This is a genomic window from Synechococcus sp. HK05, from assembly GCF_019104765.1.
Taxonomy (GTDB): domain Bacteria; phylum Cyanobacteriota; class Cyanobacteriia; order PCC-6307; family Cyanobiaceae; genus Vulcanococcus.
Map to the genome: position 1 here is coordinate 55017 of NZ_JAHRXJ010000009.1, position 53458 is coordinate 108474.

The 53458-nt window shown below is 64.7% G+C and carries 60 protein-coding genes, 2 tRNA genes and 1 pseudogene (2 of these 63 only partly in view); 29 read left to right on the top strand and 34 right to left on the bottom strand.

All coding sequences use genetic code 11. The annotated features are described in order from the left end of the window. The 3 genes in view from KUL97_RS07020 to KUL97_RS07030 are tightly spaced (at most 10 nt apart) and all read right to left on the bottom strand, a layout consistent with a single transcriptional unit that may run on beyond the window. On the bottom strand, positions 1–444 hold the 5' portion of the coding sequence (locus KUL97_RS07020; RefSeq protein WP_217796263.1) for a sodium/glutamate symporter. 960 nt of this gene lie to the left of the window's left edge; 444 of the gene's 1404 nt are visible here — the first part of the coding sequence; its start codon is at positions 442–444; its stop codon lies off the left edge, out of view. Continuing rightward, a complete protein-coding gene (locus KUL97_RS07025; protein ID WP_217796264.1) occupies positions 441–1835 on the bottom strand; it encodes a sodium/glutamate symporter in 1395 nt (464 codons plus the stop codon). Before KUL97_RS07025 ends, KUL97_RS07020 begins: the two co-directional genes overlap by 4 nt. A gap of 10 nt (positions 1836–1845) precedes the next feature. Next, positions 1846–3774, bottom strand: a complete 1929-nt coding sequence (locus KUL97_RS07030; protein WP_217796265.1) for a prolyl oligopeptidase family serine peptidase — start codon at positions 3772–3774, stop codon at positions 1846–1848. Between the two features lie 64 nt (positions 3775–3838). Between KUL97_RS07030 and def the strand changes: the two genes are divergently transcribed. The 4 genes from def to rpsU are packed head-to-tail and all read left to right on the top strand — an operon-like array spanning position 3839 to position 5564. Then, positions 3839–4441 (top strand): peptide deformylase, encoded by a 603-nt coding sequence (def, locus tag KUL97_RS07035; RefSeq protein WP_217796266.1) that lies wholly within the window; start codon positions 3839–3841, stop codon positions 4439–4441. Positions 4442–4453: 12 nt separating this feature from the next. Continuing rightward, positions 4454–4651 (top strand): hypothetical protein, encoded by a 198-nt coding sequence (locus tag KUL97_RS07040; RefSeq protein ID WP_010304536.1) that lies wholly within the window; start codon positions 4454–4456, stop codon positions 4649–4651. 60 nt (positions 4652–4711) lie between these two features. Then, the gene (locus KUL97_RS07045) at positions 4712–5338 is read left to right on the top strand and encodes a DUF3747 domain-containing protein (RefSeq protein ID WP_217796267.1); all 627 of its coding nucleotides are present in this window, start codon (positions 4712–4714) and stop codon (positions 5336–5338) included. A 55-nt stretch (positions 5339–5393) separates the two neighbouring features. Next, the gene (gene rpsU, locus KUL97_RS07050; protein ID WP_010304532.1) at positions 5394–5564 is read left to right on the top strand and encodes a 30S ribosomal protein S21; all 171 of its coding nucleotides are present in this window, start codon (positions 5394–5396) and stop codon (positions 5562–5564) included. A 131-nt stretch (positions 5565–5695) separates the two neighbouring features. Here rpsU and KUL97_RS07055 read toward each other — a convergent pair whose 3' ends face one another. Then, positions 5696–7354 carry a YifB family Mg chelatase-like AAA ATPase gene (locus KUL97_RS07055; protein ID WP_217796268.1) on the bottom strand — a complete coding sequence of 553 codons (1659 nt, stop codon included), beginning with the start codon at positions 7352–7354 and terminating at the stop codon, positions 5696–5698. A 74-nt stretch (positions 7355–7428) separates the two neighbouring features. Between KUL97_RS07055 and KUL97_RS07060 the strand changes: the two genes are divergently transcribed. From KUL97_RS07060 to KUL97_RS07070, 3 genes are read left to right on the top strand one after another with little or no spacing between them, the layout of a single operon-like run. Next, on the top strand, positions 7429–7791 hold the full coding sequence (locus KUL97_RS07060; RefSeq protein ID WP_217796269.1) for a histidine triad nucleotide-binding protein: 363 nt from the start codon (positions 7429–7431) through the stop codon (positions 7789–7791). A gap of 38 nt (positions 7792–7829) precedes the next feature. Continuing rightward, entirely contained in the window at positions 7830–9815 is a 1986-nt protein-coding gene (locus KUL97_RS07065) for an ABC transporter ATP-binding protein/permease (protein ID WP_217796270.1), read from the top strand. 6 nt (positions 9816–9821) lie between these two features. Further along, positions 9822–10022, top strand: coding sequence for a chlorophyll a/b-binding protein (locus tag KUL97_RS07070; RefSeq protein WP_217796271.1), 201 nt, complete (start codon positions 9822–9824; stop codon positions 10020–10022). Positions 10023–10040: 18 nt separating this feature from the next. On the opposite strand, the gene KUL97_RS07075 is transcribed toward KUL97_RS07070, so the two are convergent. From KUL97_RS07075 to psbX, 4 genes are all read right to left on the bottom strand, one after another. Beyond that, entirely contained in the window at positions 10041–10535 is a 495-nt protein-coding gene (locus KUL97_RS07075) for a hypothetical protein (RefSeq protein ID WP_217796272.1), read from the bottom strand. Beyond that, positions 10532–11014, bottom strand: a complete 483-nt coding sequence (locus tag KUL97_RS07080) for a Tol biopolymer transporter periplasmic protein (RefSeq protein ID WP_254896297.1) — start codon at positions 11012–11014, stop codon at positions 10532–10534. Before KUL97_RS07080 ends, KUL97_RS07075 begins: the two co-directional genes overlap by 4 nt. Positions 11015–11069: 55 nt before the next feature. Then, positions 11070–11948 carry a Ycf66 family protein gene (locus KUL97_RS07085; RefSeq protein ID WP_217796274.1) on the bottom strand — a complete coding sequence of 293 codons (879 nt, stop codon included), beginning with the start codon at positions 11946–11948 and terminating at the stop codon, positions 11070–11072. Between the two features lie 75 nt (positions 11949–12023). Next, positions 12024–12146, bottom strand: a complete 123-nt coding sequence (psbX, locus tag KUL97_RS07090) for a photosystem II reaction center X protein (protein WP_010304513.1) — start codon at positions 12144–12146, stop codon at positions 12024–12026. Between the two features lie 104 nt (positions 12147–12250). On the opposite strand from psbX, the gene KUL97_RS07095 reads away from it, so the two are divergent. Then, complete coding sequence (locus tag KUL97_RS07095) at positions 12251–12604, top strand: YggT family protein (protein WP_217796492.1); 354 nt, start codon at positions 12251–12253, stop codon at positions 12602–12604. Here KUL97_RS07095 and accC read toward each other — a convergent pair. Continuing rightward, positions 12601–13953 (bottom strand): acetyl-CoA carboxylase biotin carboxylase subunit, encoded by a 1353-nt coding sequence (accC, locus tag KUL97_RS07100; protein WP_217796275.1) that lies wholly within the window; start codon positions 13951–13953, stop codon positions 12601–12603. The genes KUL97_RS07095 and accC overlap by 4 nt on opposite strands. 209 nt (positions 13954–14162) lie before the next feature. Between accC and KUL97_RS07105 the strand changes: the two genes are divergently transcribed. From KUL97_RS07105 to msrB, 3 genes are all read left to right on the top strand, one after another. Next, positions 14163–14244, top strand: a tRNA-Leu gene (locus KUL97_RS07105). A 59-nt stretch (positions 14245–14303) separates the two neighbouring features. Next, on the top strand, positions 14304–15587 hold the full coding sequence (locus KUL97_RS07110) for a glycosyl transferase (RefSeq protein ID WP_217796493.1): 1284 nt from the start codon (positions 14304–14306) through the stop codon (positions 15585–15587). A gap of 28 nt (positions 15588–15615) precedes the next feature. Further along, positions 15616–16017: a peptide-methionine (R)-S-oxide reductase MsrB gene (gene msrB / locus KUL97_RS07115; protein ID WP_217796276.1), complete on the top strand. Its 402-nt coding sequence runs from the start codon at positions 15616–15618 to the stop codon at positions 16015–16017. Between the two features lie 18 nt (positions 16018–16035). On the opposite strand, the gene KUL97_RS07120 is transcribed toward msrB, so the two are convergent. Further along, entirely contained in the window at positions 16036–16962 is a 927-nt protein-coding gene (locus tag KUL97_RS07120; protein WP_217796277.1) for a PRC-barrel domain-containing protein, read from the bottom strand. Positions 16963–16996: 34 nt separating this feature from the next. Next, positions 16997–20599: a chromosome segregation protein SMC gene (smc, locus tag KUL97_RS07125; RefSeq protein WP_217796278.1), complete on the bottom strand. Its 3603-nt coding sequence runs from the start codon at positions 20597–20599 to the stop codon at positions 16997–16999. A 104-nt stretch (positions 20600–20703) separates the two neighbouring features. Here smc and KUL97_RS07130 point away from each other — a divergent pair, with 104 nt between their 5' ends. Together KUL97_RS07130 and KUL97_RS07135 are read left to right on the top strand one after the other, a co-directional pair. Next, on the top strand, positions 20704–21171 hold the full coding sequence (locus tag KUL97_RS07130) for a DUF883 family protein (RefSeq protein ID WP_217796279.1): 468 nt from the start codon (positions 20704–20706) through the stop codon (positions 21169–21171). Beyond that, positions 21168–21575 carry a phage holin family protein gene (locus KUL97_RS07135; protein WP_217796280.1) on the top strand — a complete coding sequence of 136 codons (408 nt, stop codon included), beginning with the start codon at positions 21168–21170 and terminating at the stop codon, positions 21573–21575. Before KUL97_RS07130 ends, KUL97_RS07135 begins: the two co-directional genes overlap by 4 nt. Here the strand turns inward: KUL97_RS07135 and KUL97_RS07140 are convergent. The 3 genes from KUL97_RS07140 to KUL97_RS13810 form a co-directional block, all read right to left on the bottom strand. Then, on the bottom strand, positions 21541–22893 hold the full coding sequence (locus tag KUL97_RS07140) for a cation:proton antiporter (RefSeq protein ID WP_217796281.1): 1353 nt from the start codon (positions 22891–22893) through the stop codon (positions 21541–21543). The genes KUL97_RS07135 and KUL97_RS07140 overlap by 35 nt on opposite strands. A gap of 45 nt (positions 22894–22938) precedes the next feature. Then, positions 22939–24093, bottom strand: coding sequence for a class I SAM-dependent RNA methyltransferase (locus KUL97_RS07145; protein WP_217796282.1), 1155 nt, complete (start codon positions 24091–24093; stop codon positions 22939–22941). Between the two features lie 487 nt (positions 24094–24580). Continuing rightward, complete coding sequence (locus KUL97_RS13810; RefSeq protein WP_303246121.1) at positions 24581–25273, bottom strand: calcium-binding protein; 693 nt, start codon at positions 25271–25273, stop codon at positions 24581–24583. 196 nt (positions 25274–25469) lie between these two features. Between KUL97_RS13810 and KUL97_RS07160 the strand changes: the two genes are divergently transcribed. Together KUL97_RS07160 and KUL97_RS07165 are read left to right on the top strand one after the other, a co-directional pair. After that, entirely contained in the window at positions 25470–25817 is a 348-nt protein-coding gene (locus KUL97_RS07160) for a YbjQ family protein (RefSeq protein ID WP_217796284.1), read from the top strand. Between the two features lie 47 nt (positions 25818–25864). After that, positions 25865–26119: a Nif11-like leader peptide family natural product precursor gene (locus tag KUL97_RS07165; RefSeq protein WP_217796285.1), complete on the top strand. Its 255-nt coding sequence runs from the start codon at positions 25865–25867 to the stop codon at positions 26117–26119. A gap of 8 nt (positions 26120–26127) precedes the next feature. On the opposite strand, the gene KUL97_RS07170 is transcribed toward KUL97_RS07165, so the two are convergent. Further along, positions 26128–26595, bottom strand: a complete 468-nt coding sequence (locus KUL97_RS07170; protein WP_217796286.1) for a hypothetical protein — start codon at positions 26593–26595, stop codon at positions 26128–26130. A gap of 130 nt (positions 26596–26725) precedes the next feature. Between KUL97_RS07170 and KUL97_RS07175 the strand changes: the two genes are divergently transcribed. After that, the gene (locus KUL97_RS07175) at positions 26726–27727 is read left to right on the top strand and encodes a DnaJ C-terminal domain-containing protein (RefSeq protein WP_217796287.1); all 1002 of its coding nucleotides are present in this window, start codon (positions 26726–26728) and stop codon (positions 27725–27727) included. Between the two features lie 6 nt (positions 27728–27733). Here KUL97_RS07175 and KUL97_RS07180 read toward each other — a convergent pair. After that, positions 27734–27807, bottom strand: a tRNA-Arg gene (locus KUL97_RS07180). Positions 27808–27890: 83 nt separating this feature from the next. On the opposite strand from KUL97_RS07180, the gene KUL97_RS07185 reads away from it, so the two are divergent. Further along, on the top strand, positions 27891–28658 hold the full coding sequence (locus KUL97_RS07185; protein ID WP_217796288.1) for a helix-turn-helix domain-containing protein: 768 nt from the start codon (positions 27891–27893) through the stop codon (positions 28656–28658). A 29-nt stretch (positions 28659–28687) separates the two neighbouring features. Here the strand turns inward: KUL97_RS07185 and KUL97_RS07190 are convergent, their stop codons facing one another. Both KUL97_RS07190 and rsmI read right to left on the bottom strand, forming a co-directional pair. Beyond that, on the bottom strand, positions 28688–28927 hold the full coding sequence (locus KUL97_RS07190; RefSeq protein ID WP_217796289.1) for a hypothetical protein: 240 nt from the start codon (positions 28925–28927) through the stop codon (positions 28688–28690). Then, positions 28927–29799, bottom strand: a complete 873-nt coding sequence (rsmI, locus tag KUL97_RS07195; RefSeq protein WP_217796290.1) for a 16S rRNA (cytidine(1402)-2'-O)-methyltransferase — start codon at positions 29797–29799, stop codon at positions 28927–28929. Before rsmI ends, KUL97_RS07190 begins: the two co-directional genes overlap by 1 nt. Before the next feature lie 23 nt (positions 29800–29822). Here rsmI and KUL97_RS07200 point away from each other — a divergent pair, with 23 nt between their 5' ends. Then, complete coding sequence (locus KUL97_RS07200; protein WP_217796291.1) at positions 29823–30743, top strand: 3'(2'),5'-bisphosphate nucleotidase CysQ; 921 nt, start codon at positions 29823–29825, stop codon at positions 30741–30743. 99 nt (positions 30744–30842) lie between these two features. On the opposite strand, the gene KUL97_RS07205 is transcribed toward KUL97_RS07200, so the two are convergent. The 3 genes from KUL97_RS07205 to rseP form a co-directional block, all read right to left on the bottom strand. Further along, positions 30843–32990, bottom strand: coding sequence for a polyribonucleotide nucleotidyltransferase (locus KUL97_RS07205; protein ID WP_217796292.1), 2148 nt, complete (start codon positions 32988–32990; stop codon positions 30843–30845). Between the two features lie 176 nt (positions 32991–33166). Next, entirely contained in the window at positions 33167–33469 is a 303-nt protein-coding gene (gene rpsN / locus KUL97_RS07210) for a 30S ribosomal protein S14 (RefSeq protein ID WP_217796494.1), read from the bottom strand. 52 nt (positions 33470–33521) lie between these two features. Further along, the gene (gene rseP, locus KUL97_RS07215) at positions 33522–34610 is read right to left on the bottom strand and encodes an RIP metalloprotease RseP (RefSeq protein WP_217796293.1); all 1089 of its coding nucleotides are present in this window, start codon (positions 34608–34610) and stop codon (positions 33522–33524) included. Positions 34611–34657: 47 nt separating this feature from the next. On the opposite strand from rseP, the gene mqo reads away from it, so the two are divergent. Continuing rightward, a complete protein-coding gene (gene mqo, locus KUL97_RS07220; protein WP_217796294.1) occupies positions 34658–36115 on the top strand; it encodes a malate dehydrogenase (quinone) in 1458 nt (485 codons plus the stop codon). Positions 36116–36126: 11 nt separating this feature from the next. Here the strand turns inward: mqo and serS are convergent, their stop codons facing one another. Genes serS through KUL97_RS07235 form a run of 3 tightly spaced genes read right to left on the bottom strand, consistent with a single transcriptional unit; the run spans position 36127 to position 38137 of the window. Continuing rightward, positions 36127–37410: a serine--tRNA ligase gene (gene serS, locus KUL97_RS07225; RefSeq protein ID WP_217796295.1), complete on the bottom strand. Its 1284-nt coding sequence runs from the start codon at positions 37408–37410 to the stop codon at positions 36127–36129. 41 nt (positions 37411–37451) lie between these two features. Next, a complete protein-coding gene (locus tag KUL97_RS07230; RefSeq protein WP_254896299.1) occupies positions 37452–37742 on the bottom strand; it encodes a NifU family protein in 291 nt (96 codons plus the stop codon). Between the two features lie 56 nt (positions 37743–37798). Beyond that, entirely contained in the window at positions 37799–38137 is a 339-nt protein-coding gene (locus KUL97_RS07235; protein WP_217796296.1) for a multidrug efflux SMR transporter, read from the bottom strand. Between the two features lie 85 nt (positions 38138–38222). On the opposite strand from KUL97_RS07235, the gene lepA reads away from it, so the two are divergent. Next, positions 38223–40031, top strand: a complete 1809-nt coding sequence (gene lepA, locus KUL97_RS07240; RefSeq protein ID WP_217796297.1) for a translation elongation factor 4 — start codon at positions 38223–38225, stop codon at positions 40029–40031. 113 nt (positions 40032–40144) lie between these two features. Further along, the gene (locus KUL97_RS07245) at positions 40145–40702 is read left to right on the top strand and encodes an alpha/beta hydrolase (protein WP_368656115.1); all 558 of its coding nucleotides are present in this window, start codon (positions 40145–40147) and stop codon (positions 40700–40702) included. Here the strand turns inward: KUL97_RS07245 and KUL97_RS07250 are convergent. Further along, entirely contained in the window at positions 40689–41435 is a 747-nt protein-coding gene (locus tag KUL97_RS07250; RefSeq protein WP_217796298.1) for a hypothetical protein, read from the bottom strand. The two genes, KUL97_RS07245 and KUL97_RS07250, sit on opposite strands and share 14 nt — an antisense overlap. A gap of 73 nt (positions 41436–41508) precedes the next feature. On the opposite strand from KUL97_RS07250, the gene KUL97_RS07255 reads away from it, so the two are divergent. The 5 genes and pseudogenes from KUL97_RS07255 to KUL97_RS07270 all read left to right on the top strand — a co-directional run bounded on the left by KUL97_RS07255 (position 41509) and on the right by KUL97_RS07270 (position 43424). Next, the gene (locus KUL97_RS07255; protein WP_217796299.1) at positions 41509–41955 is read left to right on the top strand and encodes a hypothetical protein; all 447 of its coding nucleotides are present in this window, start codon (positions 41509–41511) and stop codon (positions 41953–41955) included. Next, positions 41955–42356 carry a hypothetical protein gene (locus KUL97_RS07260; protein WP_217796300.1) on the top strand — a complete coding sequence of 134 codons (402 nt, stop codon included), beginning with the start codon at positions 41955–41957 and terminating at the stop codon, positions 42354–42356. The genes KUL97_RS07255 and KUL97_RS07260 overlap by 1 nt, the downstream gene beginning before the upstream one ends. Further along, entirely contained in the window at positions 42353–42859 is a 507-nt protein-coding gene (locus KUL97_RS07265; protein ID WP_217796301.1) for a GspH/FimT family pseudopilin, read from the top strand. Before KUL97_RS07260 ends, KUL97_RS07265 begins: the two co-directional genes overlap by 4 nt. Continuing rightward, positions 42837–42923, top strand: a pseudogene (locus tag KUL97_RS13895) (prepilin-type N-terminal cleavage/methylation domain-containing protein); the annotation flags it as partial. The gene KUL97_RS07265 and the pseudogene KUL97_RS13895, both read left to right, overlap by 23 nt. Positions 42924–42929: 6 nt before the next feature. After that, the gene (locus tag KUL97_RS07270) at positions 42930–43424 is read left to right on the top strand and encodes a hypothetical protein (protein ID WP_254896300.1); all 495 of its coding nucleotides are present in this window, start codon (positions 42930–42932) and stop codon (positions 43422–43424) included. Here the strand turns inward: KUL97_RS07270 and KUL97_RS07275 are convergent. The 6 genes from KUL97_RS07275 to KUL97_RS07300 all read right to left on the bottom strand — a co-directional run bounded on the left by KUL97_RS07275 (position 43386) and on the right by KUL97_RS07300 (position 47859). Next, complete coding sequence (locus KUL97_RS07275) at positions 43386–43886, bottom strand: hypothetical protein (protein ID WP_217796303.1); 501 nt, start codon at positions 43884–43886, stop codon at positions 43386–43388. The genes KUL97_RS07270 and KUL97_RS07275 overlap by 39 nt on opposite strands. A gap of 83 nt (positions 43887–43969) precedes the next feature. Then, entirely contained in the window at positions 43970–44566 is a 597-nt protein-coding gene (locus tag KUL97_RS07280; protein WP_217796304.1) for a prepilin-type N-terminal cleavage/methylation domain-containing protein, read from the bottom strand. After that, complete coding sequence (locus KUL97_RS07285) at positions 44511–45110, bottom strand: Tfp pilus assembly protein FimT/FimU (RefSeq protein ID WP_368656116.1); 600 nt, start codon at positions 45108–45110, stop codon at positions 44511–44513. Before KUL97_RS07285 ends, KUL97_RS07280 begins: the two co-directional genes overlap by 56 nt. Beyond that, positions 45041–45520 carry a hypothetical protein gene (locus tag KUL97_RS07290; RefSeq protein ID WP_217796306.1) on the bottom strand — a complete coding sequence of 160 codons (480 nt, stop codon included), beginning with the start codon at positions 45518–45520 and terminating at the stop codon, positions 45041–45043. Before KUL97_RS07290 ends, KUL97_RS07285 begins: the two co-directional genes overlap by 70 nt. Positions 45521–45614: 94 nt before the next feature. Continuing rightward, positions 45615–47411, bottom strand: coding sequence for a hypothetical protein (locus KUL97_RS07295; RefSeq protein ID WP_217796307.1), 1797 nt, complete (start codon positions 47409–47411; stop codon positions 45615–45617). Positions 47412–47451: 40 nt separating this feature from the next. Next, complete coding sequence (locus KUL97_RS07300; RefSeq protein ID WP_217796308.1) at positions 47452–47859, bottom strand: prepilin-type N-terminal cleavage/methylation domain-containing protein; 408 nt, start codon at positions 47857–47859, stop codon at positions 47452–47454. Between the two features lie 147 nt (positions 47860–48006). Here KUL97_RS07300 and KUL97_RS07305 point away from each other — a divergent pair, with 147 nt between their 5' ends. Together KUL97_RS07305 and KUL97_RS07310 are read left to right on the top strand one after the other, a co-directional pair. After that, positions 48007–49470 (top strand): sensor histidine kinase KdpD, encoded by a 1464-nt coding sequence (locus KUL97_RS07305; protein ID WP_217796309.1) that lies wholly within the window; start codon positions 48007–48009, stop codon positions 49468–49470. Between the two features lie 47 nt (positions 49471–49517). Next, positions 49518–51122: an alpha/beta hydrolase gene (locus KUL97_RS07310; RefSeq protein WP_217796310.1), complete on the top strand. Its 1605-nt coding sequence runs from the start codon at positions 49518–49520 to the stop codon at positions 51120–51122. Here KUL97_RS07310 and KUL97_RS07315 read toward each other — a convergent pair. Next, entirely contained in the window at positions 51085–51465 is a 381-nt protein-coding gene (locus tag KUL97_RS07315; RefSeq protein ID WP_217796311.1) for a response regulator, read from the bottom strand. The two genes, KUL97_RS07310 and KUL97_RS07315, sit on opposite strands and share 38 nt — an antisense overlap. Further along, positions 51462–52199: a response regulator transcription factor gene (locus KUL97_RS07320; RefSeq protein WP_217796312.1), complete on the bottom strand. Its 738-nt coding sequence runs from the start codon at positions 52197–52199 to the stop codon at positions 51462–51464. The genes KUL97_RS07315 and KUL97_RS07320 overlap by 4 nt, the downstream gene beginning before the upstream one ends. 86 nt (positions 52200–52285) lie before the next feature. Between KUL97_RS07320 and KUL97_RS07325 the strand changes: the two genes are divergently transcribed. After that, positions 52286–53110, top strand: a complete 825-nt coding sequence (locus tag KUL97_RS07325) for an ABC transporter permease (protein ID WP_217796497.1) — start codon at positions 52286–52288, stop codon at positions 53108–53110. A gap of 3 nt (positions 53111–53113) precedes the next feature. Here KUL97_RS07325 and trmH read toward each other — a convergent pair whose 3' ends face one another. After that, positions 53114–53458: the final stretch of a tRNA (guanosine(18)-2'-O)-methyltransferase TrmH gene (gene trmH, locus KUL97_RS07330; RefSeq protein WP_217796313.1), read on the bottom strand. It continues 351 nt past the right edge of the window; only the last 345 of its 696 coding nucleotides appear in the window; the start codon falls outside the window, past its right edge — the gene reads right to left on this strand; its stop codon occupies positions 53114–53116.

Below are 53458 nucleotides of genomic sequence, written 5' to 3' on the forward strand. Positions count from 1 at the left end.
CGCGGCGGTGCCGTGGCCGCCTTCAAAGCCCACCTCAATCAGGCAGGCCATCAAGGGGTTGGTGCCGAACAGCGGCTGCAGCACCAGCCCCACCAGCAGGGCCCCCACCAGGTATTGGCCAAACCCGAGCGTCATGCCGAAGGCGGTCTGGCCGGCGGCCCGCTGCCACAGCTGCCGCGGACTCGGCAGGCGTTGACCCAGAAACAAGGTGGCGAACACCAGCGAGATCAGCACCCCCGGGGTCTGGCCCCACACCGTGTACACCTGCTCGGGGAACAGCCGCAAGGGGCCGAAGGGACCGATCAGTAGCCCCAGCAAACCAGCCACCAGAGCCTCCGGAATGCCGAGCTGCCGCAGCCAGCGCAGCTTGCGGCGCAGGGTGATCCCCGCCAGCAGTAACAGGCTCAGGCCGGCAAAGGCCACCAGCACGTCGAACAGCTTCATGGGTGGGCGGCAGTTGGTTCAGTGTTGCGTCCGGCCTGGGCCAGCAGCAGGCCGGCGCCTGCAGCGAACAGCACCAAGCCCAGGCAGAACGCGGTCCAGGTGGGAAGGCCCCAGCTGGCCACCGCTAGGGGCGCCACCACCGTGACGACACCGCCCGCCAGAAAGGGCTGAAGCAGGAGCTGTTTCAGTGAGAACGCCGGCAGCGCTGCACTGTGGTCGTCCGGATCGGCCATGCGCAGCAAAAGCAAGCCTGAAGCGGCCACACCCGTGGCCTGGCCAAACTCCAGCACGGCCCGCTCGAACCAGTCGGCTGGCAGCAACCGGGGTGCCAGTAGCAGGGTGACCGCCAGATTCCAGGTGAGCCCCGCCAGGGCGAGAACCGTGAGGGGCAGCCAATCGGCGGCCAGCAGGGCCAGGTTGAGACAGGCGGTGGCGGAGGTGATCAGGAGATCCGCCGAGAGGGTGCCGATCTCGCTTTGGATCGGGGCGGACGCCCAGTGGCTGCGGCCGCTGCGCTCGAGCAGCCAGCGCATCAACAGCGAACCGATGATTGCCAGGGGGAACACCGGTAGGGAGCGTCCCACCTCTGCTACACCACCGCCGATGGCATCGGTGCCCAGGCGCAGCAGTTGCAGCAGCACCACGCCGATCAGCACCGCGCAGCCCACCAGGGCGAGGTTCACCGCCCAGGCTGCCCAGGCGGGGGGCTCAGGTGTTGCGGCTGCGGGTACGGCAGCGGCCTCGCGGGGGAGAGCGTTGTCCTGGGCCAGCAGCCAGCCCCGTTGGCGGGCGATCACCACCACCACACCCCCCACCAGCGTGGAGCTGAGCAGGCCCACGGTGGCCATGGCCAGGCCCAGATCCTGGCCGCCTGGAAAGCCGAGGGCGGCATAGCTCGGCCCCATCGCGGCGGCTGAGCCATGGCCGCCTTCGTAGGCCACTTCGATCAGGCACGCCATCACCGGGCTCACCCCCAGCCATGGCTGCAGCACCAGCAGCACCGCCAGGCCTCCCACCACGTATTGGCCAAAGGCGAGCACGAGCGCCAGCGCCACCTGCCCCCCCACGGGACGCCACAACCCTCCCAGCTGGGGCAGGGGTTTGCCCAGCATCAGCGATCCGAACACCAGGGTGAGCAGCACCAGCGGCAGACCACCCCACAGCTCCATCAGGTGAGGTGGCAGCAGCGGCAACGGTCCGCTGGGTGCCACCAACAGGCCGATCAGACCCGCCACCAAGGCTTCCGGAACGCCCCACAGGCGCAGATTCAGCCGCCGGCCGATGCGGCGCCCGGCGGCCAGGATCAGGGTGAGAACAGAGCCGGCCAGGGCCAGCCAGGCCAGCCCTAGCCACCTCTCAGGGGCCCAGAGCGCGGGCAGAAGGTCGTTCATCGCTGCCCCCTCACAGCTGGAAGTGGCGGCGGAAGAAGGCCTCGGTGGCTTCGAGCACCTGGATCTGTGTGGCGCCGTTGCGGAAGCCATGCCCCTCCTCCGGGAACAGGTGCACCTCCACCGGGATGCCATTGGCCTTCAGGGCAGCAGCCATCCGCTCGGTTTGCTCCGGCGGCACCACCACATCCTCCAGACCCTGGAAAAAGATCACCGGACAGCGGATGCGATCGGCATGTTCCAGCGGGGAGCGCTCCTCATAGGTGGCCTTTGCTACGGGCCAGGGCCCCACCAGGCCATCGAGATAGCGAGCCTCAAACCGGTGGGTGTCGATCGCCAGGGCGCTGAGGTCGGCCACGCCGTAGCGGCTTGCGCCGGCGCGGAAGGTGGTGGTGAAACAGAGGGCGGCCAGGGCGGTGAAGCCGCCGGCGCTGCCGCCTTCGATGGCAATGCGCTCGGCACTGGCCAGCCCGCGGGCCACCAGGGCTTCCGCGGCGGCGGCGCAGTCGGCGACATCCACTACACCCCATTGGCCATCGAGGCGCTCGCGGTAGGCCCTGCCAAAGCCGGTGGAGCCGCCGTAGTTCACATCCACCACGCCCCAGCCGCGCGATGTCCAAAACTGGATGCCCAAGCTCAGGCCCGTGCGGGCCATGCTCGTGGGCCCGCTGTGGCCTTTCACCAAGAGGGGTGCCTCCGGGTGGCCACCACCGGCGGGTGGGTAGTACCAGGCATGGGTGGGCAGGTCGCCATGGCCGTTGAACCACAGCTCCTCCGGCTGGCTGATGGCTTCAGGCTGGAGCGGGCAGGGGGCGGCGCTCTGATGGCTCCAGCTGCCGCTGCTCAGCTCCAGTTGCAGCAGACCGGAGGGTTCGCGGGGATTGCTGGCCACGCAGGCCAGTTGGCCCCGCTCCGCACACAGCTCGGCCAGATCGGTGAACGGTTGCGGCAGCACGTGCCACTGGCCAGGGCTGCCGGGCTGCTCAGGCATCAGCACCTGGCCCAGCTCCCAGCGGCCCTGCCGGCAGGCCAGAGCCAGCAGCTGCTCGCCGTCCCAGGCCAGGGTGCTCATGCCAAACACCCACTGGGGCATGGCAAAGTCAGCCTCCATCGGCAGCAGCGGCTGCCACTCGGGCGCTGCACTGACGCTGGCCTGGGCGGCCTGCGTCCAACGCTCCAGGTTCCAGAAGCCGCTGCGGTCGTTGCTCACCACCAGGTGCTCGCCGGCCCAGATCGGCTGAAACACCGAGCAGGCTTGTGCATCGCCCGCACAGGATCCGGCCACGGCACGGGCGGCGGCCAGGCGGCCATCGGGATCAACCGGAGCGAGCCAGAGCTGGCTGCGTTCCCAGGGCATGCAGGGCTGCTGCCACTCCACCCAGGCCAGTTGGTTGCCGGCGGGGCTCAGGGCGGGGTAACCGCAGAAATCGGCTGCTCTGTGGAGAGGCTGAGGCTCGCCCCCCGTGAGCGCCACAGCCACCAGGGTGTCGCGCCCATCGGCTTCCATCACGCCGATCCAACGGTCGTGGTGGCCATCGATCACTCCGCCGCCGAGGAGCGCTGGAGAGCGGTTGTCGTTGCTGGGGGTGGTGAGGCGCTGGGGCTGGCTGGCGGGCGTGTCGAGGGGCAAGAGCCAGAGGCAATGGTCGCCGTCATGCACAAACACAGCCACCGCCTCCCCGTTGGCTCGACGACCGATCGCGCAGGCGCCACCTCCGTATTCGTGCACGCGGCAGCGGAGATTCCAGTCGCCCGGCGTGAGCTCCACGGCCGTGGCCTTTGGGCCGCGGCGGGCCATCAAGGTGGTGCGCCCGCGCTCTTGGGGGCGCTGCTCTAGCCAATAGAGATCACTGCCGAGCAGGCGGGGCTCCTTGAGGCTTGGGGTCTTGCCCAGCACAAGCGCAGCGGAGAGGGGGGCTGGGCTGGTGCTGGGCGAAGCCATCTCCAAAGCGCTCGAGAGAAGCCTCCTAGAATCGCCTGAACGACACCGCCAGCGAGGACACGCCTTGGCCAGCAGCTTCGCCCGATTGGCCCGTTCCGCCGAAAACGCCGGCCGGCTGCAGGTGTCGAAAGAGCCGGTGGATCACCCTCCCTACGACATCCATACCCTGGGCGATCAGGTGCTGCGCACCCCCGCCAAGCGCATCGGCAAGGTGGACGACAACATCCGTGCCCTGGCCCGCGACATGTTGGTGAGCATGTACGCCGCCAAGGGCATCGGCCTGGCTGCGCCGCAGATCGGTGAGCCGCTGCAGCTGCTGGTGATCGATCTGGAGATCGAAGACCCCAAAAGCCCGCCCCTGATCCTGATCAACCCCGAGATCACCTCCGTGGGCGGCAGTCTTTGCACCTACGAGGAGGGGTGCCTCAGCATTCCGGGTGTGTACCTCGATGTGGTGCGGCCGAGCGTGGTGGATGTGAGCTACCGCGATGAGATGGGCCGGCCGAAGCGGCTGAAGGCCGATGGCCTGATGGCCCGCTGCATCCAGCACGAGATGGACCATCTCAATGGTGTGCTGTTTGTGGATCGCGTCACCGATCACGACAAGCTGCGCGAGGGGCTCGGTGAGAAGGGCTTCAATCCGGCCGATGTGCACGCAATCGCCTGAGGCCCTCTCGTTATGCCAATGAAACCCCTGGCCGGAGTGTTCCTGGCCCTGGCTTGCCTGCTTGGAATCGCCGCCACCGGCTCTGTGTTTGAACTCGCCTACGGCGACCCCGATCTGGGCGTATCCACCACCCGCCTGATCCTGGGGCTGGCCCTGCCGGGCACCGTGCTGAGCCTGCTGGTGGCGATCCGGATCAACAAGCCCGCCTGAGGGGCTGGCATCCCCGCCCGGCACTTCTACGATCGCCTGGCTGCATGCCTGCTTGCGTCTGTGATTCATTCGGTTCGCACCCTCGCTGCACTGCTGCCGCTGGCTGGTGCCCTGGCTCTGCTCGCTCCTGAGCCCGCTGCGGCCAAGGCGCTGTTTGACGCGGTGGAGGTGGATCAGAGCAAGTTTGTGATCGTGTCGGCGCCGATCGGTGATGGCAGCCGCGCTCAGCTCAACATTTATGAGCAGCGCTCCGACGCCCGGCCTTGCTTCGCGGTGCAGGGCAACCAGCCGGCGGTGGTGGACCCGCTGCTCTCCAGCTTCGACTTCACCGGGATCTGCAACCGTTTCATCGACGGCAACGGCTACTCGCTGCGGATCGGCGATAGCGACCTGGGCACCGTGTACCGCCTCAGTGTGGTGAAGGAGTCGGGCGACACCTTGCTCATGGCCCTGCCCACCAAGCCTGGTGTTGGGCCCGAATTGGTGGTGGCCCGTAGTGGTGGCAGCGCCAATGGATTCCTGTTGCTGGTGCCAGAGCCGGGTTGGAAGCTGATGCGGCGTCAGTTCGGTGGTCGCACCCTCGGTCATGTGTACGTCTACCGCGCTGATTGGCCCGATGCGGCTGCAGCTGAAGCCAGCCCTGCAGCCCCTGCTGCGGTGGAGCCTCAGCCGGAGGCGGGCAGCTGAAGGCTGACGAGGCGCTTGCTACCATCGTCAAACTGCACAGATTCTTGATCGGTTTATGACCCAGGTCACCGTCGGCGAAAACGAGGGCATTGAGTCGGCGCTGCGCCGCTTCAAGCGCCAGGTGTCCAAAGCCGGGATCTTCGCCGACCTCAAGCGCCTGCGTCACCACGAGACCCCCGTCGAGAAGTACAAGCGCAAAGCTCAGCAGCGTCGTCGTCGTCGCTGATCGCGTTCCGTTCTTGCCCATTGGGGCCCTCCAGCGGAAACCGGTAGAAACACCGGTTTCCGCTTTTTTGTGGCCTGCTGATGATGAGAGCACCCCGCAAAGGTCTCCCATGAAGCAGCTGATGCAGGTTTTCAATCGGTGGCTCGGCTCGAGCGTTGGCAACGCCTTCGGAAACCCCCTGGAGGAGCGCCAGCATCAGCCGCCGCTGGTGGGTGTGCAGCCCTATCGCGACCAGCCCCTGCGGCACTGAGCTGATCGAAGCTTCGGTAACTGAGGGCCTCGGCAATGGCTGAGGCGTCCACCGTTGGATGGCCGCTCAGATCAGCAATGGTGCGCCCCACCCTGAGCACCCGTTCGGCTGCACGGGCGCTCAGGCCCCGTTGATCAATGGCCCCCTGCCAGAGGTCGAGGGCATCGCTGCCGATAGCGCCGCATAGGCGTAGATCCTTGGCGCTGAGCTGGCGATTGCTCACCCCTTGAGGGTTGCGGCTGCGCATGCGCTCCCGTGCTGCCTCCGCCCGCTCACGCACCACGGCACTGGCCTCGGCGGCGTTCGTTTCGGCGGCTGTGCTGGCCCGGAAGCCTGCCCCCAGGACGCTGCCCTCGAGTCGTCGCATCACCACCTGCAAGTCGATGCGATCCAGCAGGGGGCCTGAGAGCCGGCTCCAGTAGCGCTGCTGTTGGGCGGTGCCGCAGCTGCAGGTGCGCTCTGGATCCCCTGCCCAGCCACAGGTGCAGGGGTTGGTGGCGGCCACCAGGTTCACGGCGCAGGGAAAACGCAGGCGCTGCCGGGCCCGGCTCAACCACAGCTCTTCTTGTTCCAAGGGCTGGCGCAGTTGGTTGAGCACGTCGCGGCGGAATTCCGCCAGTTCATCGAGAAAGAGCACCCCGCGGTGCGCCAGGGGCAGCTCCCCTGGCCGCAGCTGCGCGCCCCCTCCCACCAGGGCGGCGCTGGAGCAGCTGTGATGGGGGCTGCGAAAGGGGCGTTGCTGCAGCAGGCCCCCCTGGGCGCCCAGCAGCCCCGCCACCGAATACAGCTGGGTGAGCTCCAGCTGCTCGGCGCGGCTGAGCTCCGGCAACAACCCCGGCAGGCAGCGCGCCAGCAGGGTTTTACCGCTGCCGGGTGGCCCCACCAGCAGCAGGTGATGGCCCCCCGCGGCGGCGATTTCCAGGGCGCGCCGGCCATGCAGTTGCCCCTGAACGCTGGCCAGATCAGCGAGTGGGGGTGCCTCGGCTGAAGGCACGGGTGCATCCGCGAGGTCCGGCGCGGCAGCACGATCCGGCTGCTGCAGCCAGTGCAGCGCTTCGCTCAAGCTGCCGGCCACCGCCAGCGGCAGCTGCTCCACCAGCGCGGCTTCCCGCTGGTTCGCCCGCGGCAGCAGCAGGGCCCGGGCTCCCTGGCGCTGGGCCGCTAGGGCGAGCGCCACCGCACCCCGCACCGGTCGCAGCTCGCCTCCCAACCCCAGCTCGCCGGCGCACCAGATCCCCTCCAGCTGGCTCGGATCGAGCTGGCCACTGGCGGCCAGCACCGCCAGGGCGATCGGAAGATCAAAAGCTGGCCCCTCCTTGCGGAGGTCGGCGGGGGCCAGGTTCACGATCACCCGGGTGAGGGGCATGCGCAGCTGGCTGTTGCGGATGGCGGCCCGCACCCGCTGGCGCGACTCCTGCACCGCCGCATCCGCCAAGCCCACCACCTGAAGCCCCGGAAGACCGGGGGCAATGTCCACCTCCACGGCCACGGCCCGGGCCTCAAGCCCCACCAGGGCCGCACCGCTGCATCGTGCCAACATCGGGCTCTCGGAAACGTGCAGTGGTGAAGTGCCACCGCTGTTTCATCGCTGCCCTCCTCTCACGCCCTCTCTTGATGGCCGACTCCGCTGCCGCCGCGCCGAATGACACGATCTTCGGCCGCATCCTGCGCGGTGAGATCCCCTGTGATCAGGTGTATGCCGATGAGCAATGCCTCGCCTTTCGCGACGTGGCTCCCCAGGCGCCGGTGCACATTCTGGTGATTCCGCGGGAGCACGTGGTGAACCTGGCGGAGGCGGGTGAGCAGCACCAGGCGCTGCTGGGCCACCTGCTGCTGGTGGCGGCGAAGGTGGCCCGAGAGCAGGGCCTGGAGGGATTCCGCACCGTGATCAACAGCGGCGCCGAGGCGGGGCAGACCGTGTTCCACTTGCACGTGCATGTGATCGGTGGTCGCCCGCTGGCCTGGCCGCCGGGCTGACCCTGAACCGGTGAGAATGGCGGCATCTGAACGCCGTCATGAACCCCCTGCAGGCCTTCCGCAGTCAGCTCGGCAAGCTGCGGCGCCTCGCCCAGCCCTATTTCCTGCCGGTGGAAGACACCAGCGGCTGGCAATTTCTGCTGCTCATCGTCGCCATGCTGGCGGTGGTGGTGGGCACCACCCTGCTGCTGCTGACGGGGGCGGTAGCCGTCAGTGGTGCGCTGATTCCGGAGCTGCAAGCCCGCTTCCTGCCTGGGATTCCCCAGCAGGTGGAGGCCATCTGGTCGGGGCCGGTGGGTCTGGTGGTGATGGTTCTGTTTGCGGCGAGCCTGGGCTGTTTTGGCGTGTTTCGCGGCAAGCTGCGTCAGGGCCGCTGGCTGCCCTGGCTGCTGCTCGGGGTGATCACGCTGCTGATCCTGGTGATCAACGGCATCAACGTGGGCATCAGCTTTGTCGCGCGCAATATTGAGAATGCTCTGGTGGCCTATCAGGCTGATCAGTTCTGGCAGATTGTTGCCATCTATGCCTTCTGTCTGGTGTTGGCTTTGCCGATCCGGGCGCTTCAGAGCTATCTGATTCCGCGGCTGGGTCTGCTGTGGCGTGAATGGTTGAGTGGGCGCTTGCTAACCCGCTATTTATCTAATCGTGTTTACTACGTTCTTAATCCAAACGATGAAGCGGCTGAGGAAATTGATAATCCCGACCAGCGGATTTCCCAAGACGCGGCCAGTTTCACCGGTACTAGCCTGAGCGTCACGGTTGAGATTGTTTCGGCGCTGCTCACCTTTGTGAGCTTCATTCTGGTGCTCTGGTCGATCAGCTCCAAGCTGGCGCTGTGGCTGTTGATTTATTCCCTGGCCGGTACGGCTGTGATCGTGTTCGCCAGCCGCAAGCTGGTAGCCCTGAATTACGACCAACTGCGTCTAGAGGCCGATTTCCGCTACGGCCTGGTGCACATCCGTGACAACGCCGAATCGATCGCCTTCTACCGCGGTGAACAGCAAGAGTCGCGTGAGGCGGAGCGTCGGCTTGGTGGAGCGATCCGCAATTACAACAAACTGATTGTCTGGGAGGCGCTGATCAGTGTGATTCAGCGCTCATACGACTACTTCTCCCGCTTCTTGCCCTGGTTGGTGATCGCGCCGATCTACTTCGCCAAAGAAGTGGATTTTGGGGTGTTCGGTCAGGCCAGTATTGCTTTTTCTCAGGTGTTGTTCTCGGTGAGCTACATCGTGAACAACATCGATCGCCTGGCGGCGTTCTCCGCCTCGATCAGTCGACTGGAAGGGTTCCAGGGCAAGGTGGAAGCGATCAGTCGCTCAGAAGCGCAGCGCGATCTGCTGGCTGACGAGGGATCGGCTACCTCTCAATCGCTGCTGGTGCGGCATGTGGATCTGGTGCCCCCGGGCAGTGATCGCCGCCTGATTCACGACCTCAGCTTGGAGGTGGGTGCCGACCAGCGCGTGCTCGTGGTGGGGCCAAGCGGTTGCGGTAAAACCTCGTTCCTGCGCTTGGTGAGTGGTCTCTGGCCTCCTGCTGCCGGTGAGGTGGAGCGCCCGCCCCTCTCTGAGTTGCTGTTCATTCCCCAGAAGCCCTACATGCTCTTGGGCAGCCTGCGGGAGCAGCTCTGTTACCCCCAGGATCCGCAGCGCTTCAGCGATGAGCATCTGCGCAGCGTGCTCGAGGAGGTGCGCCTCGGCGCCCTGGTGCAGCGCTACCCCGACTTCGACATCAAGCAGGACTGGCCCCGTCTGCTCTCCCTGGGAGAGCAACAGCGCCTGGCCTTCGCCCGTCTGTTGCTCAATTCACCGCGCTTCGTGGTGCTCGATGAGGCCACCAGTGCTCTGGATGTGAGCACGGAAGAGCACCTCTATGCGCTGCTCACCCAGCGGGAGATGGCTTTCGTGAGCGTGGGACACCGGCCCACGCTCAAGGCTTTCCACAACGTGGTGCTCGAGCTGGATGGGCAGGGCGGCTGGAAGCTGATGCCCGCCACCAGCTATACCTTCAACTCCGGCGTCTGATCTGCGATGACCACCTCCCCCGAGACCGAGGCCACCAGCGCCATTCCCGCCACTAGCGCCACCACCAACGACGTGCCCGCCTTTGGCTGGAGCGGTTATGCCGAGCGGGTGAATGGCCGCTTCGCGATGGTGGGCTTTGCGGCGATCCTGCTGGTGGAGGCCATCAGCGGCGATACCTTCCTGCGCTGGGCCGGTTTCGTCGGCTGATGGGCCAGCAGGCCTGGCTCAGGGCAGCTCCAGCAGATCCACCTGCCACAAGCCCCCACGGCTCACCTCCACCGCGAGCACGCGTCCATCAGCACTGAGGCTCACCCGCTGTGGCACCCCCGCCGGTTCGATGGGCACGATCTGTGAGGCCTGCAGGGAGCGCCGGTGCAAGACCAGCTCGCTGCGGTCATCCCGTTGGCGCACCAAGGCGAGGTGCTCGCCCCGTTGATCCACCGCCACATGGATGGGCAAACTGTCTGCGCGGTTGAGACCGGGGAGTGGCACCGGCACGTTGCGGCGGCGATCGATCAACTGCACTTGTGCGCGGCTGCCGGCGCGGCTGGTGATCAGGGCCAGCCAGTTGCTGCTCAGGGAAGGGCTCTGGCTTTCGCCCAGGCGATTGAGCGGTTGATTGAGCCCCTGGATTGGCCGGATCCCCGCCTGGCAGCCCGTCAGCAGCAGGCTGAGCAGGCTGCCGCTGAGGCCTGTCGCTAGCGGAGGCCGCCAGCTCATGGCTGCTCCGGGCCTCCGCCGCTCTCGCGCAAGCCAGGGGCGCGATCGGGTTCGAGCAGACCCGTGAGGCTGAACACCTGGATTCTGCGGCTGCCGCCCTGAATCAGCTCCAGGGCGATGCTCTGGCCATCGGGGGCCAGGCTCAACGACTGGGGCTCCTGGCCGGCGGGCAACCACAGCGGGTGCTGCTGGCCGGTGGCTCGGTCTTCGATCACGGCCTGGCGCCGGCCGCCCTGCTGCACCAGCAGCGCCAGGTAGCGGCCGTTCCAGCTCAGCGCAGGAGCGCTATGGGGCTGGCGGTTGCGCAGATGCCGCAGCGGTAATTCACGGCCGCTGCGGCGTTCCTGAAGCAGCACGGTGGTGCGGCCGCCGCGGTCCACCAGGCTGGCCAGCAGGCGGCCGTCGCCGCTGAGGGCCGGCTGTTCACGCGACTCAACCCCAAGACCGCCCGGCAGCACAGGCTGACGCCGAAAGGGCATCCAGCTGCAACCGCTCACGCCGAAGAGAACGAGCGCCGTCGCGATGAGGAGGCGCTCAGTCGTCGAAGCGGGAGCTGTTGTCGCGTGGGCTGGGCGAGCTGCCGCTGGGGCCGCTGCTGCGGCTGGAGGGAGGAACGGGGCGGAATTCGGCATCGCTCACGCCGGAGTCGCTGGCGCTGCTGGAGGCGGCGGAGGCTTGGCTGCCCTGGGGGCGATAAGGCGTGCCTTCGGGGCGGTCGCTCGGACCTGGCCGGCGGCTGGAGCGGGGCATGGGCTCGTTGGCGGCTGCTGGGCGGCTGCCGCGGCGGCTCTCATCGCGCTCCTGGCGTCGGGCGCCGAATTCACGGCTGGGACCCTCGCTGGGGGCACTGCCGGCGCGATAGCGGCTTGCAGCCGGAGGGGCTTCGCGCCGTTCGCTGCGACCATCCCACTCGTCGCGGGAGGCGGCGCGCTCAGGGATGGCGGCACGGGCAGGAGCTCGGCGGGGCCGGTAGAGGTCGTCCTCCTCGCGTTCGCTGAAGCCCTCCTCGCGGGAGCGGATGCGGCGACGCAGCGGTTGTGGTTCATCGAAGCGATCCACGTCGTCACGCCAGTCGCGTCCGCCACCCATGCGGGGTTTGGGCAGCGGTTCGTCGTCATCGAAAAACGACGAGCGCCGGGCCTGCTCGGTGGTCACGCCCCGGAGCCGCACGCTTTCGTAGCCGAAAAAGACGGTGGTGGCGGCGAGCAGGAACTGACCGAACTGCAGGATCGGGTCGAGGCGCCAGCCCTGGAAAAACAAAATGCCGCCGCAGAGCAAGCCCACGGCGGCGAAAAACACGTCGTAATCGCGGGCCAGGGCGGGCTTGAAGCTCCTCATGAAATAGAGGAGGGCGCCGCCAACGGCCAACACGATCCCAACAATGCTGGCCCAATTCAGGCTGGCGTTGACCACGGATCGCAGCTCCCTTTCAGGCCACTGTAGGGCGGGAGTCGAGAGCGGTTTGGAGAACGCTGGCCGGGGCTGCGATCAGAGCTTGCGGTCGACGCGGTCGTTCTGGCTGATCAGGATCACCGCGATGGTGATGGGGATGACCACGATCACCGCGCCCCACACGAGGCTGCTCAGGAAGTTGGCGAGGGAGGGGGTCATGGCTGTGACGAATCCGCCCGGGATCCTAGGCAGCGATGGCCGCTTCCTACGATCCAGGCACTGCTGCTTAGAGCTTTGTGACGGGGAGCCTTGCCACGGCGGGAATGGAGCAGGCGGCGCCAGCAGGGGCCGACACCCTGGCGCTGCTGCGGCAGGTGCTGCCCCCGGTGCATCTGGTGCTGGGGTTGCTGCTGTCGGCCTGGACGCTGCTGTTCCTGTTCCGCATCGTGCTCACCTGGTACCCGCAGGTGGATCTCTCCCAGGGGATCTGGCGCGTGGTCGCCGTCCCCACCGAACCGTTGTTGGCGTTCACCCGGCGCCTGATCGCGCCGATCGGTGGCGTGGATGTCACCCCCGTGATCTGGTTGGGGCTGATCAGCCTGGTGCGTGAACTGTTGGTGGGTCAGCAGGGCCTGATCACCCAGGTGATGATTCGCGCGAGCGTGATTCCTGCTTAGGCAGGGGGCAGCATCTCCTGCTCCACGAATTTGGTGTGCACATCGCCGGCCTGGAATTCAGGCCGGTCGAGCAGTTGCAGATGGAAATCGATCGTGGTGGGAATGCCCGTGACGGCGCATTCCGAGAGGGCACGGCGCAGGCGCTTGAGCGCGTGGTTGCGGTCGGTGCCCCACACAATCAGTTTGCCGATCAGAGAGTCGTAGAAGGGCGGGATCTCATAGCCCGTGTACACGTGGCTGTCGAAGCGCACGCCGGGCCCCCCTGGCGGTAGCCAGCCGGTGATCTTGCCGGGGGCAGGGCGGAAGTTCTGGCGCGGGTCTTCGGCGTTGATGCGCACCTCGATGGCGTGGCCGGTGAGCTTGATCTCGTCTTGGCGCACAGAGATCGGCTCGCCGCCAGCGATGCGCAGCTGCTCCGCGATTAGGTCGACGCCTGTCACCATTTCGGTGACGGGGTGCTCCACCTGGATGCGGGTGTTCATCTCCATGAAATAGAAGTTGCCGGTGCGGTCCACCAGAAACTCCACCGTGCCCGCGCCCTCGTAGCCGATGGTGCGGGCGGCGGCCACCGCCGCATCACCCATCTGGCGGCGGAGGTCGGCATTGATCGCCACGCTGGGGGCTTCTTCCAGCAGCTTCTGGTGGCGGCGCTGAATCGAGCAGTCGCGCTCGCCCACGTGCACCACGTTGCCGTGGCGATCGGCCAGCACCTGCACCTCCACGTGCCGGGGCCGGTCGATGAATTTCTCCATGTAGAGCCCCGGGTTGCCGAAGGCGGCTTCCGCTTCGCCCTGGGCGGCCTTGAACAGGTTGTCGAGCTGATCGGCGCTCGGCACCAGGCGCATGCCCCGACCACCGCCGCCGGCGGTGGCCTTGATCATGACGGGGTAGCCCATCGACTCGGCCAGGGTGCGGGCCTGATCCACGTTCTCCAGCAGGCCTTCGCTGCCGGGAATGGTGGGCACACCCACGCTCTGCATCGTGGCCTTCGCCGTCGATTTATCGCCCATGGAGCGAATCGATTCCGGCGAGGGCCCCACGAAGGTGATGCCGTGGGCGGCGCAGATCTCAGCGAACTTGTCGTTCTCCGCCAGGAAGCCGTAGCCCGGGTGGATGGCATCGGCGCCGCGGGAGGTGGCGGCCGCCAGGATGTTGGGGATATTCAGGTAGCTCTTGCTGCTGGGCGCATCGCCGATGCACACCGCTTCATCGGCGAGCTGCACGTGCAGAGCGTTGCGATCCACCGTGCTGTACACCGCGACGGTGGGAATGCCGAGTTCGCGGCAGGTGCGCAAGATGCGCAGAGCGATTTCGCCACGGTTGGCGATCAGCAGTTTGCCGATGGGCATCCAGTGGCAGGCCGGCAGATCCGGCAGCGCAGGCCGCAGGGGACTGTATCAGTGCTCACCTGGCTGGATCGCGCCAGGCTGATGGGTATAGTTCCAGGGCAGTGCAGCAGCACTGTTTGCCCTCACGCCTGTTGATAAGGCCGTTCTGGCCCTTGCACAGACGACCAACACCGAGTTCGATCAGCGTTTGCTGCGATCTCAACAACCACGCGGATGTGGTGGAATTGGTAGACACGCACGTTTGAGGGGCGTGTGACTTCGGTCTTGCGAGTTCAAGTCTCGCCATCCGCATTGCTCCACTCACCGATCGAGGCCAGCGTGTGACGCAGCTCGGCGGTTGTGTTGATCCCCTGAGTCCAGCCCGTTCCGGTGCGCCGGATGCGGCGATTGTCCTGGTGTGCAACGGTCCGGGTGAGCTCACCACGTGGGTGCGGCCTCTGGCTCAGCGCTTGCATCGGGAGCTGGCGATGCGCCCCCTGGATGCCCAGTCGCCCATGGCACTGCGGCTGGTGCTTGTGCCCTGCCCCAATGCCACGGGCAGCGAACACCGGGTCGCCCAGGACATGGGCCTGTTTGAGCGCATCCTGCCGGCGGCCCGCTTCTGGTGGCTGTTGCTGCGGCCCCGCCGCTACGGCCCCTGGCCGGCCCGTGGGGTGGTGGTGTTTCTCGGCGGTGATCAGTTCTGGACGGTGCTGCTCTCGGCTCGCCTCGGCTATCGCCACATCACCTATGCGGAGTGGGTGGCCCGCTGGCCCCGCTGGAACGATCGGATCGCAGTCATGGGCTCAGCGGCCGCTGATCGGCTGAGTGCCCGCTGGCAACCCCGCTGCCAGGTGGTGGGCGATCTGATGGCGGATCTCTCGGAATCAGCCCGCAGCGATCAGCCCCTGCCCGAGGGGGAATGGCTGGCGTTGATGCCGGGATCCAAGCGGGCCAAGTTGCAGGTGGGCATGCCCTTTTTGTTGGAGACGGCCGATCGTCTGGCCGGGCTGCGGCCCGGTTGCCGCTTCCTCTTGCCGGTGGCGCCCACCACGAGCGTGCAGGAACTGCTGGCCTACGCCGGCGCAGCCAATCCGATTGCGGCGTTCTACGGCTCCGGCGAGCCGCAGCTGCTGCAGGGGGCTGAGGGGCCGCAACTCTGCACGCCCGCCGGCACACGCATTCACTTGGTGGAGCAGCAGCCGGCCCATGGGGTGCTGAGCCAATGCCGCTTAGCCCTCACCACCGTGGGCGCCAATACCGCTGAGCTGGGGGCCTTGGGGGTGCCGATGATTGTGCTGGTGCCCACGCAGCACCTGCACGTGATGCAGGCCTGGGATGGCGGGTTGGGGATCCTGGCCCGTTTGCCGATCCTGCGCTGGTTGCTGGGGGCGGCCCTCACGGCCTGGCGGATGCGCCATCACGGCTTCCTGGCCTGGCCCAATATTTCGGCGGGCCGAGGGGTGGTGCCCGAGCGGGTGGGGGCGATCACGCCGGCTCAGATTGCTGAGGAAGCGGCCGATTGGTTGGCGCATCCGGAGCGTTTGGAGGGGATGCGCGATGACCTGCGCAGCCTGCGGGGCCAACCCGGCGCTGTGGCGGCCCTGGCGGGCATGGTGCGGGAGCTGCTGCCGCCAGCTGAGCGCGCTCTTTAGGTTGTGGGTCAGCCCATCTCCGCTTTGCATGGCTTCCACGTCCCCCGCTGATCACGAGCAGTGGCGCGATCAGCTCAGCCCTGAGCAGTTCCAGGTGGCGCGCCTGGGGGGCACCGAGCGTGCGTTCACGGGCATCTATTGGGACAACAAGGCCAAGGGCATGTACCGCTGCGTGTGCTGCGGCAGTGAGCTGTTCAGCTCCGACACCAAATACGACTCCGGCAGCGGCTGGCCCAGCTTCTGGGAAGGTGTGAATCCCGAGGCGATCACCACCGTGGAAGACCGCAGCCATGGCATGGTGCGCACCGAGATCAAGTGCGCCAAGTGCGATGCCCACCTGGGGCATGTGTTCAACGACGGTCCCAACCCCACAGGGCTGCGCTACTGCGTGAATTCGGCCTCGCTCAACTTCCAGCCCAAGCAGGGCTGATCGGGTTGCCCGCCGGCGCTACCAGCGATCGGCGTCCCTGGGGTCCATCGGTTCCACATCGACGGGCCCCTCATCGCGCACATAGCGGCGTCGGGTGGGCGGTTCCTCCTCGTAGCGGCGGCGCGGTGCGGCCTCAAGGGGTTCCTCGTCGAGGTAGCGGCGCTGGCGCAGCGGTTCGCGCTCGCGGCGTTGGTCCACCTCCACGTAGTCGTAGTCCTCGTCGGGTTCGAAGCGGCGATTGGTGGCGGGTTCGATGCGGCGCTGCTGCTCCTGCACCGACGGCTGCCCGGCGGCGAGTTGGTTTTCCACCGGCACCATGTTGAGCCGGTAGCGCTCGCGCTCCTCTTCCTCCCAGCTGGGGCCTCCCACTCCAAGCTTCTCCAGCAGGCCCGTGCCCAGCTGCTTGAGCTTCTCCTCGGCGCCCTCGTACACGATGATCCGATCGGGGCCGCTACTCACGATTTCCTCCACCGTGAGCTCCCAGGTGCTCAGCACGCCTTCGCCGAGCAGGGGAATGCCCAGGGCTCCGAGCACCAAGGTGGTGAGTTCGCCGGTTTCGATGTCGAAGCTGAAACCGAGCACCTTGCCGAGCTGCTCGCCCGCTTCGGTGATCACCTGGCAGTTGATCACCCGGGAATAACGATCCGGGTTGAAGCCCTCCGCCAGGGAATCAGCAGAATCCACCAGGATCACATCCCCAACCTGACGGATGCTCTGCAGCGGCATCCAGCGGGGCAGGCCCGGCAGGAAGCGGGTGAGCGGGTTGTCGCGCAGGCCCAGCGCCACCACTTCACGCCGGTCGATGTCGACGACCACCTCGCCCACCACGCCCAGGCGGCGGCCGGAATCGCGGGTGATCACCTGGGTGCCCATCAGCTCCGAGCGCAGCCAGAGGCGATCACTGGGTGTGGCGGTCGGGTCGCTTCCGGGAGGAGTGGTTGTCATGGGCGCATTGTGGCCGAATGGCAAGGCCTGGCACTCAGGCCGCTGGTGGTAATCCCACCACCTGGGTGTGGGCACCGCGGGCCTGGGTCACCCCGATGGTGCGGGTGGCGGCACCGATCATCGGCCGGCGGTGGCTCACCACCAGGAACTGGGCCGCTTCCGCCTGCTGGGCGATCAAGGCCGCCAGCCGCTCCACGTTCACCCCGTCGAGGAAGCTGTCCACCTCATCGAGGGCATAAAAGGGGGAGGGGCGGAAGCGCTGCAGCGCAAACAGGAAGCTCAAGGCCGTGAGCGATTTCTCGCCGCCGCTCATCGAGGCCAGGCGCCGCACCGCCTTGCCCTTGGGATGGGCCACCAGGCTGAGGCCGCCATCGAGGGGCGATTCCGGGTTTTCCAGCTGCAGGTGCCCCTCACCATCGGACAGGCCGGCAAAGATCTCGCGGAAGTGGCCGTCCACGGCCTTGAACGCCTCCATGAAGGCCTCCTGCCGCAGGGTGGCCACGGTTTCGATGCGCAGCAGCAGCTCTTCGCGCTCCTTGCAGAGCACATCCAGCCGCTCCTGAAGATCGGCGAGGCGGGCTTCCAGCTCCTCAAGCTCCTGCAGGGCGAGCATGTTCACCGGTTCGAGCGCTTCCATCCGCGCCTGCAGGCTCTTGAGCTCGGCCTGGAGGGCCTCCAGGCCGTTCTCACGCATCTCCTCAGGAATCTCCGGCAGCGGATCGGGTAGGTCGCGCTGCAGCTGCTCGAGCCGCAGGGCGCCGCTGCGCTCTTGCTCCGCCAGGGCGGTGAGTTCTTCACCGAGGCGCTGCAGCTCCCATTCCTGTTGCTGCAGCGTTTGGCGCTGACGTGAGAGCAGCGCCTCGGCTTCATCGCGGGCCCGCCGCCGTTCGCCGAAGCGCTCCTGCAGCTCCTGCTGCCGCGCCTCTAGCTCGCTGCGTTTGGCTTGATCGGCTTGCTGCTGCTCCTTCCAGGCCGCTCGCTCGGCTACCAGAGCATTCACCGCTTGCACGAGCCGTTGCTCCTCGCCCGTGAGAGCCTGCAGCTGGCTCGCCACCCGCTCGGCCGCCAGGCCCCGTTCGCGCCGGGCGGCGAGCAGGCCATCACGCTGCTGGCGGGCGGCGGTGAGGGCGGCATCGGCGGCCTCCAGCTCCTGCTGCAGCCCTTGCCAGCGCTCGCTGTCGCCGCTGGCCTGGGCGCTGGCTTCCTGGGCTTCCAGGTCTTGCAGGCTCTGCTGCAGCGGGGCCAGCTCGCTGGCGAGGGTTTGCAGCCGCTGCTGGCCGCTGCTCAGATCCGCCTCGATCTGCTGGATCCGGCTGAGCAGCTGTTCACGGCGCTGTTGCAGGGGGCCATGGGCGCGCTGGGCGGCGCTGCGTTCGGCCTCGAGGGCAGCGCGGCGCTGCTCAAGGCGGCTCAGTTGCGGACGCAGCTCTTCGAGTAGGCGGCCCAGCTCGGCCTCCTTGCGGCGGCTGGCGGCCAGGGTTTCGCCCAGCTCCAGCAGGCGCCGGCGCAGGGGTTCGGCTTCATCGGCATCGCTGGCGGCACCAAAGCTGAGCTGGTTGCCCCGCTGCTGGAAGCTGCCGCCGGTCATGGCACCGCTCTTCTCGAGCAGCTCGCCATCGAGGGTCACCGCTCGGGCGCGGCCCAGTTCGCGCCGGGCACTGGCTAGATCCCGGAACACCAGCGTGTCACCAAACACGTAGCGGAACACCTCGCCATACACCGGTTCAAAGCGCACCAGCTCCACCGCCCGGCCCACCAACCCATCACCGCTGCTGCCGCCGCGCTGGAAGGCGGCACTGTTGCTGCCACTCCCGCTGCCACCGCCGCGGATCTTGTTGAGGGGTAGGAAGGTGAGCCGGCCGGCGCGGCGGCTCTTGAGCAGCTCGATCGCGCGGGCGGCGATGCGGTCGTCGTCGACCACCACCTGGCCGAGCCGTGCGCCGGCGGCCACCTCCAGGGCGAGGCGGTGCAGTTCCTCCACCTCCCCCAGCTGAGCCACCGGGCCGTGGATGCCATCGAGGCCGGCTTCCAGCAGCAGGCGCAGGGCGCCGGTGCCGCGGCTCTCCTGGATGGTTTCCCGGCGTGATTCGAGGCGGGCGATCTCGCGCTCAAGGTTCACCTGCTCCTGCTCGAGCCGCTGACGGGTGCGCTGCTGCAACGCCAGGGCCTCGGCCAGGTCCTGGGCTTGGCCTTGCTGGGCCTGCAGGGTGTTGAGCAACTGCTGCCATTCGCCCTCCAGTTGGCTGAGGGAGCTGGCCACACCGTCGCTGTTGGCGGCGTCATCGGCCTGTTGCTGCTGCAGTTCCACGAGCCGTTCCTGCTCCTGCTGCAGCCGGGCTGCCAGTTGCTGCTGTTCGGCCTGCAGCGGGGACAGCCGGGCCTGCAGCTCCTGGCGCCGTTGGCTGCGCTGCTTCTGCTCCTCCATCCAGCTGCCGCTGCGGCCCGCCACTTCACCCAGGCGGCGGCGTGAGAGCTCCACGGCTGATTCGGCGCTGCGGCAACTGGTTTCCGCCTGCTCAAGGGCGGCGTCATCGTCTGGGGCGGCCAGTTGGCTTTGCTGTTGGCGCAGCTCGCCCTGTTGGCGCGCCAGCTCTTGGCGCTGGCGTTGCAGTTCCTCAGCGTTGAGCTGGTGTTTCTCCGCCTGACGGGCCAGCTCGCGGCCACTGGCCTCCAGCCCCGCCAGCTCCGATTGCACCGCCAGCAGGCTGTCTTCCCCGAGGGCTTTCACCTCGGCCTGCAGCGCTTCGAGCGCTTTGGCCGACTGCTCCAGGGCAGTTTTGGCTTCGCTGATGGCGGCGCGATCGCTCTGCTGCTGACGGCCCAAGGCCTCCTGGCGGCTCTGCAGCTGCCGCTGCTCCTGCTGCGCCAGCTCAAAGCCCAGCACCTGCTCTTGCAGCCGGCCCCGCTGGAAGCGCTCGCGCAGATCTTGATAGGTGCGGGCCTTGGCGCAATCGCGCTCCAGCTTCTGGCGCGACACGAGCAGCTCCTGTTGCACGATGGCGCAGCGCTCCTCGCGCTCCTGCACTTCCGTGAGCTTGCCGCGGGTCTGCTCGATGCGGGAATCGAACAGGGCCACGCCGGCCAATTCGTCGATGATGCCGCGCCGTTCCTTGGCGCTCATCGACACGATGCGGGTCACATCGCCCTGCATCACCACGTTGCTGCCTTCCGGGTCCACCCGCAGGCGCCGCAACTGGGTTTGCAGCTGCTGCAGGTTGCAGGCCACGCCATCGGCGCTGTAGCTGCTGGCGTAGGTGCCGCCGGGGGCGATGCGCAGCCGGCGCGTCACCGACCATTCCTGCTGGCCGGGTTGGATCCAGGGACCTTCCTCGGGGGCCTCGAGGCCCGCTTCCGCCTCATCGGGCTGCCAGTCGCGTAGGTCGAAGCGCACCGTCACCACGGTTTCAGCCGCCTTGCCCTGCTTGAGCATGGCGCTGTTCACCAGGTCGGGCAGGCGTTCGGCCCGCATGCCGCGGCTGCTGGCCAGGCCAAGGCAGAACAGCACGCCGTCAAGGATGTTGCTCTTTCCGCTGCCGTTGGGGCCAGTCACCACCGTGAAGCCCTGCTCGAGGGGGATAGTCATCGACCCCCCGAACGACTTGAAGTGCGTCAGCTCTACCTGATTGATGTGAACCAACAGGCCCGAGCGCCGAGCAGCTGCAAGGTAGCGGAGCCCCTGACGTTTTCAAGCCGCCGTCCTTAGCTTGGGCGCAGCACCCCAGCCATCGGGCTTGTTGCGCCATGGATCCACACCCCGCCGGCGACACCACCGCTGAGCCCCAGGGCCCCGCTCCCACCGCCGACGCTCCTGCGGCCGCCGCCCATCAGTTTCGGGATCGCTTCGAGAGCCTTCTGCCCTCGATCCAGCGGGAATGGCCGGAGGTGGCGCGGCACACCCTCGAAGCCACCCGCGGCAGTTTCGACACGGTGGTGGAGGTGATCGCTCGTCAGACCGGCCGCACCAGCGAAGGTGTGAAGGAGCAGCTGCTGGAGCTGGTGCAGGTGACGGGTGATCAGGCCCATCACCTGGCTGACTCGCTTCGGCCCCTCGAGGAGCAGCTCGAGCAGTTGCTCGACGACCTCAATGCCAGCCTGCGGCCTCGGATCGAGAAGCCGGTGCGGGAGCGGCCGCTGATGGCTCTGGGGATCGCTGCGGGTGTGGGTGTGTTGCTGGGTGTGCTGCTGGCTTCAGGCCGGCGTTCGGCATGAGCGAGAGCAGCGGAAACGGCCGCGAGGAGCGCCGCCGGGGGCTGCCGCTGGAGGCGGCCTCGCGCATCACGGGTTTGGTCACATCCGTGATGGATCTGCATGTGCGCATCGCCCTCAAGGAGGTGGATCGGGAGAAGCGGCGCCTGATCATCGGTGTGCTGCTCCTGGGGGGCGGCTTGGCGTCGCTGCTAGTGGCCTTGCTGGCCGCTGAGCTCGCGCTGCTGCTGTGGCTGGTGCTCATCAAGGGCTGGGGCTGGATTCAGGCCTTGCTGGCGTGGGCCGCCGCCAACCTGGTGTTGAGCGGGATCTTGCTGCGTGTGGGCGGTCAGCTCACCAAAGGGCCGTATCTGCCGGAAACGATGGCGGGCCTCACGAAGACGACGCGGGCGTTGGTGGGGCGTTGAGCCAGCGGCAGATCGGGGGTAGGGAAAGCCCCTGCAGCAGCAGGTTGAGGATCACGGCGATGAACACGATGCTCTGGCAGTTCTGAGCCAGCTCAGCGGCCAGGGCCGGATCCAGGCCCTTGAGGTTGGGGATGGCGCGGGCCACGTTGAACGACAAGGCCAGCGGCACTGCCCCGCGCAGGCCGCACCAGGCGATCAGGCTGGAATCCCGAAGGTGGAACGGTGAGGCGTGCTGGAAGCAGAACACGCTCACCGGCCTCGCCACCAGCATCAAGGCGGCGGCAGCGGCAATGCCAGCAGGCAGAGAGGGAATGAGATCGGCAGGGTTGACCAATAGCCCGAAGAGCAGAAAGATGCTGATCTCCGTCATGGTGTTGAACGGCAGCAGTACTTCTTGGATGCTTTGGTGGTTGATCTGGGTGTCTTGGTAATGCAGGTTGGCCATGAACACACCCGTTGCGTACACCGCCACATACCCAGAACCTCCCAGGAAGTAGGCACAGCCGTAATCGATAAATGCGATCGACATCGCTACCACCAGCAGTTGCTCTTTGTCGATGACGAAGCGGTTGATCACCAGCTTGGCGATATAGCCAAAGCCCACGCCTACTAGGAGGCCTGAGCCCAGCTTCTGCAGCAGGCTGCTCGAAGCATTCAGGGCCATTGCCGGCATCGATTCAGTGGTGCCGCTTGTGACGGTGAAGAAGCTCAGGCAGATGCTGTAGATGATCAGTGCGGAGGGATCATTCACCGACGATTCGAATTCCAGGAGGTGGCGCACCCGCTCAGGTACCTGCCGCTGAACCTGGCGCAGCACACTCAATGTGGCGCCCGCATCGGTGGAGCCCAGGCAGGCCGCAATCAGAAATGCTGCCCCCAGAGGCATGGTTTCGGTCAGCCCCGGCACCAGGCTGCTTCCACTGGCCGAGCTCAACCAGTAGATCGCCGCGCCCAGGATCAGCGTGGAGATGGCCACTCCGCCAACAGCCAGCAGTAAGCCGTATGCGAGGAAGCCTCGAATCGATTGAATGTCTGTTTTTAGTCCGGCATAAAAGAGCAGGAGGGCGAGTGCGAACACATGGATCTTCTCCACTTCTCCATGGCTCACATCCAGCACATGGATGTTGATCATCAGCCCCAGGGCTAGAACGCCCAGGATCGCCGGTACGCCAATGCGGATTGAAAAGCGGCTCACGATCAAGGTGCCAAGAAACACCACCCCGATGAACAGCACCTGTGCTTCCAGCGGCACCGCTTCCAGCGATGGGGGGCCAGCTTCAGCGGCGCTCCCCAGCAATGGGCCCAGGTTTGGGAGCATTACAGGTGCCGCAGTTAGCTGGATTCTCGGATGTGAGCGTCCGCGTCAGCGCACGGCGTAGTGCAGCCAGCGGCAATCGATGCCGCCATTGCTCACCGGGATGCGCCGGCTCGCTTTCATCCGCAGGGCGCCGGTGAGCTCCGGGTTGCCGCTCAGCAGCCAGACATCCCAGCCGCTGCAGCGCTCTTTCACCATCCGGCCCAGATCGGCATAGAGGGGCTCGAGGGCATCGCGATCCCCGATGCGTTCGCCGTAGGGCGGGTTGCACACCAGCACGCCAGGGCCCTGTGGGGGTTGGAAGCTGCGGAAATCGCCGCGCTCGATGGTGACGGCATGACCCACGCCCGCGGCTTCGGCATTGGCGCGGGCCTGATCCACCACCGTGCCATCGAGTTCGAGCCCCACCACGGGCGCCAGTGGCTGGCCATCAGCGAGCAGCTGGCGTTCGCTTTTTCCGGCTTGCTCCAGTGCCTGGCTCCAGAGCTGCCCGTTGAAATCGGGCCAGCGCTCGAGGGCAAAGCGGTGCTCGAGCCCGGGGGCGCGGCCCAGGGCCATGCAGGCTGCCTCGATCAGCAGGGTGCCGGAGCCGCAGAGCGGATCGGCGAGGGGCACGCTTCCATCCCAGCCCGTGAGGCGGATTAGCCCGGCGGCCAGGTTTTCTTTCAGCGGTGCCAGGCCCATGCGGGGGCGGTAGCCGCGGCGGTGCAGGCTCTCGCCGCTGCCATCCACGCTCAGCCGGGCTTGGCCGCCGCCCAGGTGCACGTGGATGGAGAGATCGGGAGCATCGAGATCCACCGAAGAGCGCTCCCCCCAGCGCTGCCGCTGCCAATCCACCAGGGCGTTCTTCACCTGGAGGGCGCTGTAGTGGCTGTGGGTGAGGCCTGGCAGGCTGCCGCTGGCATCCACGCGGAAGCTGAGTTCTGGCGGGAGCCACTGCTCCCAGTCGGCGGCGCGCTGCACGCCGGCGTACAACTCCTCGCGGTTGCGGCAGGGGAACACCGCAAGCTGCCGCAGCAGCCGGAAGGGCAGGCGGACCTGCAGTTGCAGCCGGTAGAAGCCGGCCAGATCCGTGCGGAAGCCCACAGCGCGGTGCAGGGCCTTCACGCCCGTGGCCCCGAGCTCGCTCAACTCTTCTGCGCCGCATGCCTCAAGCCCCGGTGGCAGCACTGCGGTGCACTGGATCAGCTGCTGTTCGGTCATGCCCACCCCTGCACCCTGTGCTTGCTCCTGCCACAATGCAGGAGTCCGGTTTCGGCCGGACTAGGTGGCTCACACCAGTGCTTCGGACAGCGGTTCGATTCCGCTCAGCTCCATTCCCCCATCTCGGGGCTGCAATGGTTTCGACGGGGCATAAGGAGGGTGACTGAAGCCTGCTCGGTCAGAGCAAACACGTAACAGCGAACAACATCGTTCGTTTCTCCCGTCAGACCGCCCCTGTGGCCGCCTGACCCTATTAAGGGAGATGGGGTGAGATCAGCCTTATCAACCAAATGATCCATGGGGGCTGGAAGGCCCCTTCTAACGATTGAGAAGCTGTGATCTCCGCCCCGCTCGATGACGGGGCGGAGAGGTGTGAGTCTGCCGGGGGTTTGATCAGCTCAACCACGCTGCCCTGCCTTTCCCGAGCGGGGTGTTGTATGGCTTTCAGGCCACTGAAATGGACATCAGGCTCCCCGGCAGGGTGGCATTAAAACGCCATGGGGTAGTCGGTGCTTGCTCCGAAGAGGACGTTGGTGTTGGATCCAAAGAGGGGAGATTTGAACGGATTCATGTTCAGACCTGCATCGTCGAGGGAGATGAGTTGTGATTCCAGGCCCTTGAGGGCCGCCAGTGCATCCTCTTTGGAGAACCAGTTCACGGCATCAAAGTTCCAGTGATCGATGCGCTGAATTTTTTCCGCACCAAAGAACCTGCCGCCTTTGATGATTGGGTCGAACGCTCGCTGCTTGCCGGCTCCTTGGGGAGCATCCTGAGACGGGTCTTCCGCTTCATCGCTTGATTCAGTGGGTTCGATGTAGATGCGATCGTCACCCTCTCCCCCGCTGATGGTCGTATCGTCTTCGCGAAGTGTGATGGTGTCTTCTCCGCTGCCGCCGTCCACGGAATCCTGGCCATCGGGATTCAGCACGATGAAGTCATCACCCTCGCCGCCGTAGATGGTGTCGTTTCCGCCGCCGCCGTAAATGGTGTCGTTGCCGGTTCCCGCATAAATCACATCATCGCCATCGGTTCCGATGATGTAGTCATCGCCGTCGGTGCCATCAATGATGTTGTCGCTGTCCGCTTCTATCTGAGGAGTGTCGTTGTCCTTGGTTTGTGTCTTGATGGTCTGGCTGATCTTTTTGTCTTTCTTGCTGGCTTTCGAGAATTGGAAGGACATGACTGAAATGAGGTTGAGGTGGGTATTCGTTGGGATCTCTCCCTCCGATGCACGCACCATCGCCGGGTTTTCCGGCCTCCTCATTGACCTGGCTCAATCCCCCCTGTGATCTTGCTCACACCAGCCCAGAAGCACTGCGCCGCAATGGCTGTTTGGTGATTCATGCTGGAACGAGAGAGCTTCACCGGTCCCTGCGATGAGTCGCCCCCTGCCCGTCACCACCACCTTCGAGCTCCCCGGCTACCGGATCCTCGAGTGTCGTGGTGTGGTGCGCGGCATCGTGGTGCGCTCGCCAACCCTGCTGCAGGGGTTCCTGGGTGGCCTCAAAACGATGATTGGCGGTCGCATCGGGGCCTACACGGCGATGTGCGAGCAGACCCGGCAGCAGGCTTACGACGAGATGGTGGATCACGCCCGTCAGCTCGGTGCCAACGCCATCGTGGGGATGCGCTACGACGGCTCCACCGTGGAGACGGGTTCCACTGGCGCTACCGAGGTGCTCTGCTACGGAACAGCCGTGTTGGTAGAGCCACTCTTGGCTTGAGGGCCGCCGGTCTGAGAGCATCTCCGCCAGGCCCCTGCCCTGATGCTGTGTCTGTTGCCAATCTGAAGGCGTTCCTCGAGAAGGCTCAATCCGACGAGGACCTGCGTCAGAAGCTCCATGCCGCCACGGGCATGGACGACATCGTTGATCTCGCAGCAGCCCACGGCCACAGCGTGGACAAGGCGTCTGTGCTGCGTGCCCATGGCGAAGCCCTCAGCGGTGCCAGCGACCACGAGCTCAAGGCCATCAACAGCTGGGGTGATGCCCTGATGCACTGCTTCGGGGCTACCGAAGAGGAGTGATCCCCGGCTCAGCGGCGACCGCTTGATCCAGAGCTGTAGCCGCTCCAGATCTCCAGTTCTTCCAGGCTGAGCACGCCGAGGCGCCGCTCCCCGTTGAGATCCCAGGTGGGGTAGCCCTTCACCTGGGCTTTTTGGCATTGCTGACGGCCGGCGTCGTCCTTGTCGCACTCCACATAGGGGAGTAGTTCGATCGCTTCCAGGCCGAAGAGTTCTTTTTGGTGATTGCAATGGGGGCACCACCAGGCCCCGTAGACCACAGCGCCCTTCTGTTTGAGGTGCCTGGCCAGGGCTTTTTGCCGGTTGGTGGAGGGTTGAATCGCGGCGTTGGAGGTGCTGCTGCCACCGCTGTCGGCTGCGGAAGCGCCAGAGCCAAGCACCAGCGAGCCTGCGGCGATCAGGGCCAGTGTCCAGGGGAGGCTTGTTCTGGTGTGGATGCCTCTCAAAGGGCGCAGGAGACGATCAAAACCACCAGGCATGGCAAGGCGCGCGCATCGCCTCGACCCTAAACGTGCTGCAGCGTTCGGCCTTCCGCCCCGAAGCGCCGCACCAGTCCCGCCGGGTGGCTGGGAGACTGGCAAGGCCGGCCACGGTCCCCCAGCAACTGCGATGAGCGCCAACGGATATCGCGATTATTTCAAGGTGCTCGGGGTGGAGCGCAGCGCCGACGCCGACACGGTGAAGAAGGCTTTCCGCAAGCTGGCCAGGCAGTACCACCCGGACGTGAATCCCGGTGACAAGGGCGCCGAGGCCAAGTTCAAAGAGATCAGTGAGGCCTACGAGGTGCTCTCCGATCCCGACAAGCGCAAGCGCTATGAGCAATTCGGCCAGTACTGGAACCAGGCCGGCGGAGCCGGTGGTGCCGGCGTGGATGTGGACTTTGGTCGCTACGGCAATTTCGACGACTTCATCAACGATTTGCTGGGCCGCTTCGGTGGTCCCGGTGGTGGCGGCTTCGCTGGAGGACCAAGCGGATTCGGTGGTTTCGGCTCGGGCTTCCCCGGTGGATTCGGTGCTTCCGGGTTCCCCGGTGGCGGTTTTGCCGGAGGCGGGCCGCAGCGGGCTCAGGCGCCCAATCTTGACGCCGAAGCCAGCATCACGCTGAGTTTTTCGGAAGCGTTTCGTGGCTGTGAACGCACCCTGGCGGTGAATGACGAGCGTGTGCAGGTGCGCATCCCCGCCGGCGTGAAGCCCGGCAGTCGCCTGCGGTTGAAAGGAAAAGGCAATCTCCAGCCCGGCACGGGGCGCCGCGGTGATCTTTATCTCAACCTTCAATTGCAGGGCCACCCGGTGTGGAGCTTGGATGGCGATCAGCTCAAGGCCGATCTCCCCCTCAGCCTCGATGAACTAGCCCTCGGTGGCGAGGTGCGTGTGGCCACGCCTGATGGTGAAGCCACGGTCACGGTTCCCCCTGGCATGGCAGTGGGCCGGAGCTTGCGGCTCAAGGGCAAAGGCTGGCCTACTAAAGGTGGCCGAGGCGATCTGCTGCTCAGCCTCAGCCTCAAGCACCCCGCCAGCTACAGCGACCAAGAAAAGCAGCTGCTGGAGCAACTGCGAGCTGCACGCAGCACCGATCCGCGGGCGGATTGGATCAGCGCGGCGCGGCTCTGATCAAAACGCCCCCTGATGGATTCGAACCATCGACCGGCTGCTTAGAAGGCAGCTGCTCTATCCAGCTGAGCTAAGGGAGCTGACGCTGGGCATTGTGGCAGTTGGTCTCTGGTGACGCAGCCTCTGGGGGCTTCTATGGTGGTGTGCTGCGCATCAAGGCTCAATGCCCGCTCCACGGCTTAACGACAGCCAGAAAGAGGAGCTGGTCGCTCGCTACCGCCAGGGGGAGACGGCTCAGGCTTTGGCCGCTGCTTATGGCTGCAGCCCGAACACGGTGAGCCGGGTGCTGAAGGCAGCCCTGGATCCCCAGGAGATGGAGGCAATCAAGCGCCAGTCGCGGGGGAAAGCGGCGGCACCAGTTGCTGAGGTAGAGGCGGCTGCACCGGCTGTGGAGGCATCTCCCGAAACCCCTGAGGTGGTTGAAGCCCCGCCAACACCAGCTGCGGCGGAGCAGGCTCTTCCCGACGACGACGACCAGCACAAGCTGGCGATTGACGACGCCGATGACTTCGGCGACGAAGGCCTCGAGGACGCAGATAGCGGCCCTGATGACGGCAGCGACGATGCTGATGACGCGGCGACCGAAGCAGTGGTGGCGGATCCAGCCGTTGTGCTGGAAGCCCAACCCCTGATCCCCGGCGCGCTTCCCGCCAGCGTGTACCTACTGGTGGATAAGACCGTGGAGCTTCAGCCCCGGCCGCTGGCGGAGTTCACGGAGTTGGGCTCCCTGCCGGAAGAGGAACAGGAGCGTCAGGCCCTGATGCTGTACACCAATCCCCGTCAGGCCAAACGCCAGTGCGGACGAACCCAGCGGGTGATCAAGGTGCCGGATGCAGGGGTGCTGGAACGCCGCTCCTCCTATCTCGTCGCCCAGGGCATCACACGGCTGGTGGTGGAAGGGGGAACACTGTTTGCTCTGGCGAACAACTGAGCTCAGACTCTTCCTGCTGAGGTGATCGCCTACACGTTGTGGCTCTGATCGCTTCGCGGCAGAAGCAGTGCGGTCGTCACACCGCCGCTGATCACGCCGGTGACCAGTGCCATTCCCAGCAGAAAGCCGGTGGGCAATTCGGCGGTTTTGCCGAAGCCCAGGTTGAGCCGAGCCCGTTGATCCAGGTTCTGGGCGCCGAGGCAGAGAATCAACAGCAGCAGTACGCCGCCCCCCAGACTTGCCACTAGCAGGCGCAGGCGCAGCAGCATCAGCTCGGTTCCTCAGCCCGATGCAGCAGAGCGTAAAGCTCTCGGCGAGCCATGCCCGTTTCATGCGCCAGTTGCCGGGCGGCATCGCTGCGGCTGAGGCCGGAGGCCACCAGGGCTGAGAGCGCAGCATGCAAGTCGGCTTCGCTGCGTGGTGGGGCTGTTTCGGTGGCGGCGCCCCCCAGCACAATCGTGAATTCTCCCTGGGGCGCCTGCTGGCGGAAGTGCGCCAGCGCCGCCGACACGCTCGGGCCGATCTGTTGCTCGTGCCGTTTGGTGAGCTCCCGCGTTACAGCGATGGGGCGATCGCCCAGCTCCGCTAGGAGGTCTTCGAGCAGCTGGAGCAGGCGATGCGGCGCCTCGAATAGCACCAGAGTGCGGGGTTCTGTAGCCAGCTCCTGCAGCCGAGCACGCCGTTGTGTGCTCTTGGGCGGTAGGAATCCTTCAAAGCAGAAGCGCCCGGCGGGCAGGCCGCTGCTCACCAGGGCGGTGGTCACCGCGCAGGGGCCGGGCACGCAGATCACCGTGCGCCCGGCGGCGCGTGCCGCTGCGACCAGCGCCTCGCCGGGGTCGGAAATGCCAGGCAGACCCGCATCGCTGATCACCGCGATCGCGTCTCCGGCCTCGAGGGCCTCCAGCAATTCCGGGATGCGGGCGGTTTGGTTGTGCTCGTGAAAGCTCACCAGCCGCGGCGCTTGATCCCCGCTGCGCAACCCCAGATTGTGCAGCAGCAGGCCGCTGTGGCGGGTGTCTTCGCAGGCGATGCGCTGCACATGCCCGAGCACATGGCGGGCCCGCGGCGAGAGATCGCCCACGTTGCCGATGGGAGTACCCACCAGATAGAGCACCCCAGCAGCCGGTTCGGCGCCCTGCATCACAATGCCCCTTTGCCAGCTCCATGATGCCCGCCGCCGCCTGCATGCCCCCGGGGATCGATGAGCAGGCGCTGCTGGCGGAATTGCGCCGGTTGAGCTGGGGTGCGGCCGACATCCTGCTGGCCTACGGCCGCGGCGAGCAGCCCCCCTACGGCTTCCCCAAGGCCCTGAGCGTGGATGAAGGCGGCGAAGGTCCGGTGAGCGCCGCAGATCTGGCGGTGAATCAGTGGTTGCTGGAGGGCCTGGTGAAGGCGTTCCCCGATGCCGGCTGGACGCTCCTCAGCGAGGAAACCGCCAAGGAGCAGCTCACCGCTGGTGAGCCCCTCGATGCCGAGTGGCTGTGGATCCTCGATCCCCTCGATGGCACCAAGGATTTTCTGCAGGGCACCGGCGAATACGCCGTGCATCTGGCCCTGGCCCACAACGGCGAGCCGGTGCTGGGTGTGGTGTTGCTGCCGGAGATGGAGGAGCTGTGGATTGGTCTCGTGCCCCAGCAGCGGGCCTGGTGCGAAAACCGCGCCGGTGAGCAGCGGCCCGCCAACCTCAGCCCCCGCCAGGCCCTGGGTGAGTTGGTGCTCGTGGCCAGCCGCAACCACCGTGATCAGCGCCTGGAGCAGCTGCTGGAGGCCTTGGCCCTGGGCGACACCAAGGCGATCGGCAGCGTGGGCGGCAAGGTGGCCACGATCCTGCGGGGCGAAACCGACCTCTACATCTCGCTGTCGGGCAAGAGTGCCCCGAAGGATTGGGATATGGCGGCCCCGGAAGCGGTGCTGCGCGCCGCTGGTGGTGCCTTCACCCACGCCGATGGCCGCTCCCTCAGCTACAACGACGGCGACATCCGCCAGGCCGGTTGCCTGATCGCCAGCCACGGCCGCAGCCACCGTGAGCTTTGCGAGAAGGCAGCCCGGGCGATGGCCACGATTGATCCAGGTTTTGCTGTGTGATCGCTGGTCCGCCTAAACAGCGGATCGCCATGAAAAAGCCGGCCCTGCAGGGCCGGCTGGTGAGAGCGATTCAGGCCTGCATCGCGAGGCCTGATTGCTTCACTCCACCACGCTCACGGCTGCAGCCGGTTCTTCCGACTGGGGCACACCGCGCAGGGTGAGGTTGATGCGGCCGCGGTTGTCGATCTCGCGCACGCGCACGGTTACCTGATCGCCCACGCGCACCACGTCTTCCACCTTCTCCACCCGGGCTTCGCTCAGCTGGGAAATGTGGATCATCCCTTCCTTGCCGGGCAGGATTTCCACGAAGGCACCGATCGGGATCACGCGGGTCACCGCACCGCTGAACACCTCACCTTCCGACACGCGGCGGGTGAGGCCTTCGATGATGCGCTGGGCTTCCTCAGCCGCTGCACCGTCGTGGCTGGCGATCGTCACGATGCCGCCATCTTCGATGTCGATCTTGGTGTTGGTGCGCTCGGTGATGCCCTTGATCGTGCGGCCGCCGGGGCCGATCACGGTGCCGATCAGCTCGGGATCGATGCGGAAGCTGAGCAGGCGCGGCGCGTGGGGGCTCAGCACCTCGCGGGGCTTCTCGATCGCCGAGAGCATCTTCTCGAGGATGTGCAGGCGGGCAGGACGGGCCTGGTTGATCGCCTCGGCCACGGTTTTCACCTCCAGGCCGGTGATCTTCATGTCCATCTGCAGGGCGGTGATGCCCTTCTCGGTGCCAGCCACCTTGAAGTCCATGTCGCCGAGGAAGTCCTCGATGCCCTGGATGTCGGTGAGGATCCGCACCTCAGAACCCTCCTTGATCAGGCCCATGGCGGCGCCGCTCACGGGGGCCTTCAGGGGCACACCGGCATCCATCAGAGCCAGGGTGCTGCCGCACACCGAGCCCATCGAGGTGGAGCCGTTGGAGCTCAGGCACTCCGACACCACGCGCAGCACGTAGGGGAAGCTCTCCTTGCTGGGCAGCACAGGGATCAGAGCCCGCTCTGCCAGGGCGCCGTGGCCGATTTCGCGGCGGCCGGGGCTGCGCATCGGCTTGGTTTCGCCGGTGGAGTAAGGGGGGAAGTTGTAGTGGTGCAGGTAGGTCTTCTCGTTGGACGGGTTGAGGTCGTCCATCTCCTGAGCGTCGCTCGGGGTGCCGAGGGTGGCGCAGGAGAGCACCTGGGTGAGGCCGCGCTGGAACAGACCCGAGCCGTGCACACGCTTGGGCAGCACACCGGCGGCGGCGCTGATCGGGCGCACCTCATCGAGGTTGCGGCCATCGACGCGCTTGCCGTCTTTCACGATCTGATCGCGCATCAGCTTCTTGGTGAGCGACTTGTAGCTGTTGCCCAGCGCCTTGCCGTTGCTGCTCACCGCCACCTTGATGGCGTCGTCGTCCTTCAGACCGTCGATCTTCTCGGCCACCTGGCCCTTGATGGCATCCAGCTGTTCATCGCGCTCAGCCTTGGTGAGCTTGAACTGCTTGAGCACCTCGCCGATGCCCTTGGCGCATTCTTTCTCGAGGAACTTCGGCAGGGTGTCGTCGATGGCCTGCGGCTCGGGGATCACCTGCTCGATGCCGAGTTCCTTGAGCAGGGCCTGCTGGGCCTTGATCAATTCGCACACGGCTTCGTAACCGAAGTCGATCGCTTCGATCACGTCTTGCTCGGGCAGCTGGTTGGCACCGGCTTCCACCATGATCACGCCCTGCGGCGTGCCCGCCACCACCAGGTCGAGGTCGGAGCGCTCGATTTCGCGATAGCTGGGGTTGAGCACGAAATCGTCGCCCAGGAGGCCCACGCGCACGGCCGCCATCGGGCCGTGGAACGGGATCTTCGCCAGCAGCGTCGCCAGGGAGGCGCCGGTCACGGCGAGCACATCGGGCGGAACCCGCTCATCGAGCGACATGCAGGTGGCCACGATCTGAAGGTCGTCGCGCAGCCAGCTGGGGAAGAGCGGCCGCATCGGGCGGTCGATCAGGCGCGCAATCAGGGTGGCGCGCTCGGGGGGGCGGCTCTCGCGGCGCATGAAGCTGCCGGGGATGCGACCAGCGGCGTAGAGGCGCTCTTCGTAATCGCAGATCAGGGGCAGGAAATCGATGCCCTCACGACCGCCGGAGCGGGTGGCGGTGACCAGAACGGCTGTATCTCCGCATTCGACCATCACTGAACCGCCTGCCTGGGGGGCAAAGCGGCCGGTGGTCAGCCGGATCTCCCGACCATCGAAGGAGATCGACTGAGTGTGACCTTGCACTTGGGCTTATGTCTTGTTTGTTGTCAAGTGCGATTCTCGCATCCGGCGTGCGGATGCTGTGACAACGCTCGCAATCTCTTTGGAAAGCGAGCCAGCCCGCAGTAGCCATCAAAAAAGCGCCTTGCGGCGCTTTGGACAGTCTCAGAGCTGAAATCTGGATTCCAGAAAACCTGGTGTCACCAGGACGACTTCACCACGCCGGGCAGTTCACCCTTGTGGGCGCGCTCACGCAGCTGGTTGCGGCACAGGCCGAAATCGCGGTACACACCACGGGGCTTGCCGGTGGCCCAGCAACGGTTGCGCAGGCGCACCTTGGCGCTGTTGCGGGGCAGACCCTGGATCTTGCGGTGGATCTCCAGGCGCTCCATCGGATCGGCAGCGGCTTCAAAAGCAGCCATCAGAGCGGCGCGCTTGGCAGCGAAGCGCTCCACCATCTTCTGGCGCTTCACATCGCGCGCAATCATCGACTTCTTCGCCATGCGGCCTGGACTCAACGGGCAATGACAGACCAGCGTACTCCGCAGGGTGACCTCAACGGCCCAGTAGCTGCTGGACCGCCGCGAGCTGACTGGTGTCTTTCACGATCAGCACCAGGCTGAGGCCCACCAGAAAGACAAAGCCCGACTGCATGAAGGCCAGCTGGAACTTCTCGGGCAGGGGTTTGCCGCGCAGGCCCTCGAGCATCAGCAGCACGAACTGACCGCCATCCAGCAACGGCAGGGGCAGGGCGTTGAGCACCGCCAGGTTGATCGAGATCAGGGCCGTGTAGAGGAAAAGGCTGCTGCCGCCCTGTTTGGCCAGGGAGGCGCCCATCTCCACGATCTTCACCGGGCCCGAGACCTGGCCAGCGGTTTCACCGAAATGGGTGGCGAGGGTTATGAATCCATCGACCGTGCGCAGCGTGAGGCTGGCGAAGTCGCGGTTGGCCTGATTGAGGATTTCGCCGGGACCCTTGGGGCGGCGGAAAGCTTCACTGCCGCTGGGTTGCAATTGGGCGCCGATGCGGCCGATCCCACCCACATCGGCGGGGGTGAGTGCAAGGGTGACGGTCTGGCCGGCGCGTTCGGCCTGAAGCCTCAGGGTTTGATCGGGAGCTCCTTTTACCCGCTCCACAAGCTGGGCCACGGCGCTCTGGCCGCCGCCGAGGTTCACGCCATCGGCGCTGAGGATGCGATCTCCTGGTCGCAGCCCTGCCGCTGACGCGGCCTGCCCGCTCTGTACCCCAGCCACCAGAACACCGGGGGTGGTGCTGAAGCCAGCCGGGATGCCCACCACCAGGCCTTGCGCCACGAGGACGCTCCACGCCAGCAGCAGGTTGGCGAGCACGCCGGCGGCGATCACCAGGGCCCGTTGCGGGATGGGCCGGTTGCGCAACAGGTCAGGGTCGTTGGCGGGGATGGTGCTCTCTTCGTCGTCGTCGGGGAACGACACGAAGCCCCCCAGGGGGATGGCCCGCAGGGCGAACTGCACGCCACGCCGCTGGCGCTCCAGCAGCACCGGCCCGAAGCCAACGGAGAAGCCGCTGACGCGGATGCCCTGCCAGGTGGCGGCAAAGAAATGGCCGGCCTCGTGCACCACGATCAAGCCGGCCAGGATCGCTAGGGCCGTGAGAACCCCCATCCGCGCAGGTGCAAAGTGACTCCATTGTGGAGGGATGCCCCGGCCTGATGACGCACCGCTGCGATGCCCTGCTGGTGGGAGCCGGAATCATGGGCGCCACCCTGGCGCGGTTGCTGCGTCAGCTCGATCCCGCTCTCGAGGTGGTGGTGCTCGAGCGGTTGCCGGCGGTGGCCGCTGAAAGCAGCGCTGCTCTCAACAACGCCGGCACGGGGCATGCGGCCAACTGCGAGCTCAACTACACGCCCCAGGCCGCCGATGGCTCGGTGCCCATCGCCAAAGCGCTGTCGATCAACGCCGCCTTTGAGCTGAGCCTGCAGTTCTGGGCTGCCCTGGTGGAGCGGGGCGAGCTCCAGGATCCGGCGGCGTTCATCCGTGCGGTGCCTCACCTGAGCTTTGTGTGGGGTGAGGCGAATGTGGCCTTCCTGCGCCGGCGCTGGGAGGCGCTGAACGCCAGTCCTCAGTTCGCCGGCATGCAGTGGAGCGGCGACAGCGCCCAGCTGCGCGAATGGATGCCGCTGGTCATGCAGGGGCGAATCCTCGATCAGCCCCTCGCAGCCACCCGCGTGGCCCGCGGCACCGATGTGAATTTCGGGGCGCTCACGGCTGCCCTGCTGGACGGCGTGGATGTGCGGCTCGAGCATGAGGTGGTGAGCCTCGAGCGTGGCGGCCGCGGCTGGCTTGTTGAGGCGCGCCAACCCGGCGGCGCCACCGCGGCTTTTGAGGCGCCGTTTGTGTTTCTGGGCGCTGGTGGTGGTGCTCTGCCGCTCCTTCAGCGTTCGGGCATTCCCGAGGCGCGCCAGTACGGCGCCTTCCCCGTGAGCGGGCAATGGTTGGTGTGCCGCAACCTCGAGGTGATCGCCGGCCACAACGCCAAGGTGTATGGCAAGGCGGCCGTGGGAGCGCCGCCGATGTCGGTGCCGCACCTCGACACCCGCTGGATCGATGGCCAGCGCGCGCTGTTGTTTGGCCCTTACGCCGGTTTCAGCACCCGTTTCCTGAAGCAGGGATCCCTCTGGGATCTGGGGCGATCGGTGAAGCCATTCAACCTGCTCCCGAGCCTGCAGGTGGGCAGCCAGAACTTTGATCTGGTGCGTTATCTGGTGACCCAGGTGGTGCAGAGCCAGGAGCAACGGCTCGAGAGCCTGCGCCAGTTTCTGCCCCAGGCCCGTGGCGACGACTGGGAGCTGGCGATAGCCGGTCAGCGGGTGCAGATCATCAAGCAGATCAACGGCCGCGGCACGTTGCAGATGGGCACCGAGGTGGTGAGCAGCGGCGATGGATCCCTGGCGGCGCTGCTGGGCGCCTCACCTGGCGCCTCCACGGCTGTGCAAACGATGCTTGAGGTTCTGCAGCGCTGCTGGCCCGAGCGCTTTGGCAGTAGCGCCTGGCAGGAGCAATTGCGTGCGTTGATCCCTGGTTGGGGGGTGGATCTTGCGCAGGATGCCGCTCAGCTCACAGCCCAGCGCGGACGCGTCAACGCAGCGCTGGGTCTCGCCGTGGGGTGAGGGACAGCCGCTCAGACCGCGGCGCCAATGCACTCAGAGCCGAAATAGGGCACCAAGGCAGCCGGCAGTTTCACCGAACCATCCACCTGCTGGCCGTTCTCCAGCAGCGCCGCCATCGTGCGGCCCACGGCCAGGCCGCTGCCGTTGAGGGTGTGCACCAGCTGCGTGCCCTTGCCTTCCTTCATGCGGATGGCGGAGCGGCGGGCCTGGAAATCGCCGCACACCGAGCAGCTGGAGATTTCGCGGTAGGCGCCGGCGCCCGGCAGCCACACTTCAAGGTCGTAAGTGCGGGCGGCGGAGAAGCCCATGTCGCCTGTGCAGAGCTCGATCTTGCGGTAGGGCAGCTCGAGCGCTTCCAGCACCGCTTCGGCATCGGCGGTGATCTGCTGGTGCGCCTCGGCGGAGTGTTCGGGGTGGCAGAACCAGTAGAGCTCCACCTTGTTGAACTGGTGCAGGCGAATCAGTCCACGGGTGTCACGCCCGTAACTGCCGGCCTCGCGCCGGAAGCAGGGGGTGTAAGCCACGTATTTGAGCGGCAGCTGCTCGGCCGGGATCACCTCATCGCGGTGCAGCGAGGTGACGGGCACCTCGGCCGTAGGGGTGAGCCAGAGGTCGTCTTCAGCGCAGCGGAAGCTCTCCTCGGCGAATTTGGGCAGCTGGCCGGAGCCGGTGAGGCTGGCGCTGTTCACCAGGATCGGCGGCAGCACCTCGCGGTAGCCCTTGCCGCCGTGGAGGTCGAGCATGAAGTTGATTAGGGCTCGCTCCAGCCGGGCGCCCTGGCCCATCAGCGTGACGAAGCGGCTCTGGGCGATGCGCACGGAGCGCTCGGCTTCAAACAGCTCGAGGCGCTCGGCGATCTGCCAATGCTCCTCAAGCCAGTCTTCGGTCTCGCGCGGGGTGCCCCAGCGCTTGATTTCCACGTTGTCGTCTTCGTTGCGGCCGTCTGGGGCGTCGGGCGACGGCAGGTTGGGCAGGGTGAGCAGCTGCGCGCGCAGCTTCGCCTCCAATGCTTTTTCCTCCTCCTCCAGCACCGCCACCTGCTGCTTGATGCGGTTGCCTTCGTTGCGCAGCTCCTGCACCTCAGGGCTACCCGGGGCAGCACCGCCCTTGATCTTCAGGCCCACCTCTTTGCCGATGCGGTTGCCTTCGGCCTGCAGGTTGCTGCGTTGCTCTTCCAGGTCACGTTCCTGGCGTGCCATCAGCTGGAGGCCCGTGAGGTCGAGCGTCATGCCGCGACGACCCAGCTGCTCGGTGATCAGCTCGGGGTTGTCGCGCAACAGGCGCTGATCCAGCACGGGCCCACGGGCAAAGGTGGGCCGAGCCTACGGGCCGGGCTTCAGAGCACCTGCACCACTTCGCTCACTTCGGGGATGGCTTCACGCAGCTTGCGCTCGATGCCCATCTTCAGGGTCATGGTGCTGCTGGGGCAGGAGCCGCAGGCGCCCTGCAGGCGCACCTTCACGATCGGGCCGTCGATCTCCACCACTTCCACGTTGCCGCCATCGGCCATCAGATAAGGGCGCAGCTCATCGAGGGTGCGCTCCACGTTTTCGAGGGTGAGGGCGCGGGGGTCGTTGGCTTCGGCCGCAGTGGTGTCCGGCGTGGCGTTGGCGGTGTCGGTGCTCATGGGGTGATCTCGTGTTCAGCCGAGCTTAGGAAGCCTCCTTGGCGGCCTGGCCGGGCTCATTCATGCAGCGGACCGGTGAGGTTCACCACCGCCACTCCAGCGGTGATCAGGGCGATGCCTAACAGTTGGCCGGAGCTAGGAACTTGCCGGTAGGCGAGCAGGCCCACCAGCACGATCGCCACGATGCCGATGCCGCTCCAAAGGGCGTAGGTGATGCCGAGAGGGATGGTTTGCACCACCCGAGACAGCAGCAGCATGGAGCAGCCGTAGGCCGCTAGCACCACCAGGGTGGGCAGGGGCCGGCTCATGCCGGCAGAGAGCTTCAGGCAGGAGGTGCCCACCACTTCTGAGGCAATGGCGAGGAGCAGCAGCAGCCAGGCAGGGGTGATGGGCATGGGGTGGATCGGCGCCTCTCCCTAGGATCACCCCACCGAGATCCACCGCCCCGAGCCGGGACGACCCCGAGAACACCCCCAGCGAATGACCGACGTTCCCGCCTCACGGATCCGCAACTTCTGCATCATTGCCCACATCGACCACGGCAAATCAACGCTGGCCGATCGCTTGCTGCAGGACACCGGCACGGTGGCTGCCCGCGATATGCAGGAGCAGTTCCTCGACAATATGGATCTGGAGCGTGAGCGGGGCATCACGATCAAGCTCCAGGCTGCGCGGATGGAATACAAGGCCGCCGATGGCGAGACCTACATCCTCAACCTGATCGATACCCCCGGTCACGTTGACTTCTCCTATGAAGTGAGCCGCTCGCTTCAGGCCTGCGAAGGAGCCCTGCTGGTGGTGGATGCCAGCCAGGGCGTGGAAGCGCAGACCCTCGCCAACGTGTATCTGGCGATTGAGAACAATCTCGAGATCATTCCGGTTCTTAACAAGATTGATCTTCCTGGCGCCGATCCCGAGCGCATCAGCGAAGAAATTGAGGCGATCATCGGCCTTGATTGCTCGGGTGCGATCCCCTGCTCAGCCAAGAGCGGCTTGGGTGTTCCCGACATCCTCCAGGCCGTTGTGGATCGGGTGCCGCCTCCGCCCGATCGGGTGGACGAGCCGCTGCGAGCCCTGATCTTTGATTCCTATTACGACCCCTACCGGGGCGTGATTGTGTATTTCCGGGTGATCTCTGGCTCGATCGGCGCCAAAGACAAGGTGCTGCTGATGGCTAGCAAGAAAACCTATGAGCTTGATGAGGTGGGCGTGATGGCCCCCGATCAGCGCAAGGTGGATCGCTTGCAGGCTGGCGAGGTGGGCTATCTGGCCGCTTCGATCAAGGCCGTGGCCGATGCGCGTGTGGGCGACACGATCACCTTGGTGAACAACCCGGCGCCGGAACCGCTGCCCGGTTACACCGAGGCGAAGCCGATGGTGTTTTGCGGTCTGTTTCCCACCGACGCTGATCAATACCCGGATCTACGCGAAGCCCTCGACAAACTGCAGCTCAGCGATGCAGCGCTCAAGTACGAGCCCGAAACCAGCAGCGCCATGGGCTTCGGCTTCCGCTGCGGCTTCCTCGGCCTGCTGCACATGGAGATCGTGCAGGAGCGCCTCGAGCGCGAATACAACCTCGATCTGATCGTTACCGCGCCGTCTGTGATTTATCAGGTGAACATGCTCGACGAAACCACGGTGATGGTGGATAACCCGGCCACCTTGCCCGATCCCCAAAAGCGGGAATCGATCGAAGAGCCCTACGTGAAGCTTGAGATCTATACCCCCAACACTTACAACGGCACCTTGATGGAGCTCTGCCAGGAGCGGCGGGGTGAATTCATCGACATGAAATACATCACCACCGACCGGGTGACCCTTCACTACGAGATGCCCCTGGCTGAAGTGGTGACCGACTTCTTCGATCAGATGAAGAGCCGCACCAAGGGTTACGCCTCGATGGAGTATTCGCTGATCGGCTACCGCAAAAACGACCTGGTGCGACTGGATGTGTTGATCAATGGCGAGAAAGCCGATCCGCTCACCACAATCGTGCACCGCGATAAGGCCTACAACGTGGGCAAGGGTTTGGTGGAGAAGCTCAAGGAATTGATCCCTCGTCAGCAGTTCAAGATTCCGATCCAGGCCTCCATCGGCAGCCGTGTGATCGCCTCAGAGAGCATCAGCGCCATGCGTAAAGACGTGCTCGCCAAGTGCTACGGCGGCGACATCTCCCGTAAGAAAAAGCTGCTGCAGAAACAGGCCAAGGGTAAGAAGCGTATGAAGGCGATGGGCAAGGTGGATGTGCCCCAAGAGGCCTTCATGGCCGTGCTCAAGCTCAACCAGTGAGAAGGCTCGCGACGGCCGCGTCGGCATTGTTGGTGGCTGGGTTTGCACGGGCGGCTGAGCCGTCTGCTGCACCGTCAGCACCGGCACCAGCGCAACCCGCGGGCCCTGTGATCGTGCCCCCTGCACCACTGGAGCCCCCTGGTGCCACGCAAACCCTGCGCTTGGCCAGTGGTTCTGAGCTCTGGACCATTCCCTACGCGGCGCTGCAGCAGTTTGTGGCCGACGGCACCATCACCGATCGCCAGCTGTTGCAACTGGCAGCCAACTCCGGCTGGCCTGATGACCAATTGCGTGCCGCTTTGGCGAGGCCCTACGCGGTGAGCTTGGTGCCGTTGTCCAAGTTTCTCTATTCCCCGGCTGGTGTGGCTTTCCTGCAGCAGCAAACCCAGGCCTTCCGCCCGTTGATGGCCCGTGGCCGCGACGTTCGGGTGGAGGGGATGCGAGCTGCCATCCTGCGCACGGCCAAGAGCGGCACGATCTCAGCCATGACGATCCTGCGAGAACTTCCCACCACCTTTGTGGTGGAGCTTGGCGGTCAACCCACCCAGCGTTGCTCGAGCCTCCCGTGCGTGAATCCGGTGCAGTGCACCTCCACCATGAGCTGGTTGGTGTTTTTGCCCGCCTGTTTGCAAGCGGCATCGAATGGTTCTACCGCGGCTACCGCGCCGTGACGGCATCACGGGCAAGCAGCGCTTTTTCCTCGGCGCAGTAATCGCGCAGGCCCAGTTGATGGGCGGTGCGGGTGAAACCGGTGCGGGCCTCTTCGCGCAGGTTGTTGGTGCAGCGTTCGTAGAGCAGCTGACGGTTGACAGCAGCTTGCTCCCACCACCAAAACCCGGAGTGAGCGATCGCTTGACACACCATGGAACCGGCCGGTGACACCAACCATTGGGCAGCGCTGGTGCCGCGCGCGAGCGTGGTGGTGCCACAGCTGCGTGGTTGCTGCAAAGGCTCAAACCGGCGGCTGGTGATCACCACCGTGGTGGGGTAGCTGCGATCGCAGAACAAATCACTGCCATCGAGCGGGTTGCGGATGGCATTCCCCGGATTGCCATCCTTGAGCGCAAGGACGCAGGCACGGGCAAGACGATTGGATTCGTTGATGAATTCCGAGGCGGTTTGGTCCACTGTGCCTTCGGCGGGGGTGCCGGTGCCGGCCTGTTGCTGCTGAAGCCAATCCACGGCCCGCCATTGCCCTAGAGCCAGGGGTGGTGCTGCCAGAGCACCGATTAAGGCCCATGGAAGCCAGTTCCCCTCGAGCTGGCGGAACACTGCGATGGAGGCAAGCAGGCCTAGGGGACCACCTGTGAACAACCCTGCAGCCGCTGCAATCAGCTGCTGTCGCCAGGCAGAAACCTCCTGGATCTCGAGGAGTTCGATGTCGCGCTCGAGCCCTTGGGCCATCGCGGCGGCCTTGCCGATGGCTCTGTTTTAGCAACGGGGGGAATGCTCAAACCATCTCGATGGGTGAAGCCCCATGGTTTGGCGTGTTCCCTCTCCTGCAGAGCAGGGATTTGTCTTGCCCCTTGCGATCACAGGGGCGATGGTGCTGCTGCTGAGCAGCCTGTCGATGCAGGCTTTGGTTCTGCAAGCCCACCGCGCACAAGCTGCTATGCAGGCCCGTGCACAACGGGATGATCAGTTCAGCTCGGCAGCGCAGTACTGGGCTTCGCAGCTGCAGGGCCCGATGGCGTGTCTGCGCCAAGCCCCCTCTTCCGACTGGACAACGCAGGCAACAGCACTGGAGTGCCCGCCGGATCTTGATCCGCAAGCGGCACAACAGCTGGAGGTTGCGGGTGCCACGGTTCGTTTGCTGAGTTGGCAGCCCCAGGAGATCGGTGGCGTGCTCCACCTGGCGCTCAGCGGCAGCAGGGTGCAACGCCAGTTCCGCTTAGGTCGTTTCGGGATCCAGGAGCTGGGCTGATGCAACTGGTGGAAGTGATGGTGGCGGCCTCGGTGTTTGCCATGGCCACGGGGAGTTCTGTGCAGCTGTGGAGCCGCGCCGCTCTGGGCAGCCAGCAGGTGGAGATGCAGCAGCAGCAAGCCGAGCGGGTCGAGTTGGATCGTTTGCAGCTGCAGGCCCGCTGGCAGGCGGAACTCCGGCCTTCTTGTTCGGTGAGCCCTGCTCAACTGATCACCGTGGCGGAACGGGTGCCCGTTCCGCCGCAACTGCGCCGTGAGGTCGTTCCGGTTGATCAGGGTGCAGCGTTGCAGGTGCGTTGGTGGTTGGAGGCGTCGCCCGCCAACGCACGAGAACGCCTGTTCACAGCAGCTGGGTTAGGGCTTTGTGATCCCGTGGCAGCAGCCGAGGAGGTGGTGCCATGAAGGCTCCTGCACAGGCATCCTCTCGGCTGTCGTTAGCCGAGCTGTTGGTGGGCGTTGCCATTCTCGGCTTGCTGATCAGCCTTGGTTGGCGCGGTGGAACCGAAGCGCTGGCCAGGCAGCGCCTGGATGCCGCAACGCGAAGACTCGAGCAAGGCATCGAGCGCGGGCGCGCAGAGGCTCAACAGCACGATCAAGCCTGTGGCTTGAGCTTGGTGGAGCAGGGCTGGGCACCGCCGCAGGGGGGTGGGCTGCCTGCCTGCCTACCCACCCGAGAGGAGTTGCAGGATCCCCTGGTGATGGCGATCGGTGAGGTGCAACTGAGCCATAACTTCCCAGCGGTGCTGAGATTTAGCCGCAATGGGCTTGTGCTGGATGGCGGCACGGCTGTTCTGCAGGCCTCGGGCACCCCAGTGCAGCGCTGTTTGGTGATGTCGCCGCCGTTGGGTATTACCCGCGTGGGCGGCTATCTCGGAGGTCAATGTGAGCCAGTTGCAGGGCTGTAGAGCACGGCAAGGGTTTTCATTGGTGGAGTTGATGCTCGCCCTCAGCTTGGGCTTGGCCTTGAGCGGTGTGATGCTGCAGGGGCTGATGGCCGAAGGCCAAAACGGCTTGCGGTTTTCACGGCTGATGCGTGCGCGAGCTGTTCAGCGCCGCACGTTGGACTTGATCCAACGCGATTTGGCACAGGCCACCATGGCGAGCGTTGATCCCAGCGCTGAATCTGCCGCCTGCGGGTTGTCAGGGCGAAGGGCGGTGCTTCACCTCAAAACAGCTGCTGGGTTGATTACCTATTCGATGGGGGCTCCACCCAGTCGGATTTGGCGTGGCGCGGTGCTTCTGCGCTGCGGGCCTGCCTATGGATTGGATGGATGGCTCCAAGCCGGGACGGCACCTGTACAGCGTGTGGTGCTCGACGCCTTGGTGGCTGGCGAGACGGGTGTGGCGATTAATCGCGATTCGAGTTCAGGTGTGGCCACGATCTCGCTGCATCAAGCGTTCTTGAACCCCACGGGTCGCACCCAGCAGATCTCAACCAGCCGGATTGTTCCGGGAACGATCTTCCAATGATTCGAATTCCTCTGGGTCGCAGCGCTTGAACCGGTCGACCGTATCGGGAACTAACGCTTGGCCAAAGCGGAGTTCGGGTGGGATCAGGCGCGCGAATTCATCGATGATGGCTTGGTATGCCCTTTGGGTGCGTTGTTGCTCATCGGCTGAGCGAGCGGCCATCGAACGTGCATAGGCACGGATTCGATCTTTGTCGAGGCTGATGACTGTGTCTTGGATGACTTTGCAACGCTGGAGTTGCTCATTAGCCGGCATCCAGCTCTCTTGCTCCTGTTGCCTTTGCTCGGCCTGGGCGGCGAGCTCACTGGCTTTGGCTGCTTCGGCTTGGGCTTTGCGCTGCGCTAGCTCTGCATCAATGGTTTGAAGGCACTGTCGGTACAGCTTTTGCTTCTCCGATTGGGGGGCCAAGCTGGCTTCATTAGCCACCTGATCCACGCAAGCATTCTTACCTGCTTGGCTCACGCGATCTTTGGATGGGGTGGTGCACGCGCTGAGGATGCATGCACATGCTGCTGTGGCTAGCCACTGGGCTGGAGCTCGCATGGTTATGGGGTGGGTGTGCTGTCGATGATGCGGCTTCTGGCCTGGGCTGAACTTGATTTTCCTTCGCTGGAGAAGCTGAAGCCGGATGGATCGAGGATATTGAGCTGATAGGCAACATTGCGTCCGTCAGCTGTGGATGGGGAAAAGGCGCTCACGTTGCTGGCCACGGTATCGGTGCTGGTTGCGCCATTGAGGATCAACGAGCCGTTGGCACTATCGATTGTTGGCCCTGTGCGGATCAGATTCGTACCTTGGAGGCTGTAGGTGATCGTGGGGGATGTTGCTTCTCCGCAGGGCGGCAGGGTGAGAGTCAGCGTGCTACCGGATGCGTTACTGCAAGCGGATTCCTGGATTTCTTGCTCCAACAGAAATTGAACCCGCGTCCACACATCCTGAGCACGCAGCTTGCCCTCGATCCGTGTGCTGGTTCGTACATGCGCCAAGATGAGCTCAGCGGCGCTCACCAGCAAGATGCCACCAATCACCGACACAATCAAGAGTTCCGGCAGCGTGAAGCCGCGCGCTGCAGGTCTGCTGATGTTGTTAGAAACGTTCCTGCTCACCACATTGGTCTCCTCGACTGATGGTGATGTTGCCAATCAGGCCTTTGATGGCAATGCATCGTGTTGGCCCGTTGGGCAGCTTCTTGACCACCACATTAATCACGGAATTGCTTAATGGGCTTACGGTGCCGCGGGGTGTGAACTGAATGGTTGGACTGGTGATTGAAAAGCTTGAGCTGGGTGAGATGCTGGCCACGTCGTCACCTCTCAGTGGATTGCTCGTGAGGCACGTTGCGGGGCTTGTGATCTGCGTGGTTGCATTCGTGGTGGTTGCGCTGGCTACTAAGGCGTCACCGCTCACGGATGAACTGATGGAAACGGTGCATCCAGCACCTAAGAGAGCACTTTTTCTCACTTGTTCCAGCCAGCCTGCTAGCGAGATGGTGAGTGCGTTGACTTCCTCACGATTCCTTTGTTGCAGATTAATATCAATGCCTACAAATGTGAGGATTCCGAGAATCACGACGACGCTCAGCAGCTCGGTTAGACTGAAGCCCCTGGCTTGAGGATTTAGGGGCACCATGACGCGACTGTTGGCATCAGAGTGATTTGCCTTAAGGTAATAGAATCTTTTTTCCATTCAATTGAGTACAGGTGTGGTGGGGTATTGTTCGTATTGATAGCTGCAGGAATCTTCGCGGATCGGGTAATGTTGAGTTCGTTAAGGCGTGGGGCAAGGGCGAGGTTGTTGATCGCATCTACAAGTTTCGGGCCAAATCCACTGCCGGTTCCGTCAGGGCCACAGATAGCAGATAAGCCATTGGGGTCTCCAGGGATGTACTCGTTCTCGTTGGGATAAGTGATTCCGCTTGAGCAGTTGTTTGCATCTGTGCAGCTGAATTTGTCGTTAATCTGAATAATCGTTGCTAAGTCGTCGCTAATTGCCGCTTGTTCGTCTTGCTTCTCCTCGCCTAGGCGGGCGTTGATGTTTGTGAAGTTGAAGAGTGTGACGGCCGCTGTGACAGATGTGAAAAGAATCACGCTCGCCACTAAGACTTCAACGAGGCTAAATCCAGATCCTTCTAGCGGGCTAGATCTGCGAGAACTTGTGATGTCAATAGCTGCGCTAGGCATAAAACATCAACTACCCTCCAAGCCAGCGCTGCTTATTTGTGCTTCGTAAAACAAAGTCGTAGAATAATGGCTCTATCTCTCCAGTGTTACTGGTCAGTCCCATAAGCTCAAAGACGTCTGTGATTCCGCTGCTGGGAATGATCCAGGTTGGATTTCCTGTTGAAGCCAGGTTGTTCGTCCATAAAACGCCGGTAAAAGTCGTGTCGCCTACAAGACTAACAGTCGCAGTGGGAAAATAAATGAAAAGGTTGGTGGCGTCGACGGTCCCTTTGATCGTGAGCTCTTGTGTTGGCTCTTGGCGTGTATTGCTGCCAAAGAGAGATAAATCCGTGATATTTGTTGATGGAGTGCAGTCGCCAGTTGCGCTAATGCTCGTGCAATTGGATATCGTTGTATTTCCTGTACCATCGATAACCTCTCCGCTGTCTTCAAAGTAAAGCCTGACCTTTGCGTCGCCAGTCAAAAACTTAATGTCACTATTCTTGTTGGATCCTGCGGACAGAGGAGCTCCGCCTATATTGCAGTGGACTTCTTCGTTATTGGTGGATCTTTTGCAATAGTCTGGAAGGATATTTGCGGAAAAGTCGTAGACTACGCTTTTGTTGCTTCCAGAGCCGCATTCTTTTTTGAATGCTGTACTGTCACAGGTGTCTGTTGTGATGTTGGTGTCGTCATTGAAGTAGCCTTTAGGTGGGTTTGCTGTTGAGCATGGATTTTCTTGATAAATTGAAAGTCCTCCTTTGGGGTTGCAGAATGTATAGGCTTTGGGGAGCTCTGTGTCGACTATGGCGACGCTAATGTCGGGATCTTTGTTGTTAATAGCGCATCCTGCTGTGTTGCTGGCTAGGCAGTAAATTGGATTGACTGGTGTCCCGATTTCATCTTCAACGTCGGTTGCCCTGCCCTTGACTGTAACGCTGCCTGTGTTTGTCCCCTCTGCTCCTGCGAGCAGTCCAAGGCCAAGCTGAGTCAGGCATACAGTTGTTCCTTGGAGCTCTCCAACTGTTTGAACGGCGTAATCAATGTTTCCGTGCTTTCCTCCAAAGGGGACCCCGCAGCACTTGGGAGTGAGTTCGTATGTGCGCTCTAAAATAACCGAGGAGATCACTTGACCATTTTGATATGACTGGCCTTCAACTTGAATGGTGACACTGCCAACGCCAGAAGGGTTTGCTGCTCGATCCCTCCACACACTAAGGTATCGGTCTTTTTCATTGATTTCTCCGTCACCATTGATGTCCCTCTGATTGTCCCCAATTGCCCCTCCATACGGCTGTCTGGTGATGCGTATCAGTCGGAAGGAGCGATTTGCAGTGCCCTGCACTGACGAAATGGTGCCGTTGCTGCTGATGTACCACTTGCCGTAGGTTGTGCTGGCAGCGTTGTTTGGGTCTAGGAGGCTGTAGTCAGGAATTTCGTTGGCGGGAGGTGGAGACTTTGTGACAATGCAAGGGTTTTGCCTGAGCTCAAGAATCTTGAGTGAATTATTTTTATTCTCCCATAGATCGCCGCTGTTGGCGTCCTGATAGTTTGGGTCTGTGTCGACGCCGTTGTTGCGAACAGTGTTGAGCCATCGATTCTGCGGCCTATTGAGTTCGGATGCAATCGTATTCATGCCTGTTTCGGCTGCGCTCCTTGCTGCCCAACTCCTGTTCTGAAAAGCGCTGCCAAAAAGGCCCCAGCTAGACCTGCTAGCTAGGGCTAAGCTTCCAGCTAAGAGCAGGAATCCTGCGAGTACGGAGATTGGTAATGAAAATCCCTCGCAGGCTCTTCCTCTCGTGGCGAATCTCGCTGATTGGTCTTTCATTGATGATCCGCGCTCTAGTTGGAAACGCTTTTGCTGCTAATTAGGAGCCAGCTCGGGTTGTCATCTCTACACTTCCATCGGTGTTGACGATTGCTACTGCAGTCGAATCGTCTACGGTGGCTGTGTAGGAGGTTCCAGCAGCGCAGGTGGCTGGACTTACGCCTTCACCAGGGGCAAACTGGTCTTCATCTTGGGTCACGAGTAGTGCTGCGCATGCTTTTGCTGCACCCATTGCAGCCGAATTGGCAGCGTTATCACGGGCACGCTGGGCTTGCGTCAAGTAGGCCGGCACGCCCACTGCCGATAGAATGCCAAGGATCACAACCACCACCAAGAGTTCAACCAGGGTGAACCCCTTTTGGTGATCACTGGCTAGTTTTTTGATAGTTCTTGTCTTTTTGTGAAGAAGCGTCTGCGCTAAAGATGATCTGAAGGGTGAGCTTGTCATGGGATGGATGTCCTCTCCGTTCATTCTGGCTTTTCGCTAGGGAGTTGGGCATGAGAAATTCTTGCTGGTTTCCTGAGAGTTCCCTTATGGCTGCTTAAAGATGCCGCTCTGCCTAGGATTTTCCTAGAGGTCATACGCCTCGCATCTATGGCAGTTGCATCAATCCGTCGCCATCTGCAGGCCACGAGCCTGTTGGCCGTTCTGGCTGGGTATGTGGTGCTGCTGCTGGTGAACCGGCAGCTTTCCGCGCGCCTGCGCCAGGATCGGCACGATGCCCAGGTGCGGGCCACCACGCAGTTATTGCAGGGCTTGCTCCCGGAAGAAATTGACTCCACCGCTGAGCTTCGGCGTCACCTTTCCGACCTGGCCAGCCCTTCATTGCTGGTGTGGATGATCTGGCTGGAGCCCGATCGTCAGGGCCCGGGCCCCGCGATTCTTCCCAGCGGAGCGGCGTTTCGGCAGTTTCACTCCGGCCATGCGCTGTTGCGGGCTGCTGATGCCGTGGTGCCGGCGGATGGCATGCCTCGCGAATTTCGCTTCGACGGGCGCACTTACTTCACCTGTTCGATGCCGCTCCGCCTGGCGGGGAAGCCCTACCAGTTGCGTTTTCTTCAGGACTTCACCCTGGAAACAGAACAGGAACGGCTGATCAGTCTCCTGCTTGTGGCTGTGGCTGGAGCCTCAGCGCTGTTTACCTCCGCTCTGATGCGGTTGGTGATCCATCGCGGCCTGCTGCCCCTCGATGCCTTCAGCGCCACCCTGGCCGGCATCAGCGCGCTCTCCCTCAGCACCGAGCGCCTCTCCCTCGAAGGGCAGCCCTCGGAGTTGCATCCGATCGCGCAGGCGTTTAACGACCTCCTCGATCGACTGGCGGAGGCCTGGGAGCATCAGCGCACCTTTGTGAATGGGGTGTCGCATGAGCTGCGCACGCCGATCACCCTTATCAGTGGTTACAGCCGCCGGCTCCTGCGCCGCGCTGACCAGCTCGATCAGCAGCAGCAGAAGCAGCTGGAGCTGGTGGCCTCAGAGTCCGAATCGATGGGGCGGCTGGTGAATGATCTGCTGGAAATCGCCCGCGATGATGCCGGGCGGCTGCAGTTGGAGAGCCAACAGCTTGATCCAGCGGTGCTGCTTGAGGAGCTCTTTGTGCGTTTGCGTCCCACCAGTGACGGCCGGCTGCAGTTGCAGCCCATCCCCAGTGGCTACCCCGGGGTGAGTGCCGATCCGGAACGGCTCAGCCAGTGCCTCACCAACCTGGTGGAAAACGCTCTCAAATACAGCCCTGCATCTCAGCCGATCGAGCTGGCTCTCAGCAGTGACGCCGATCAGGTGGTGCTGCATGTGCGCGATCACGGCGCTGGAGTGCCGGCTGCTGAGCGCGACAAGATCTTTGGCCGATTTGTGCGGGGCAGTGGCAGCGCCGACACCAGCGGCCACGGCATCGGCCTGGCCGTGGTGAAAACGCTGATGGAACGCATGGGTGGCAGCGTGCGTGTTGGGGATGCTCCGGGTGGGGGAGCTGATTTCCAGCTGTGCCTGCCCGCCATACCGGAGCCACCCGTGAGTTCCCGCCCCAGCCTGCGCCGCTGGCTCAGCCCGGGGTTGTCATGACCGCGGGGCATCGGTGAGGGTGGCCGGCAGCACGGTTTGTTTTACCCATGCCGCAACGCCTCAGCCGTTGGCTTGGATCCTTGGCTGCCTGCCTGGGGCTCACCGCCGGCAGTGCCGCCTCGGCCGCCGAAACGATTGTGTTCCAGTTCGGGGAGTTTTCCCGCGATGTGTCGGTGCCGTCGCTGGTGGCCTTCACCGAAACCGGCACGGTGAAGGAGGACCTGCGTTCCTATCTGAAGCTGCTCGATCCCCCCGCGCGCCAATCCCTGCGCACCGCCTTGAAGCAGCGCGTGCCGGTGAATGCGGTGATGGCCTCCAACTTCCTCAGCACCGCGCTCGGGGAGCGTGTGCTCGAGCAAGTGGTGAAGGTGATCGATCAGCCGCCCGCCATCGCCGGTCCGGCGCTCTCCTCGGCATTCATCCTCGGCTCCGGCCGTGAGGGTGATCTGCGCCTGATCGATGTGTTGCAGGCCTACCCCACCCAAACCCTGCCGGTGAATGCGGCGGCGGTGCTCTCGCTCACCCGCTCGCTATCGCAGCAGTTCAACCTGCAAAACCGCCTGTTCCCGCAGATCGCTTCGATCAACGGCACCCCGGCTCCGGGGCCGGATCTCAGCTCTTTGGCCCGTGGGGGCAGCACTGCTTACAGCACCACGCCCTTCAGCTTTCCCGGGCGTGACGGCACGACGATCACCGCCGTGGCCTACCTGCCCGCCACCGCCACGGCGGAGAACCCGGCGCCCCTAGTGGCGATCGCCCCCGGCTTGAACACCAACATGAACGCCCTGCTCTATGTAGGGCAGCAGTTGGCCAGCCATGGCTATGCGGTGGCGGCGCTCAACTTTCCCTTCACCAGCGCCACGGCGATCGAGGCTGCAATCGAGGGCACCGGTGCGGTTCCACCGCCGAACGCCTGGTACGGCCAGCCCGGCACGGTGAGCCAACTGGTCGATCAGGTGCAGCAGCGCTGGGGGGCGCGGGTGAACACCGAGGCGGTGGGGGTGCTCGGTCAGTCGCTCGGGGGCTACACGGCCACGGCCCTGGCCGGCGCCGAGCTCGATTGGGACTACCTCGTGAAGGGCTGCAGCGCCCTCAACGACCCTACCAAGGTGGTGCTCAACCCGGCGGTGGTGTGGCAGTGCGATGCCCCCGGCCAGGTGGTGAAGCAACGCAGCTTCCGCGATCCGCGCGTCAAGGCCGCCGTGGCGGTGAACCCCGTCACCAATCCGATCTTCAGCCCGGCCTCGCTCAAGGCGATTGCGGCGCCGGTGCTGTTCGTGTCTGGCACCAACGACGTGTTCGCGCCGCCGGTGTCGCAGCAGTTGATCCCGTTCACCTCGATCGAGCAGCCGGGATCGCTGCTGGCGTTGCAGCACAACGGCACGCACCTGTCGTTTCTCAACGGCACCTCCAAGCTGCCGGAGTTTGTGATCGGCCCTGATCAGCCGTTGGCGCGGCAGGAGCTGCGGGGCATGGCGCAGGCCTTCTTCGATCGTCACCTGCGCGACCAGGCTTCGGCCCAGCCCCTGGCTGCGCCGACCGCCACCAGTGGTGTGCTCAGCGGCAGCGCGCCGCTGCGGCTCTTGATCACGCCGAGTTTCAGCCGCGAGGAGCTCAATCAGGTGGACCCTGGCCTTCGCCAGTTCCCCTGAGCAGCGCCGGCAGCTGCTCGAGCGCTTCTGTTTTGAGCAGGGTGGTGCTGGCGCCGGCTGAGGCGGCGATGCGTTGCACCTCGGGGTCGCACAGGGCCGTGACCACCACCACCTGGCCGCGGAACTGCTGCTCCTGGAGCGCCGCCAAGGTGGCGGCGCCATCGAGCCCCGGCATCATCCAATCGAGCAGCACCAGCTCCACCCGATCGAGCTGCCCATGGGCCAGCAGCTCCTGGCCATCGCGGCAACGCAACACCTCAGCGCCGAGGTCGTCCAGTTCGGCGGCCAGCAGCTCGCGGATGCGGGCGTCGTCATCCACCACGGCCACCACAGGAGCGCTCATGCGGCAGGCTCCTTGATGGCACCGGCCTTGAGCAGAAAGCCCACACCCCGCACCGTTTGGATCAAGGTGGGCTGGCCGGGGGGCTCGAGCTTGCGGCGCAGGTAGCGCACATACACGTCGAGCACATTGGCATCTCCCACGAAGCTTTCGCCCCACACGCGCTCCAGCAGGCTCTCGCGGCTCTGCACCCGCCCCGCTCCTGCCATCAGGCACTGCAGCAGCTGAAATTCGGTGCGGCTGAGCTGCACGGGAACACCGCCGCGGCTCACTTCATGGCTGGCCAGATCGAGCTGCAGATCCTCCAGTTGCAGCACCTCGCTCTGTGTCTGTCCGCCACCGGCCGCAGGGCTCCGCCGTGCCAGGGCCCGCAGCCGCGCCAGGAGCTCCTCGATTGAAAACGGCTTCACCAGGTAGTCGTCAGCGCCGGCATCGAGGGCCTGCACCCGATCGGCCACCGCATCGCGGCCGGTGAGCATCAGCACGGGTAGAAGTAGGCCGGTGGAGCGCAGGCGCTGGCACACTTCCACGCCGCTGAGGTCCGGCAGCATCCAATCGAGGATCACCAGGTCGGGCGGTTGTTGGCGGATCTCGGTGAGGGCGCCAATCCCATCGCTGAAACTGCGCACCGCATAGCCCTCCTCCTCCAGCTCCAGCTCGAGAAACTGGCGCAGGCGGGGGTCGTCGTCGGCCAGCAGCACGCTGGTGTTCTGGCCGCCCGCGCTGACGGATGCCATGGTGTGCCGCAATGGCTCACCCTGTCTTACCCGAATCTGCGGCATCGCGCCTGTTGCGCTGGCGGCCCCGCAACCTCGCGGCACGCATGGCGCGCTGGGGTGTGGTGATCGTGATCGTGTATCTGCTGATCGCTTTGCTTACACCGCTGTTCACGCACCTCGGCCTGCTGCCGGATGTGAACGCAGGCCTGGATAACCCCATCTATGCACCCCCCTCCTGGCAGCACTGGTGCGGCACCGATCGGCTGGGCCGTGATGTGTGCAGCCGCACCCTCGCCGGCAGCGGTGTGGCCCTGCAGGTGGTGGCGGTGGCGCTGGTGTCAGCCCTGGTGATTGGTGTGCCGCTCGGGATGGTGAGCGGCTATCTGGGTGGTTGGCTCGATCGCGGCTTGGTGCTGCTGATGGACACGCTTTACACGCTGCCTGTTCTGCTGCTTTCGGTGGTGCTCGCCTTCCTGCTCGGTAAAGGGCTGCCGAACGCGGCCGCTGCGCTCTGCGTGGTTTACGTGCCCCAATACTTCCGGGTGGTGCGCAACCAAACGGCGCAGGTGAAGGCCGAGTTGTTTGTGGAGGCGGCTCGTTCCCTTGGTGCCGGCCCTCTCTGGATCCTGCGCCGCTATCTGTTCCGCAATGTGATCACCTCGGTGCCGGTGTTGCTCACCCTCAATGCTGCCGATGCAGTGCTCGTGCTTGGAGGCCTCGGTTTTCTGGGGCTAGGCCTCCCGGAAACCGTGCCCGAATGGGGCAGCGATCTGCAGCAGGCCCTCAGTGCTTTGCCCACCGGCATCTGGTGGACGGCGCTCTACCCCGGGGTGGCGATGTTTGTGCTGGTGCTGGGGCTCTCGTTCTTGGGTGAAGGCCTGGAGAGCTGGCTCAGCGGCAGTGGCAGCAGTGGGCGTTCGCAGAGCTGAAGTTCAGTAACGCAGCTTCAAGGTGCGTGGCAGCTGCTCCGCGATTTCTCCCTCTTCGGTGAGCGGCGGGTATGGCCGGCCTTGTCGCCGGCACCAATCGGCCACCTGCGGGTAGGCCCACTCGAACAAGAGCTTGCGGTAGGCCTCCTCACCGCCGGGCACGCCTTCTCCCTGGCTCGGTACCAGCCCCGCCCGCTCTCGCTGACGCAACGCTTCAAACAGCAACGTGGCGGCCGCCACGCTCACATTGAGGCTCTGCACCATCCCGGTCATCGGGATGAACAGCGGCTGATCCACCATCGCCAGCGCCTCATCGCTCATGCCCCATTTCTCGGCGCCCATCAGGAA

Bases quoted from the DNA above. Each gene is read 5' to 3' on its own strand.
- KUL97_RS07025 (WP_217796264.1), bottom strand. From the start codon at position 1,835: ATGAACGACCTTCTGCCCGCGCTCTGGGCCCCTGAGAGGTGGCTAGGG.
- KUL97_RS07030 (WP_217796265.1), bottom strand. From the start codon at position 3,774: ATGGCTTCGCCCAGCACCAGCCCAGCCCCCCTCTCCGCTGCGCTTGTG.
- KUL97_RS07040 (WP_010304536.1), top strand. From the start codon at position 4,454: ATGCCAATGAAACCCCTGGCCGGAGTGTTCCTGGCCCTGGCTTGCCTG.
- rpsU (WP_010304532.1), top strand. From the start codon at position 5,394: ATGACCCAGGTCACCGTCGGCGAAAACGAGGGCATTGAGTCGGCGCTG.
- KUL97_RS07055 (WP_217796268.1), bottom strand. From the start codon at position 7,354: ATGTTGGCACGATGCAGCGGTGCGGCCCTGGTGGGGCTTGAGGCCCGG.
- KUL97_RS07060 (WP_217796269.1), top strand. From the start codon at position 7,429: ATGGCCGACTCCGCTGCCGCCGCGCCGAATGACACGATCTTCGGCCGC.
- KUL97_RS07065 (WP_217796270.1), top strand. From the start codon at position 7,830: ATGAACCCCCTGCAGGCCTTCCGCAGTCAGCTCGGCAAGCTGCGGCGC.
- KUL97_RS07070 (WP_217796271.1), top strand. From the start codon at position 9,822: ATGACCACCTCCCCCGAGACCGAGGCCACCAGCGCCATTCCCGCCACT.
- KUL97_RS07075 (WP_217796272.1), bottom strand. From the start codon at position 10,535: ATGAGCTGGCGGCCTCCGCTAGCGACAGGCCTCAGCGGCAGCCTGCTC.
- KUL97_RS07080 (WP_254896297.1), bottom strand. From the start codon at position 11,014: ATGCCCTTTCGGCGTCAGCCTGTGCTGCCGGGCGGTCTTGGGGTTGAG.
- psbX (WP_010304513.1), bottom strand. From the start codon at position 12,146: ATGACCCCCTCCCTCGCCAACTTCCTGAGCAGCCTCGTGTGGGGCGCG.
- KUL97_RS07095 (WP_217796492.1), top strand. From the start codon at position 12,251: ATGGAGCAGGCGGCGCCAGCAGGGGCCGACACCCTGGCGCTGCTGCGG.
- accC (WP_217796275.1), bottom strand. From the start codon at position 13,953: ATGCCCATCGGCAAACTGCTGATCGCCAACCGTGGCGAAATCGCTCTG.
- msrB (WP_217796276.1), top strand. From the start codon at position 15,616: ATGGCTTCCACGTCCCCCGCTGATCACGAGCAGTGGCGCGATCAGCTC.
- KUL97_RS07120 (WP_217796277.1), bottom strand. From the start codon at position 16,962: ATGACAACCACTCCTCCCGGAAGCGACCCGACCGCCACACCCAGTGAT.
- KUL97_RS07130 (WP_217796279.1), top strand. From the start codon at position 20,704: ATGGATCCACACCCCGCCGGCGACACCACCGCTGAGCCCCAGGGCCCC.
- KUL97_RS07135 (WP_217796280.1), top strand. From the start codon at position 21,168: ATGAGCGAGAGCAGCGGAAACGGCCGCGAGGAGCGCCGCCGGGGGCTG.
- KUL97_RS07140 (WP_217796281.1), bottom strand. From the start codon at position 22,893: ATGCTCCCAAACCTGGGCCCATTGCTGGGGAGCGCCGCTGAAGCTGGC.
- KUL97_RS07145 (WP_217796282.1), bottom strand. From the start codon at position 24,093: ATGACCGAACAGCAGCTGATCCAGTGCACCGCAGTGCTGCCACCGGGG.
- KUL97_RS13810 (WP_303246121.1), bottom strand. From the start codon at position 25,273: ATGTCCTTCCAATTCTCGAAAGCCAGCAAGAAAGACAAAAAGATCAGC.
- KUL97_RS07160 (WP_217796284.1), top strand. From the start codon at position 25,470: ATGAGTCGCCCCCTGCCCGTCACCACCACCTTCGAGCTCCCCGGCTAC.
- KUL97_RS07170 (WP_217796286.1), bottom strand. From the start codon at position 26,595: ATGCCTGGTGGTTTTGATCGTCTCCTGCGCCCTTTGAGAGGCATCCAC.
- KUL97_RS07175 (WP_217796287.1), top strand. From the start codon at position 26,726: ATGAGCGCCAACGGATATCGCGATTATTTCAAGGTGCTCGGGGTGGAG.
- KUL97_RS07185 (WP_217796288.1), top strand. From the start codon at position 27,891: ATGCCCGCTCCACGGCTTAACGACAGCCAGAAAGAGGAGCTGGTCGCT.
- KUL97_RS07190 (WP_217796289.1), bottom strand. From the start codon at position 28,927: ATGCTGCTGCGCCTGCGCCTGCTAGTGGCAAGTCTGGGGGGCGGCGTA.
- rsmI (WP_217796290.1), bottom strand. From the start codon at position 29,799: ATGCAGGGCGCCGAACCGGCTGCTGGGGTGCTCTATCTGGTGGGTACT.
- KUL97_RS07200 (WP_217796291.1), top strand. From the start codon at position 29,823: ATGATGCCCGCCGCCGCCTGCATGCCCCCGGGGATCGATGAGCAGGCG.
- rpsN (WP_217796494.1), bottom strand. From the start codon at position 33,469: ATGGCGAAGAAGTCGATGATTGCGCGCGATGTGAAGCGCCAGAAGATG.
- rseP (WP_217796293.1), bottom strand. From the start codon at position 34,610: ATGGGGGTTCTCACGGCCCTAGCGATCCTGGCCGGCTTGATCGTGGTG.
- mqo (WP_217796294.1), top strand. From the start codon at position 34,658: ATGACGCACCGCTGCGATGCCCTGCTGGTGGGAGCCGGAATCATGGGC.
- KUL97_RS07230 (WP_254896299.1), bottom strand. From the start codon at position 37,742: ATGAGCACCGACACCGCCAACGCCACGCCGGACACCACTGCGGCCGAA.
- KUL97_RS07235 (WP_217796296.1), bottom strand. From the start codon at position 38,137: ATGCCCATCACCCCTGCCTGGCTGCTGCTGCTCCTCGCCATTGCCTCA.
- lepA (WP_217796297.1), top strand. From the start codon at position 38,223: ATGACCGACGTTCCCGCCTCACGGATCCGCAACTTCTGCATCATTGCC.
- KUL97_RS07250 (WP_217796298.1), bottom strand. From the start codon at position 41,435: ATGGCCCAAGGGCTCGAGCGCGACATCGAACTCCTCGAGATCCAGGAG.
- KUL97_RS07255 (WP_217796299.1), top strand. From the start codon at position 41,509: ATGGTTTGGCGTGTTCCCTCTCCTGCAGAGCAGGGATTTGTCTTGCCC.
- KUL97_RS07260 (WP_217796300.1), top strand. From the start codon at position 41,955: ATGCAACTGGTGGAAGTGATGGTGGCGGCCTCGGTGTTTGCCATGGCC.
- KUL97_RS07265 (WP_217796301.1), top strand. From the start codon at position 42,353: ATGAAGGCTCCTGCACAGGCATCCTCTCGGCTGTCGTTAGCCGAGCTG.
- KUL97_RS07270 (WP_254896300.1), top strand. From the start codon at position 42,930: ATGCTGCAGGGGCTGATGGCCGAAGGCCAAAACGGCTTGCGGTTTTCA.
- KUL97_RS07285 (WP_368656116.1), bottom strand. From the start codon at position 45,110: ATGGAAAAAAGATTCTATTACCTTAAGGCAAATCACTCTGATGCCAAC.
- KUL97_RS07295 (WP_217796307.1), bottom strand. From the start codon at position 47,411: ATGAAAGACCAATCAGCGAGATTCGCCACGAGAGGAAGAGCCTGCGAG.
- KUL97_RS07300 (WP_217796308.1), bottom strand. From the start codon at position 47,859: ATGACAAGCTCACCCTTCAGATCATCTTTAGCGCAGACGCTTCTTCAC.
- KUL97_RS07305 (WP_217796309.1), top strand. From the start codon at position 48,007: ATGGCAGTTGCATCAATCCGTCGCCATCTGCAGGCCACGAGCCTGTTG.
- KUL97_RS07310 (WP_217796310.1), top strand. From the start codon at position 49,518: ATGCCGCAACGCCTCAGCCGTTGGCTTGGATCCTTGGCTGCCTGCCTG.
- KUL97_RS07315 (WP_217796311.1), bottom strand. From the start codon at position 51,465: ATGAGCGCTCCTGTGGTGGCCGTGGTGGATGACGACGCCCGCATCCGC.
- KUL97_RS07320 (WP_217796312.1), bottom strand. From the start codon at position 52,199: ATGGCATCCGTCAGCGCGGGCGGCCAGAACACCAGCGTGCTGCTGGCC.
- KUL97_RS07325 (WP_217796497.1), top strand. From the start codon at position 52,286: ATGGCGCGCTGGGGTGTGGTGATCGTGATCGTGTATCTGCTGATCGCT.